The organism is Rhodococcus jostii NBRC 16295 (assembly GCF_001894825.1).
Classification (GTDB): Bacteria; Actinomycetota; Actinomycetes; order Mycobacteriales; family Mycobacteriaceae; genus Rhodococcus_F; species Rhodococcus_F jostii.
Window position 1 is genome coordinate 1 of record NZ_BCWY01000079.1, and the last position, 43,992, is coordinate 43,992.

Annotated in this window: 34 protein-coding genes and 4 pseudogenes; 21 read left to right on the forward strand and 17 right to left on the reverse strand. The window is 63.2% G+C overall.

Features of this window, described 5'->3' with window-relative positions; genetic code table 11:
- Window positions 1-239: response regulator transcription factor (locus tag RJ1_RS34495; protein ID WP_143169581.1), on the forward strand; the 239-nt coding region annotated here is incomplete at its 5' end.
- Between the two features lie 951 nt (window positions 240-1,190).
- A complete protein-coding gene (locus RJ1_RS34510; RefSeq protein WP_073366941.1) occupies window positions 1,191-1,742 on the forward strand; it encodes a TIGR03086 family metal-binding protein in 552 nt (183 codons plus the stop codon).
- Between the two features lie 112 nt (window positions 1,743-1,854).
- Here the strand turns inward: RJ1_RS34510 and RJ1_RS34515 are convergent, their stop codons facing one another.
- Window positions 1,855-2,076 carry a hypothetical protein gene (locus RJ1_RS34515; RefSeq protein WP_073366942.1) on the reverse strand — a complete coding sequence of 74 codons (222 nt, stop codon included), beginning with the start codon at window positions 2,074-2,076 and terminating at the stop codon, window positions 1,855-1,857.
- A 168-nt stretch (window positions 2,077-2,244) separates the two neighbouring features.
- On the opposite strand from RJ1_RS34515, the gene RJ1_RS34520 reads away from it, so the two are divergent.
- The 4 genes from RJ1_RS34520 (at window position 2,245) to RJ1_RS34535 (ending at window position 5,407) form a co-directional block, all read left to right on the forward strand.
- A complete protein-coding gene (locus RJ1_RS34520) occupies window positions 2,245-3,183 on the forward strand; it encodes a phospholipase D family protein (protein ID WP_073366943.1) in 939 nt (312 codons plus the stop codon).
- An 824-nt stretch (window positions 3,184-4,007) separates the two neighbouring features.
- Entirely contained in the window at window positions 4,008-4,331 is a 324-nt protein-coding gene (locus RJ1_RS34525; protein WP_240319531.1) for a hypothetical protein, read from the forward strand.
- A gap of 59 nt (window positions 4,332-4,390) precedes the next feature.
- A complete protein-coding gene (locus tag RJ1_RS34530; protein ID WP_073366944.1) occupies window positions 4,391-4,630 on the forward strand; it encodes a hypothetical protein in 240 nt (79 codons plus the stop codon).
- A gap of 285 nt (window positions 4,631-4,915) precedes the next feature.
- Entirely contained in the window at window positions 4,916-5,407 is a 492-nt protein-coding gene (locus RJ1_RS34535) for a hypothetical protein (protein WP_073366945.1), read from the forward strand.
- Window positions 5,408-5,870: 463 nt separating this feature from the next.
- Here the strand turns inward: RJ1_RS34535 and RJ1_RS46965 are convergent, their stop codons facing one another.
- The 4 genes from RJ1_RS46965 to RJ1_RS34555 form a co-directional block, all read right to left on the reverse strand.
- Entirely contained in the window at window positions 5,871-6,122 is a 252-nt protein-coding gene (locus RJ1_RS46965; RefSeq protein WP_073366946.1) for an Lsr2 family protein, read from the reverse strand.
- Window positions 6,123-6,884: 762 nt separating this feature from the next.
- A complete protein-coding gene (locus RJ1_RS34545; protein WP_073366947.1) occupies window positions 6,885-8,243 on the reverse strand; it encodes an MFS transporter in 1,359 nt (452 codons plus the stop codon).
- Window positions 8,244-8,300: 57 nt separating this feature from the next.
- Entirely contained in the window at window positions 8,301-8,708 is a 408-nt protein-coding gene (locus tag RJ1_RS34550; protein ID WP_073366948.1) for a carboxymuconolactone decarboxylase family protein, read from the reverse strand.
- Window positions 8,709-8,925: 217 nt separating this feature from the next.
- The gene (locus RJ1_RS34555; RefSeq protein ID WP_073366949.1) at window positions 8,926-9,930 is read right to left on the reverse strand and encodes an AraC family transcriptional regulator; all 1,005 of its coding nucleotides are present in this window, start codon (window positions 9,928-9,930) and stop codon (window positions 8,926-8,928) included.
- A gap of 187 nt (window positions 9,931-10,117) precedes the next feature.
- Here RJ1_RS34555 and RJ1_RS34560 point away from each other — a divergent pair, with 187 nt between their 5' ends.
- The gene (locus RJ1_RS34560) at window positions 10,118-11,170 is read left to right on the forward strand and encodes a beta-keto acid cleavage family enzyme (protein WP_073366950.1); all 1,053 of its coding nucleotides are present in this window, start codon (window positions 10,118-10,120) and stop codon (window positions 11,168-11,170) included.
- A gap of 105 nt (window positions 11,171-11,275) precedes the next feature.
- Window positions 11,276-11,487 (forward strand): annotated as a pseudogene (locus RJ1_RS48175) (alpha/beta hydrolase); the annotation flags it as partial.
- 176 nt (window positions 11,488-11,663) lie between these two features.
- On the opposite strand, the gene RJ1_RS34570 reads toward RJ1_RS48175, so the two are convergent.
- Entirely contained in the window at window positions 11,664-12,251 is a 588-nt protein-coding gene (locus RJ1_RS34570; protein WP_073366966.1) for an Lsr2 family DNA-binding protein, read from the reverse strand.
- Between the two features lie 488 nt (window positions 12,252-12,739).
- A complete protein-coding gene (locus RJ1_RS34580) occupies window positions 12,740-14,146 on the reverse strand; it encodes a DUF2252 domain-containing protein (protein WP_073366952.1) in 1,407 nt (468 codons plus the stop codon).
- A gap of 117 nt (window positions 14,147-14,263) precedes the next feature.
- Between RJ1_RS34580 and RJ1_RS34585 the strand changes: the two genes are divergently transcribed.
- The 4 genes from RJ1_RS34585 (at window position 14,264) to RJ1_RS34610 (ending at window position 25,683) form a co-directional block, all read left to right on the forward strand.
- Complete coding sequence (locus RJ1_RS34585; RefSeq protein ID WP_073366953.1) at window positions 14,264-14,617, forward strand: DUF3500 domain-containing protein; 354 nt, start codon at window positions 14,264-14,266, stop codon at window positions 14,615-14,617.
- 3,816 nt (window positions 14,618-18,433) lie between these two features.
- Window positions 18,434-18,661: a hypothetical protein gene (locus RJ1_RS34595; RefSeq protein WP_005262432.1), complete on the forward strand. Its 228-nt coding sequence runs from the start codon at window positions 18,434-18,436 to the stop codon at window positions 18,659-18,661.
- A 4,445-nt stretch (window positions 18,662-23,106) separates the two neighbouring features.
- Window positions 23,107-24,705, forward strand: a complete 1,599-nt coding sequence (locus tag RJ1_RS34605; RefSeq protein ID WP_162850225.1) for a ParB/RepB/Spo0J family partition protein — start codon at window positions 23,107-23,109, stop codon at window positions 24,703-24,705.
- A 120-nt stretch (window positions 24,706-24,825) separates the two neighbouring features.
- Window positions 24,826-25,683 (forward strand): ParA family protein, encoded by an 858-nt coding sequence (locus RJ1_RS34610; protein ID WP_073366956.1) that lies wholly within the window; start codon window positions 24,826-24,828, stop codon window positions 25,681-25,683.
- 863 nt (window positions 25,684-26,546) lie between these two features.
- On the opposite strand, the gene RJ1_RS34625 is transcribed toward RJ1_RS34610, so the two are convergent.
- Together RJ1_RS34625 and RJ1_RS34630 are read right to left on the reverse strand one after the other, a co-directional pair.
- Window positions 26,547-27,266, reverse strand: coding sequence for a hypothetical protein (locus RJ1_RS34625; RefSeq protein ID WP_073366957.1), 720 nt, complete (start codon window positions 27,264-27,266; stop codon window positions 26,547-26,549).
- On the reverse strand, window positions 27,263-28,183 hold the full coding sequence (locus tag RJ1_RS34630; RefSeq protein ID WP_073366958.1) for a ParA family protein: 921 nt from the start codon (window positions 28,181-28,183) through the stop codon (window positions 27,263-27,265). Before RJ1_RS34630 ends, RJ1_RS34625 begins: the two co-directional genes overlap by 4 nt.
- A gap of 2,331 nt (window positions 28,184-30,514) precedes the next feature.
- Between RJ1_RS34630 and RJ1_RS34635 the strand changes: the two genes are divergently transcribed.
- Together RJ1_RS34635 and RJ1_RS34640 are read left to right on the forward strand one after the other, a co-directional pair.
- The gene (locus RJ1_RS34635) at window positions 30,515-31,291 is read left to right on the forward strand and encodes a site-specific integrase (protein ID WP_255284930.1); all 777 of its coding nucleotides are present in this window, start codon (window positions 30,515-30,517) and stop codon (window positions 31,289-31,291) included.
- A 260-nt stretch (window positions 31,292-31,551) separates the two neighbouring features.
- The gene (locus tag RJ1_RS34640) at window positions 31,552-32,664 is read left to right on the forward strand and encodes a site-specific integrase (RefSeq protein WP_073366960.1); all 1,113 of its coding nucleotides are present in this window, start codon (window positions 31,552-31,554) and stop codon (window positions 32,662-32,664) included.
- Window positions 32,665-32,967: 303 nt separating this feature from the next.
- Here RJ1_RS34640 and RJ1_RS34645 read toward each other — a convergent pair whose 3' ends face one another.
- Window positions 32,968-33,447, reverse strand: a complete 480-nt coding sequence (locus tag RJ1_RS34645; protein ID WP_073366968.1) for a helicase associated domain-containing protein — start codon at window positions 33,445-33,447, stop codon at window positions 32,968-32,970.
- 547 nt (window positions 33,448-33,994) lie between these two features.
- Between RJ1_RS34645 and RJ1_RS34650 the strand changes: the two are divergent.
- Window positions 33,995-34,169, forward strand: a pseudogene (locus RJ1_RS34650) (Lsr2 family DNA-binding protein); the annotation flags it as partial.
- A gap of 81 nt (window positions 34,170-34,250) precedes the next feature.
- Here RJ1_RS34650 and mihF read toward each other — a convergent pair.
- Window positions 34,251-34,568 (reverse strand): integration host factor, actinobacterial type, encoded by a 318-nt coding sequence (gene mihF / locus RJ1_RS34655; RefSeq protein ID WP_073366961.1) that lies wholly within the window; start codon window positions 34,566-34,568, stop codon window positions 34,251-34,253.
- Between the two features lie 892 nt (window positions 34,569-35,460).
- On the opposite strand from mihF, the gene RJ1_RS49410 reads away from it, so the two are divergent.
- The 3 genes and pseudogenes from RJ1_RS49410 to RJ1_RS34670 all read left to right on the forward strand — a co-directional run bounded on the left by RJ1_RS49410 (window position 35,461) and on the right by RJ1_RS34670 (window position 38,176).
- A complete protein-coding gene (locus tag RJ1_RS49410) occupies window positions 35,461-35,661 on the forward strand; it encodes a zinc finger domain-containing protein (protein WP_420820365.1) in 201 nt (66 codons plus the stop codon).
- 25 nt (window positions 35,662-35,686) lie between these two features.
- Window positions 35,687-36,621 (forward strand): annotated as a pseudogene (locus RJ1_RS49040) (PDDEXK nuclease domain-containing protein); the annotation flags it as partial.
- 907 nt (window positions 36,622-37,528) lie between these two features.
- On the forward strand, window positions 37,529-38,176 hold the full coding sequence (locus RJ1_RS34670; RefSeq protein WP_073366970.1) for a ScbR family autoregulator-binding transcription factor: 648 nt from the start codon (window positions 37,529-37,531) through the stop codon (window positions 38,174-38,176).
- 40 nt (window positions 38,177-38,216) lie between these two features.
- Here the strand turns inward: RJ1_RS34670 and RJ1_RS34675 are convergent, their stop codons facing one another.
- Together RJ1_RS34675 and RJ1_RS34680 are read right to left on the reverse strand one after the other, a co-directional pair.
- Window positions 38,217-39,152: a ScbA/BarX family gamma-butyrolactone biosynthesis protein gene (locus RJ1_RS34675; RefSeq protein WP_073366962.1), complete on the reverse strand. Its 936-nt coding sequence runs from the start codon at window positions 39,150-39,152 to the stop codon at window positions 38,217-38,219.
- Between the two features lie 701 nt (window positions 39,153-39,853).
- Entirely contained in the window at window positions 39,854-40,498 is a 645-nt protein-coding gene (locus RJ1_RS34680; protein WP_240320049.1) for a ScbR family autoregulator-binding transcription factor, read from the reverse strand.
- A gap of 440 nt (window positions 40,499-40,938) precedes the next feature.
- Here RJ1_RS34680 and RJ1_RS34685 point away from each other — a divergent pair, with 440 nt between their 5' ends.
- On the forward strand, window positions 40,939-41,124 hold the full coding sequence (locus RJ1_RS34685; RefSeq protein ID WP_073366963.1) for a hypothetical protein: 186 nt from the start codon (window positions 40,939-40,941) through the stop codon (window positions 41,122-41,124).
- A gap of 272 nt (window positions 41,125-41,396) precedes the next feature.
- Here RJ1_RS34685 and RJ1_RS46970 read toward each other — a convergent pair whose 3' ends face one another.
- Window positions 41,397-41,546: a hypothetical protein gene (locus RJ1_RS46970; RefSeq protein ID WP_162850399.1), complete on the reverse strand. Its 150-nt coding sequence runs from the start codon at window positions 41,544-41,546 to the stop codon at window positions 41,397-41,399.
- Between the two features lie 126 nt (window positions 41,547-41,672).
- Between RJ1_RS46970 and RJ1_RS48180 the strand changes: the two are divergent.
- Window positions 41,673-41,765 (forward strand): annotated as a pseudogene (locus tag RJ1_RS48180) (HNH endonuclease); the annotation flags it as partial.
- Between the two features lie 21 nt (window positions 41,766-41,786).
- On the opposite strand, the gene RJ1_RS34690 reads toward RJ1_RS48180, so the two are convergent.
- The 3 genes from RJ1_RS34690 to RJ1_RS34695 all read right to left on the reverse strand — a co-directional run bounded on the left by RJ1_RS34690 (window position 41,787) and on the right by RJ1_RS34695 (window position 43,176).
- Window positions 41,787-42,560, reverse strand: coding sequence for an ATP dependent DNA ligase (locus tag RJ1_RS34690; RefSeq protein ID WP_338049612.1), 774 nt, complete (start codon window positions 42,558-42,560; stop codon window positions 41,787-41,789).
- Window positions 42,539-42,736, reverse strand: a complete 198-nt coding sequence (locus RJ1_RS49045; RefSeq protein ID WP_338049602.1) for an ATP-dependent DNA ligase — start codon at window positions 42,734-42,736, stop codon at window positions 42,539-42,541. Before RJ1_RS49045 ends, RJ1_RS34690 begins: the two co-directional genes overlap by 22 nt.
- 251 nt (window positions 42,737-42,987) lie before the next feature.
- Window positions 42,988-43,176 carry a hypothetical protein gene (locus tag RJ1_RS34695; RefSeq protein ID WP_073366964.1) on the reverse strand — a complete coding sequence of 63 codons (189 nt, stop codon included), beginning with the start codon at window positions 43,174-43,176 and terminating at the stop codon, window positions 42,988-42,990.
- Window positions 43,177-43,781: 605 nt separating this feature from the next.
- Between RJ1_RS34695 and RJ1_RS34700 the strand changes: the two genes are divergently transcribed.
- Window positions 43,782-43,992 (forward strand): RNB domain-containing ribonuclease (locus RJ1_RS34700; RefSeq protein WP_174695057.1); only part of this gene is annotated, 211 nt, incomplete at its 3' end.

Sequence of the window (43,992 nt, forward strand, 5' to 3'; positions counted from 1 at the left end):
CCCAACGCGAATGCCATCTCACTGCGCTGTGCATCCAAGGGCGATCGACAAGGGAGATGGCGCACGCAATGTCGTTATCCGTCTACACAATTCAAGACCACATGAAGTCGATCTTCGACAAGACCGGGGTGCGCAGCCGCGGGGAACTGGTGGGGCAGATATTCCTCGAGCACTACGCGCCACGCTGGGAGCTTGCGGCATCCCCGCCATCCGGATGGTGGGCGAAGGGCATCAACTGAATTCGCCGAACTCTCAGCTGTGCGTATCTGCTTCACGGCCAATGGCGCGCCAACCAAGAAGGTTCACCGCCCGAACCATCTCTCCTTCCACGACGCTGGCGCTCACCGACAGTTTGCCGGCAACCAGGAAGGTGCCCCTCGCACATTCTGTCGCCGCCGCAGCGAACGGAGGTGGCCCCGATTCCCTCCGTTCGTCCTGCAAGCCCAATCCCAATTCACACGACCAACGGCCGGCTCCGCGAGTCCGGCAGGCAGCGCCATATAAAGCCGCGAAATCAATGCCACTTATCGCCGTGAGTCACATGCCGAGTCCGCCGGTGAGAGGCGGTGTCGAGAAACGATCGGTTTCGACTGTTCGACGGCGGTAGGGCGTGCGCGATCAGCGGAGGAACAACGAAACGCAATATTTACTGCGCACGCGAGCGGCGGGATGGACCGGGCAGGCTCGCCGCCCTAAAGGCTGGTGGTGTGCGGTATTCGAAAGGTGCCGTATTCCATCCCCCTGCCGCAGGGGGCTCCATTCAAGTCTCATGCGTGGTCCGGGCGAAAGAGATCCGGTGTGACCGTCCATCCGGCTGCCGTGAGCCATCGTCGAACCGGCTCAGTCAGGTTGCCGTTCCTTGCTGATACCACTAGCTCCTTGGTCAAGGTTCAGCCTTTCGTGTGCTCCGGCCTGCTGGTGCATGTACCGACCGATCGGCGGCGTCCACACCGACGCTAACCACGCAATTCGTGACGCATCAAGACGCATTTGCTCTGGCTCGCGTGGACAGCTTCGCCACGATTGCGAGCAATGCCATCCGTGTGCTTCAAGCGATATCGAAAACCGAGGAATACAATTCGGGATCGTCCGATTGCAGGAATTTGCCGCACAGCGCTGGCTCTGACGCTCGGGGGTAAAGGTCGCTTCCGCACAGATTCCGGGAGAGCCGGTCGCGTACGGTTCTGGGGATGGAATCGAGCATTGCAGGTCTGTACTCGCGCGTGGCGCAGGACTTCACCGATCGCCTGCAGGGCTGCCCGCAGGACCGCTGGAATTCGGCGTCCCCCTGCCCCGGCTGGACCGCCTGGGACATCGCTGCCCATGTGGTGGGAAACCACCGGCGGGCCTGCGCCGGACTCAGCGGCGACGACTACCAGGTTCCGGCCGCGGGGGAGGACGTGGTGGCCGCCTGGCTGCATGCCACGGCCGAGGTCCAGGCCGCACTGGAGTCGGAGACAACCGCCCGACAAGCGTTGGGTGTCGACTTCGGCGACCTGCCTTTCGAGCAATTCGTGCGGCGGATGGCGTGCGCCGACACGCTGATCCATACGTGGGACTTCGCGCGCGCCACCGGGCAAACCGAGCGCCTCGATCCCGAGGCTGTCGAGGTGGCCTGGTCCTTTCTGGCGGCAGAGGATGCCCAGATCCGGCTTCCCCACGCCTACGGAGCCAAGATCGCGGCCACAGACAGTGCCGACGTGCAGACCCGGCTGCTGAACTTCCTCGGCCGCGCCGTATAGCACCTCAATGGAACTGCGTAGAGCAAAGCGACTGCCGCGCAGAGCACATGCGAGGCTCCCGGCCGACGAATCACAATCCGGCTGACTTCGTGGGTGTGCCGTCGATGCGCTATCAGAGCGTGAGAGGTCGCCCAGCGGTCTCGGCATCCCGGATGCGTTCCTCGATCGTCGCGGTGGCCTCGCCACGGGTGAGGCCGATGCGAATCGCAGTAGCGACGGCGCGGGTACGTCCGGCGGGGCCGCGGACGTCGGCGAGGGGGCTGGCGAGATTGCGGCGGCGCAGGTGGTATTCGGTGCGGTTGACGGTATTGGTGCCGGGGCAAACGTGCGTCATCTGGCGACCACACCGTTGACACTTTCGGCGTTCGTGCTGTCGGCGTCTGCGCCGGACGGCCGTCGCTATGCCGAAACCTGTGCGAGACAGGGGCCATATCCGGATGGTTCCGGGCGTGGTGACGAGTGGCGCAGTACCCCAGCCCGGCGTCGATTACCGTCTGTCGGTATGGGGACCACCTTCCACGGGCCAAGTCCATGGCCACACATCACCCGCGCCATCCGCACCCGCGGCGCCCGGTACGCCGCGATCGGCTACCTCGGCCAGGACGCACCCGAGCTGCTCCCGCTGCGCACCGGAGACGTCCTGGTCGTCAACGCCTCCAAGGCCGCTATCCGGGCACACGCCACCTCCCCCGCCGCACTCGCGCACTACCTGAACAAGGGGGTACGGGTGCTGTCGTCGCCGACCCTGCACGCCAAGGTGATCGCGACCAACACCCGGGCGGTGATCGGGTCGGCGAACGCGTCCGAAAACGCCACCCTCGCCGACGACGCCGTAGTCATCACCGACGACCCCGAGATCATCGCCTCCGTGCGGAAGTTCATCGACAGCCTCGACGAGATCACCGAGGTCGACCAGGTGTTCCTCGACGACGCGATCCGCGAGTGGGAGATCGGCCGCGCGGTCCCACTGCCCGGGGTCACAGGCCGCGTGCGCACCGAGACAGATTTCCTGCCGACGCCGGTGACCCGGATGTTCGTCAAACACGCCGTCGACTACGAACCCACCCGCACCGAACAACAGGTCCTCGACGAGCAGCGGGGCCGGCACCACAGCCGCGGCGGCCCGGCGGCGAAGTATCAGCTCGAATCGCTTCGCCTCGACAGGCCCAGCGGGGTGAGACGGGGCGACGTGATCGTCTTCGCCGATGACGAGTGGATTTACGCGCCGGCGGTCGTGGTGTCCGACCCGATGAAGTTCCCCCGGTCCGGCGGAGCGGTTCTGTACTTCCTCCGCCTGCGCACCGGCCTGTCACCCCTCCCCCTCACAGACGCAGAGAAGGCGCTGACCGATCTCGGGCACCCTGGCTCACGGCTGCGGACCGACCACTACGTCCGCTCCCCTGGCCTCCGGTCCGCGTTGCTGGGGTTATGGGACCTCTGATCCTCAGCGAGCCTGTGTCAGCGTGAAAGTCAGCTGCACAAACCCGATGAGCCCGACCGTTGAAACGCTGGACGGCACTGGATATCGCGGCGACACTGTTGCGGCCCGGTTGGAGGGTGCCGATGCGGTCCCGGCCGGCGTTCCGGCGGTATCCCGGGTGGTACCGCCCTCTTCATGTCGTCGATCCGTTGTTCTAGGTCGGGCCGGTGAGCGAGGACTCGTGAGATGGCCTGTCGCCGGTGAACGCCCCGATCACCGTCTTCCCTGACCCCGGCGGATTGATCGAGGTTCGACCGCAGATCCCCTCGGACACCGCGCGGACCGTCAACTCCTGCAGGCGGTGACCCAATCCCGACAGGTGCCCGCAGGGCCCCGATCCTCAGCGCTGAGGTTGATCCTGATCCCGGCCCGCATGGGTGTTCCACGATCCGACAGGCCATCTCATGACACAACTTCGTGGTCTGTTCGAGCGCCGGCGCTGACTCGCCGTCGTCTTCAGGGCGAGACTGGGTGGTCACCTCGGTGGGGAGAAATGGAAGGTACGACGCGGTCTTCGTCGACCTGTCCTCCGCGAGGATTCCTGACCTACCTGCCGACCGGAAAATCATTAGCACTCCACCACCTTGAGTGCTAAATTCTCGGTAGCCGATGACGCGGACCAGCGAGAAACCGCTGGGCCGGAACACAGTCGCCGGTCCAGGTGTAGAGCAATTGCTGCTATCCGGGTCGAGGCTCCGAGCCGGACGGTTGCCCTGGAAACGATGAGGCACATCTGGATTTCGTGGCATCGACGACCGGGCCACCCGACGCAATGAAGGAGGATCATGACCGCCGCTCGAATCCGATCAACTGTCACCGGCGACGCGAGTTCCTCCGCGCACGCACGACCGCAGGCGCCGCGCGGTGGATCACGGTTGCCGTCCGTGTCGATCGCCTTGGGGACGTTGTCGATAGCGTCGTTCTGGGTGTTCGGACTCGGGTTCGTCCTGGGCGTGAGCGCTGTGGTGTGCGGCGCTCTCGCCACGTCGCGGTCCGGTGTGGCGGACGATGAGCCCGCATCACTGCGAGCGTTGCTCGGAGTCGTCGCTGGAGTCGCAGGGATCACTGTGTCCGCGATCGCTCTCTTTCCCGTGCTGGAGTACCTGTGATCCGCGCACCCAGCCTTATCATCTCCCTTGCCCGACCCTCGGAAGGATTCGCACCAGCCGTGACCGCCGTCCCCGGCCCGCGTTTACCCACCACACCGACCGCCGTCGACTCCGACCGCGACCACCCCGCGCCGAACGACACGGCGCTCCTCGAGTCCTGGGAAGCGGGCATCACCGTGACCATCGGCCTGGCCCTGCTGACCACCCTCATGTGCACCGTCCTCGGATCCGTCGCGCTGGCACTGCTCGCGCTCGTCGCGGTCGCCGGCATCGCCGGCCTGATCACCGCCGCCCTCTGACGCTGCAACCCGACCGCAGCGCTCACGGTCCCGATGCCCGCATACCCTTCTCCGCTGGCGTGTTCGTGCCGGTGGTGGCGCAGTGTCACCCCACGTCATGCGTTCGCCGCGCCTCGGTGGACGCGGAGCAGACCCTGCACTCCTCGGCAACACCACACCCCAAAAGGGTCGGCACCCCGATATCAGCTACGTGGATGTAGGACTTCGTATCCGAATCGTTGTCGTGGGGAGGGACCCTCAGGAAATTCACAGACCCTGTCGGGTCGAGTGGTGCGACGATGAAGCATGCGCCGCCATCGTTGGCCGGCCCTCGCGCCGCCTACCACCGGAGGGATCGCCGTGCACGCGGGCATGCCGATCGTGGCGGAGAAGGACCTCACTCTCGAGCTGTCAGCGGCGACCGCGTTCGGGTCCGGGCTGCTGCTGCGGTTCGCGCTGTGCGTCACCGGTGTCCGCGCCGACCTCGTGCGTTATGAAACCCGACCCCTCACCGACGCCCGCGATTGGTCGGCGCAGTGGTCCTATCTGGCCGTGTGCATCCTCTCCGATGACCTCGGCGGCCCTGCCGACCCATTCCACTCGATCCCCGAACCCGACCCGGAGGGATCCGGGCCGTACCGAACCACGCCTCAGTACTGGATCGGCACCTACCCGACCACCGGATCACTGACCGTCATCACCAGCTGGCCTCAGGTCGGACTCCACCCCACGTCGTTCACCCTCACGCTCGGGCCCAGCCCCTTCCCCACCACCTTCGGGTCCGATGCCCATCGGTGACCGTGGGAGACCCCGAGAGCTGATGTTGAGCGGGTGTGGACGATTCCTGGTTGTCGGAACTGTCCGGTGAACCGAACCGCAGCGCTGACGTCTGACACTCAGATGCTAGGCGATTCGAGTGATGCGGGCAGTCGCGCACATCGGGCACCAGATGGTCTCGCCGACGACCCACCCGTTGATCCGGGCGAACGCCACCGCCGCTGATTTTCCGGCGACCGCGGCATCGAATCGGTGCTCACACAGATCGCACCGCACCGTCCACCCATTGTGTCCACGGGATTGGATCACCTGCACAGTCGTGTCACCCTCACCCTCACGCTCGCAACGACGCCGAACCGTGGCACCAGCATGGCACGACCGACCGACGAGGTAGAGATCCGAAGACCGGTCCTGACGCATTCATGACACCCGAAACTTGCAGCGTCATCTACTACGACAAGTCTCAGTTGGCGCCGCTCGGTCGTCACCGATCCCCAGGCGTGCAATGCCGGATCAGTGGGCCTCGCGGAAGGATTCCAGTCTCGGCGCGGATGCGGCCACGGAATGAACGGCGCGCACCGCCACCCCACCGCCACGAACCCGCGATGCAGTGTCCGAGGGTGTCGCGAAACTCGGTGGCGCGCCCATCCTCAAGATCGATCGCGTAGTCGACACCGTCGATCGCGTAGCTGATGCTCTCGCCCTTACCGCTGAACAAGATCTCCGTCAAAGTCATCGACTGGTTCCACCTCAGCCTCCTTCGACGCGAAACCGACTTCCGGGTAGTCGATATTGACGCGACAAACTCGTCTTGGACTACCCCACGCAACACAATTTCGCCGCTAGCTAGCGTAGCGGCGATAGCTAGTTGCCTCCCTTGTGGCCACCGCCATCGCGCGAACTGTTCAGCGCACGATTCATGACCATGCCATTTCCGCGGCACCATCCGGCTACCAGCGAAGAAAATAGACAACCGGTCCCGCCTCGGCACTTACGTCACCGTGATGAAATGTGATGAAATTCCGCCCGCTCTCCCCTGCCACCTGGGGCCGCGCGAGACGCGCTCGCCAACCACCGATCGACTGAACGGTGCTCACCCATTTTGGTGTCGCGCACCGTGAAAGTGGCAGAGAGCCGGCGAAGACGTTGTCGCCGTAGTCCAAAGCACATGTGGACTATGGCGGAACTTACGAAAGCACTTGCAGTTCAATGTTATGAATCAAAATGACTTTGCTTGCCACTAGCGATCGAACCATTAACGACTTCTGCACAGCACAGGGCCTGGTCTCGGTGAAGTTTCAGCGGTGAACGGCGAACTGGGCGGCCGCGTTCGAGGTCAGGTCCGCGATCCGGCGATCCGCGGTGATGTGCACCTGGGAGATCGCCCGTGTGGGGGTTCGGTGCTCGGGATCACCGGCATGTCCCGCCCCAGGTCTCGAGCAGGGTGATCTGTTTGGGCTTGGCGGTGTACCAGGTGTGCCGTCGGGGCGGCCGCGGGTCAGGCCTTGGCTGCTGCGGCGGCACTCTGTGCCGCGAGCTTCGCGAGGCCGGCCGCGTACATCCGCCTGCCGACGAACAGTGCCACGATCGCCGGCAGGTACACCAGCGGGGCCAGTTGCAGTGCACCAAGCAGGCCGCGATGGTCCGCGAGGATGCCGATGACGAACGGTCCGGTGGCCAGTCCCAGGATGTTGTTGGCGACGGTGAGGCTGCCGAGGGCGGAGGCCCGCACCGACTGGTGCGTCAGGCTGGCCACCATCGCCGCGGTGGGACCGGAGGAGCCGGCGGAGAAGAAGGCGCCGATGCCGATCAGGGTCAACTGCGCCGCACCGGTCTCCAATTGCAGTCCGATGCCGAGGGCGGCCAGCGAGATGACGCAGAACGCGATGGCGCTGGACCACTTCCCGGCGGGGTTGCGGCGGCTGACGCGGTCGGTGATCATGCCGCACACCACCATGCCGGTGCCGATCAGCAGCACGAAGACCGAGGCGATCACGCCGGCCTTGTCCGGAGCCATGCCGTAGTAGCGGTTGAAGAAGCTGGGGGTCCAGGCGAGTAGCACGGCGGAGGTGAAAATCTGCAGTCCGCCGCCGAGGTACGCGCACCAGACGGCAGGGTTGGTGAACAGCGTCGAGACCGGGACCCGGATCGGGCGGCTGTCGGGGCGAGCGGCCGGCGCGGCGTCCTGGTCGACCGCGTGCGCGGCCAGTCGGCGTTCGGTGACCACGGTCCGGAACATGGCGACGAGGATCAGGCCGAGCACCGCCATCGCCGCGAACGACCATCGCCAGCTCAGGTGCACAGCGATGACTCCGCCGAGTGAGACGCCGACGACCGAACCGAATGAGCCGCCGGCCATGAACGCACCGCTGAGAGTGGAGTGGACGCGGGGCGCGAAGACGCTGAGCATCACCGCGATACCGACGCTGCCGTAGGCGGCCTCGCCGACCCCGACGAGAAAGCGGGCGGCGTGCAGCTGCTCGTAGTTGGCCGCCACCGCGCAGAACAGGGTGGCGATGCTCCAGAGCACCGCCATCAGGATCAGCGACCGCACCCGGCCCCACCGGTCGGCGAGCAGTGACAGCGGGAAGGTGAGCAGGCCGACCATCAGTGCGACGATGCTCGTGAGCGAGGCCAGCTGGGAATCGGACAGGGCCCATTCGGCTTTCAGGAACGGGAAGACTGCGCTGAGCACCTGGCGGGACATGTAGTCGGACAGCAGCAAACCGAAGGTGAGCGCGAACACGAGCCACGGATAGATCCGGCGGCGGGTCGCGGGTCGCTCGGCGGCGGTTCCGGTGAACTGGGGGTCGACGGCGGGTTCGGCCGGCTGATCGGTGGTGGTGGACAGTCCCATGGGGGCTCCTGGGGGCTACTGGACCGAAGTGGGGGGTGAGGGTGCGGCCGTCGGGGATCAGGGCGCGGTGCGCAGCGCGGCGATCTGGCGACGTTCGTGAGCGTCGAGTTCCTCTTCGAGGATGGGGACGCCGAGGTTGCAGGCATGGATACCCAGGACGCTGACCATCTGCAGAACGGTGAGGATCTCCTCGCGGGAGACACCGAGTTCGAGGGCCATCCGGATGTGCCGTCGCACGCCGGGTGCGTACATGTGGGTGGCGGCGGCGTCGATCGCGATGCTGAGGAGTTCGACGAATTCGGGAGTGAAGACCCCGCGTCGGGCCGGGGTGGCGTTCATCGCCATGAATTGCTCGGTCCACTCCGGATCCCAGTCGGACAGGGTGTTCCACAGGGGGTTCCAGTTGCCGTCGCGACGCATGGCGTCGAGGGTCGGCGTGGGGATCGGGTCGGGATTCGTCGGCACGCGGCACTCGTTTCACTGAGGAGGGGCAATTGGGGCGTGATGCAGGCTGTTCTTCACAGCGGATGTGGTGTGCATCACGTTAGCTCCGGCGCGCTCCGGGTAGTTAACCCTCGGGGACATCATTCTGTACATTTCGGGACAGCCGTCCACGTGAACGGACCGTTCAGGTTCTCGGCGGCCTTGAACCGTTCGTTCACACACCGGCCCGGGCGGTCGGTCAGCCCTCCGAGCGCTTGCGCCATTCGCGCGGGCTCATGCCGAACTGCTGATGGAACCAGCGGGAGAAGCTACTGGGTGCGGAGAACGCCAGCATCTCGGAGATCTCGGTGAACGTGTGGCGTCGGCCCGTCACCATGCGGCCGGCGAGTTCGGCGCGGGTCGCGTCGACGACCCCGGTGAACGTCAGGTTCGACTTGGCCAGGTGTCGGTGTACCGTCCGCCGGTCCACACCGAGGCTGCGGGCTACCTGCTCGACGGAGCAGCGGCCGGTCGGCAGCAGGAGTTCGACGAGTTCACGGACCCGGATCGTGAGGGTGGGCTCCTCCGGCGCCGCCAGGCCATCGAGAAACGGCTGTGTGTAGTTGCGCAGCAGCGGATCGGAGAGTCGGTTCACCTGATCAAGATCGCTTGTGTAGGTGACGATCCCGGAGTAGTCGCCGCCGAAGGTCAGGGGTGCGTCGAAGATGCGGCGGTGGGTGCTGTCGTCGTCGGGTCGTCCGTGTTCGAAACACACCGACACGGGCTGCCATCGGTCCCCGAGAAGGTAATGCAGCAGTTGGTGGGTCACGGCGGTGGCGAGTTCGACGGACTGGCGAACGGGCATCGGTTCGCCGGGTTCGACGTGGAGCGCGATGGCGGAGAGGCCGTCGCGTTCGGTTACCCGGATGCGTAGGGATTCGTTGTACGTGTGCTGGTAGCGGATCAGCATCCGCAGCGCGCTGCGGGCATCCGGTTCCTCGCGGATGCTTACGCTCAGCGGGCCGAGGGTCGACAGGCGCCGACGTTCGGCGAGCCTGAGAGCGAAGTCCTGGCGACCGGACGCGGCGGCCGAGAGTTCGAGGAGGCGTGCAACGGCGGCGGCCGGCACCCAGCGGTCCTGGATCTCGAGGCCCGCCGGGTCGAGGCCGACGCTGCGCAGCAGCTGGACCGGGTCGATCGACAGCGAGCGTCCCAGCTCGACGTATCCGGGCAGTGCGGCGTAACGCGCGAGGGGCTTCGACACCGTGATTCCTCTCCGGCCCGCTGCGAGGCCGGGATGTCCCTAAGGGTTAATAAATATGTCCCGCAAGGATAAGTGTGTTGAGGGCCTCCTGACTACGGTCGTGTTAGCGAAGTCACAGAAGAGCAGCGCGACAGGCCTTCTGCCCCTTCCTCGCATTCGTTGCCCCACCGAGAAACGGAGTCTCACGATGCATTTCCACGACGACGCGCTCTTCCCCGAGAATCAGGAGAAGGTGGTCATCACCGCCGCTCCGTACGGCCCGGAGTGGGAGCCGGACGACTTCCGCGAGGACCTGCCGCTGACGATGGACGAGCACGTCCAGAAGGCGGTGGACTGCTACGAGGCCGGCGCCACCGTCCTGCACATCCACGTGCGCGAACTCGACGGCAAGGGATCCAAGCGGCTCTCGAAGTTCAACGAGCTCCTCGCCGGGCTGCGCCAGGCGGTGCCGGAGATGATCCTGCAGGTCGGCGGATCGATCTCCTTCGCACCCGAAGGCGAAGGCGCCGATGCGAAGTGGCTGTCCGACGATACCCGGCACATGCTCGCTGACCTCGATCCCGCACCCGACCAGGTGACGATCGCGATCAACACCTCGCAGATGAACATCATGGAGTTGATGACCGCCGACGACATCGCCGGCACGTCGCTCGCGCGTCCGGAGCTCATGGAGACCTACCGGGAGATGACAGTGCCCGCCGGCCCGACGTGGGTCGAGGAGCACCTGCGCCGGCTGCAGGCGGCCGGAATTCAGCCGCACTTCCAGCTGTCGAGCATCCCCCAGCTCGAGACCGTGGAACGGCTGATCCGGCGCGGGGTCTACACCGGCCCACTGAACCTGACGTGGGTCGGCATCGGCGGCGGCTTCGACGGCCCGAACCCGTACAACATCATGAACTTCATCCAGCGGGTCCCGGACGGTGGGTGCCTGACGCTCGAGACGCTGATGCGGAGCGTGTTGCCGGTCAACGCGATGGCGATCGCGATGGGCCTGCACACTCGCTGCGGCAATGAAGACACCATCTGGGGACGCAAGGGCGAGAAATTCACCTCGGTCCAGCAGATCCAGCAGCTGGTCCGGATCGCCGGCGAACTCGGCCGCGAGGTGGCCACCGGCAAGGAGGCCCGTGAGATCTACCGGATCGGCGAAACCTACCGTGACGCGGACGAGACCCTCGCCAAGCTGGGCTTCGCGCCGAACCGCAAGACCGGTCAGGTCGGCTTCACCCGGCACGCCTGACCTAACCGCTGACCGAGGTCGGGGTTCGCGTGAACGTCGGGCCCGCCGGTCATTCTGTGAGAGAACATCTTTGGTAGCGCAATGAACAGCAACGGCTAACCGACGGTGGTCATCGTGCCCGGCCTGCGTTACCACGTCGCCGAGCACTGGCAGACTCTCTCGCCGATCGACTCGACCGGGTGCGCGTCGTTCCGCCGCTCGAGCACGACAAGCTGAGCGTGGCGGCCCGGATCGCCGCCCTCGAAGCGCTCTTCGCCCAGGCCGAGGGGCCGGTGGTCCTGGTGGCGCACAGCGCCGGTGTCCTGATCGCCGTGCACCTGCGAATACCACGAGCAGGCCGGGGACCGGAGTATGTACCATATATCTTGTCAGGCAGTCATTATCGACGTGACGATAATGACTGCCTTATGTCAACTAGCACGCCCGGTATTGCACCAGATGACCAATCCGGCACTGGTCTCACGAGCCTGGACAGTCGAACACCACCCGGTTATCAGTGAGCGTCGCGGAAAGCTTGCTCGATGTCCGCGGGTATGCGGCCGCGCGCGGAGATCTCGTAACCTTCATGGACGGCCCATTCGCGGATTTCCTTGGCCGTGCTTGCGCCCCGGGTCCGTCGGGTGCGGGGGCGGCGTCTTGGCCGTTCTTCCTGCTCGGGCTGCGCGGACTCTTCGCTCTCGTCCGCCTCCTCGGCTTGCTCCTGTCCATCGTCCTCGGGTAGCGCTCCGTCTTCCCACTCCTGTTCGCCATCTGCGGACTCGTAACCCCCGGGGGGCTCTTCCTCGCTCTCTTCCGCCTCGACGACGTCGCTGTCGCGGATCTGGCCCGACCCTCGCTTGGTGCCGGTCGCCTCGCTCATGTCCCAGACCTGTTTCTCACCGCTCGACTGGAGCCGGCTGTTCAGCGAATCGATACGCGAGTTGACCGCGGTGACCGTCGCGGCTTTCGCGGCATTCATCAATTCTCCCCGGATCGTCTCACCGAGCTTGGCGATCTCCGGGGAACGGGCGAGCTTCGCAGTCCAGCCCCTCAGCAGATAACCCGCCCCGACGGCCACCACCAATTGACCTCTGGTTTTCATCGCCCTCACCCACAGTTCCCGAGTTGCCCCCCCCGCGCACCTCGGCGTCGGCGGGCGACGAGATACGTCTTAAAACCGTTCCCGGCGGGGGTGCTTAAGCCGTACCCCAGGCAGGGGCGCTTAATCATCAGCACACACCGTCCATCGGCGGTGGGCGTTCCCAATGCCGGAAGTTTCCCCGTTTTCTCCGCATGTGACGGCGCAGGCCGCCGCTACTCTGCCACCGGGCCCACGGGATGCTGTCACGAGGCCGGGGATTCCCGTGCCGCGTACGCCGATGGCTCGGAGACAACTTCGATCGGACCGTGGCGGCTCACGCCGATCGTGACGCCCTCGTCGACCGGCCGTCGGGGCGGCGGTGGACCAGATCGAACCCGTTCAACGGCTCTACGACGCCAAGGAGCTGCCCCAGGTAGCGGCGACGGTTGGGTACGCGAAGAGCAGTGACGTGTGGCCGCCGCGAAGCCGGACGACAAATACACACCGATTCACGTCGGCGGCTCACACGGCAACTTCCCTCGCTTCACCGCGTCGACCAAAGTGGCGTGGTCGCGTTCGGTCTGATCCGCGTAGGCGTGCGCGAACCGGCTCAGTGCGACGTCGAGCGTGTCCGACTTTCCGACGTAGCCGCCGATCATCGACGCACCACTGGTCCGCGCGTGGCCCTTCGCAAGCAGGCGCCCGCAGATGCCGGCGTAGTCGGTCAGCGCTGCCGCGCTGAGGTTGTCGATCGGGACCGCTCCCTTCATGTTCCGGAACTGCCGCACGTAGTACTGCCGGCCCTCCACCGTGGTCCAGCCGAGCAACGGATCGCTGACGGTCTGCAGGGCCTGCTGGTACTCGACCACACGCCGGCCCTGGTGATCGTGCCAGGCGGACTCGCCGTGTACGAAGCGCGCCACGACGGATCGACGCGCCTGCTTGAGCTGCAGGAACACCACGTCGTCGGCACTGCTCCCTTCGCACAGCACGACGTAGGCACGCAGTCCGACGCTTCCCACGCCGACCACTTTGTGCGCGACGTCAACGACGGTGTAGCCACTGAGCAGCCGTGCCCAGTGGCTCGGCAGCGTGGTGAGGTATTCGTCGAGCCCGGCGGCGAGATGCTCGGCCTCCGCCTCGGACACCCGGGTGATCAGCGGCGGCTCCTCCACGATGCGCCGGCCGGTTTCGCCCTGCTCGGTGAACCGGGGCAGCGCCCGGTCGCTGACGCGGCGCCGAGCCCGCTCCGCGGCGCGGGTGATCTCGTGGCGCAGCGACTCGTCCGACGCCGTCGCGTGCAGCCGGTCGAGGTCGAGTCGCTCGAACGAGCGCGCCAGCAATGGTTGTTCCGCGAGCCAGCGCACATGCTCGCGATAGGTGGCGACGCAGGACTGCACTGCACTCTCGCACTGCCCCTCGGTCGCCGAGTTCTGCCGGCCCGCCACCCAGATGCTCGCGGTCAAGCGCCGCAGGTCCCATTCCCAGCCGCCGGGATGCGCCTCGTCGAAGTCGTTCAGATCCAGCACCAGGTCGCGCTCCGGCGAGGCGTAGAACCCGAAGTTGCCCAGATGCGCGTCCCCGCAGATCACCGGCCGGATTCCGGTCGCCGGCAGCCCGGCGAGGTCCTGGGCCATCACGATCGCGGTGCCGCGCAGAAAACCGTACGGCGAGGCCGCCATCCGCCCCACCCTGACCGGTATGAGCGATTCCACCCGACCCTGGTGCGACACACCGATCTGATCCACCACGTCGGGGCGATCGTCCGGTGCGCGCCACTCGCCGAGCGCGGACCGCGGTGCCTGCTTGCGCAGGCGTTTGCCGAGCGCGTACCGCTCCGCCCTCGGCGTGGCCCGGCGGCGCAACGACGCGAACGACTGCCCGTCGATGGTTGGCAACACGATGTGCGCGTCCACGGTTACTGCGCGCCGACGTCGAGGATGAACCGGCCACCACGGCGTGCAGCTTGTCCGGGTTGGCCACGTTGCGCATCAAACAACTCGATCACCGTCTCTTCGCTGTGAGCAGTAAGGATGCGTGCAGCATATCGACGGATACCTAACACTCGCGGCGAACGGTCGCCAGCCGAGAAACAACTTCTTCTCGACGTCATCTCGAAATGGGTGGGACCAGCCGACGAAGAAACCACCTCCCAGACGCTCGCGGAAATCGAGGCGACCATCGATGAGACGTACAACAATTGGTCCGGGGCAACCGAATACGACATGACTCGGGGGGACGGCACCTACTTCCAGACCTCCGGGCCCCACGTCTACGTCGAAATCGCAAGTCAGCAAGGATCAGCCGGTGCCGACATCGAGGGCGTTACGACCTCGAGCTGGGGACCTGTCCGCATGCCGCAGCGGGCGGGAAGTACTGTCGCATGAATCTCCATTCTCCGTATCAGTAAATGGAACAAGCGATTTCGATGGCCGACGGTGATCCCTTGGCGTTGTATCAGTGTCACTGCGCACCCCCGTCCGCGGACTGCCTTCGAAAAGCGCTGTCCGCTGATTCTCGGCGAGCGTGTCCCGGTCGATGTTTCCGCGGCCCAACCCCTCTGGCCGGTGCCCGATGTGAAAGCCCTCGACGTCACCGTCCTGGCCTCGGTGGGCGCAGGGGTAGATCGCCAGATCGTGGCGTCTTTTCGTGGTGGGTGCGGGCCGCGCGGGAGGCCTTGCGGGTCCCGTCGTCGGCGATGAAGCTGGAAACTCTGGTCAGATTCGCAACCGCCACAACCAGACAGAGGGCGCCCGTCACGGCGGCTGGATCAGCGGCCATCGGCATGTCATCGCTGCCTTGACCGACAGCACAACGCGGCGCCACGATGTACCCCGAAACGTTTCTAGAACTGCACGCGCAGCGAAAAGTGACGATGTGCGCAGGTGGGTCGCGCCCATCTGATACACGAGGAAAAGAAAGTGATGTGTTGTACGCCACTGTTTTGGGGCGTAGGCGTTCGGCATCATACGATCTGTTCTGCACCGGCTGATCCGATCTGCGGGTTGCCGGTGTCCACTCGGCCAGCTAAACACACAGCAGCTGAGTGCAATTCACACTTTGCAGCCACGTTCGACCGCTGGTGTAGCGGCCCCGCCGTACGCCAGCTCCGGCGGGGTTTCGCGCATTAGCTATCGGGCTGTTTGACCGGCGCGATTTCCCGTCGGGGCATCCGATCCCACAGCTCACCGAGCTATTGATGTGCGCTTCGGAAATCGACGAAATACTAAGGGGAGCAACCATTTTGCTACCTCAGACAGTTTGACAGGACCGTTTGCGGGTGACTCAATCCGACTAGGATTGCCCGGAAGCCAGCACGCAGCGCCTGCCAGACTCGACTACGGGCTCGATGAGAAGCCGGGGTATCCGACCCATCGCGACAGAATGGACCAGCAGTCATTCTGTCGCAGCCTCAAGCGCTTGCTCCGACAATGACCACGACTCCGTCTTGCCATCAACCGATATCGCAATGCACTTCATGTTTGTTGATGCACGGCGTATGAAGACGTTCTGGGTGATGCACCGTGCATCACCCAGATCCGATCGCCCTCTACGCGATGCGACTCGCTCCGGTTCGAAAGGCTCTCCTCCGCAAGGCGCCCGCACTGCCGCCCCCAAGAATCTTCCGCGCGTGGGCCAAAGCAGAAAGCGGTGCCACGTTAGGCACCGTGCATATTGTCAGCACGCTGCGGATCTCAAACCAGACCGCGCTGCCGAAATGTCCGCCTGGCGCCATCCGTGCAATCACACCAACTTCGTTCGCGGAGAGGAGAAGATCCGTCGCAAGAGATGCCCGTGGATCCAACTTCTCGGGCCGGAGGGCCACCGGACAGCAATGTGAAGCCCGCGAGATCCGGTGCAAATCGCCGCGAAGACCCGGCCCGATCTGGCCCAAGCGCCCGTCGACATCCGCGCTAAGGTGGACGGTTCTGCACCCTTCCGTGAAGAAGTCCACGTCGCCGGACAGGCGAGCCTGAAGAGTTGGAGACCGATGCGTCCGGTCGAAATTCGCAGCACTGCGCTTGAGTGGGTGGAATAGCGCGAACGTCAAGATCGTCGACGCGGATGCGCCGCGCGGTTCGGGGAAGCCGGGCGATCTCCCGCTCATCTCCTATCAGAGAGCTAAGCTTCGCGCGTCACGGCGGGATTCTAGGCGAACAGGCAAGCAATAGCGATGTCTGCCCGTTGCGTTTTCAATGCAAGCCACGCTGCAACGGCATTGAGGTACCTCTCGCGAGCAGTCGAATGACGGATGCGTGTCGCGTCGCGCGAGCATCCCCACCAGCCGGCTCAAGAATCACGCTGGTTGCTAAGCGCCTTCCAACACCCCTAACCGGACGTCCGCCTCCGGTGATGCACCGTGCATCACCAACTTCAACGTGATGCACCGTGCATCACGCGCGAGCATCCCCACCAGCCGGCTCAAGAATCACGCTGGTTGCTAAGCGCCTTCCAACACCCCTAACCGGACGTCCGCCTCCGGTGATGCACCGTGCATCACCAACTTCAACGTGATGCACCGTGCATCACGCGCGAGCATCCCCACCAGCCGGCTCATCACGCTGGTTGCTAAGCGCCTTCCAACACCCCTAACCGGACGTCCGCCTCCGGTGATGCACCGTGCATCACCAACTTCAACGTGATGCACCGTGCATCACGTGAAGCCATCACCGTTCGACGCGCCCGTCTGGCGACACGGCCCGACACTCTCCCACCACTACCCCGCTGCTACTCACTCCATCCGGAAGCACACCCCCAACAAGCGGAGCGACGTAGGTCCGTCGACTCCTGCGACTTCAAGGATCCGCAAATTGGATCACGACCGCTCCCCTCCGCTTCAGCCGTGAAGCCACCACACTCCTAACCTCGACGATCCGACCCACCCAGTTCCAACCGATGACATGGCGTCGCGAAGGCCGCACTTGTCAGCTTCCGCGCGGCGCAGGAATTGCTCGTTCGTCGACGCCGCAACCGAGATCGACGCCGTTCAAGGTCGACCGCGACCGGTACGCCAGAGAGGTCGTTGCCGAATCCGGTGGTTGGTATCAGTTCCCGACGACCGTCACGGAAGACTCCACAGCAGTGCGGCGTTGGATGCCCGCCAGGGTGTCGCGCGCACTGCAACGTTGAGCGTTGCGAGCCGATGCGGTTCGGCGACACGAATTCGCTCTCGCGGGGCATCCCAATATTCCGTCTCGTTCGGCTACCAGATGCTGCCCTTCACAGAGCCGCCGAGCCAAATACGGTTCGCTAGCGGCAGACCAGTCTGCGTCCCCCGCGCGGCATTCATCGATATGCACATCGATCGCGGCACGCTCAGAGGTGAACAGAGGTGCTGTGCCCGGTCCAGTCGGTGGCATTCAGCGATTCTGTTCACCAAGTCTGTCGAACTGACGTATTTGTGGCACGACATTCCCTCGTCTGTTCACGACATGCGGAATCACGCATCCGCCCAGCACCATCGTTTGCGGGCGATTTGAACAGCGCCGGCACTTGGATGCGCCGCTGCTGCAGTACCGAGGTGCGGCCGATACTGCACGCCGGCGCGGACGACACTGCCGGCGATCTGTCGAACCGTGCGAGCACCCGGTCGGTCTTTTCGGAGTCCCCCGCACGTCGATGCGCCTACTGCGGTGCGGCACCCATTTTCACACGAGGAAACTTTGGCGTGGAAGATCTGATTCTTTCGCCGGATGAATGGCATATTCGCGGCATCTCCACATGGGAAGTTCTGAGGTAGAGCGTTCATTTGTGGTTTCGACGGGAGTTCGGGTTAGTTGACGACGTGGAAGCGTCGGGGGCGTTTGCACGCCATCAATTGAGCGAGACCTGCCGCCATTTTCTCGTGGCGCTGAAAGTATGACGTCGCCGGGATGGCCGATTCTCAATTTGGGCTGAGTTCCGTGGCACGCCGACGGTCGTGGTGGCTGTCTGTGGCCCGGCTTCCGGACACCGTGGGGCAGTGTGACTCTCGGTATCACACAGATTTGATTCATCACGTGACGTTTCTGGGGTGGTGTGATTGCCTATGGAGTTCACGCACTGTTTTATCAAATATATCGGCCCACCGCGGGGTGCCGTTCGCATACGATTCGGACCCAGATTTGTGTCCGAAAGAGGCCTCTGTGCGTCAATCTCGAGTTTTATTTAACTCGGCGTGTCGCTGCGCGGTTTAGTTAAACCCAAAGAGCAGGATTTAAGGCATGACAACTCGGAAAAGTCGGGGCGGGCGCCCAGCCCGCGACGTCGCCGTTCGCCATATCGGGGTTGAGTTCCCCGCGGAGATCGCCGACCGGATTCTCGCACCGGTTGACGATGGTCGTGTCAAGACAATCACCGATCGAATGATCGCGCTTGTTCAGCTGGCTCTCGAGAACGAGCCAGCGATTCCGGCGCAAGCCAGACAGGAAGAGTTGCCGATGACGGGCTGAACAGAGCCCAAAAAAGGCGAAACCCCCCTTCGCTCGCCAGCTCCGGGGGTTCCGCTCGTCGTACAAACCGCCACGCAAGGGAGGAGGTCTGCCTTCTATGAGTATAGAGCGTTCGATTCGTCGTGCGCGCGCGACACGACGTGATAGTGGTGTACGCGGCCTCTCATCTCAGCGTCAACGTGACAATTCCGTAGACGCAGACCTCATGTCGCCGGCTCTGCTGGCGTTCACGCATGCCGTGAGGAGGTGTCGCTTCCAGTAGTGAAAACGTCGGTGGGTCCCACCGTTTTCGGATGAGACCCACCGCCCATATTTGGCCGTTCCAACACGACCGCTCCTGTGATTGGCAGTCCCGCGAGCAGTCGTGTCGATACCGTGCGCTCTTGTCAGGGTAAGCCATGTCCTGCTGGTGATGCCAGCGACTCACGGCAACAACCTGGTTAAGGGCGCGTGAAAGGCGCGTCATGCACCCCAATTCCGCCGCAATTGCGGCCGTTTTTTCCTCCAACCCTGTTCCCATTAACCCCGGTGAGGGCGTTTCCTCGACCGAAGACCCCGAATGGGACGCTTTCGTCGCCGCAGCTGTTGACCGCGTCAATCGTGTCGAGCAGCTCAACGCGGAGAGCGAGCAGCGGGGTCGTTCCTGGTCGCTACCCGTTGATCCTGGCCGACAGGCCTCTACGCCGGCATGGACCGGGAGGGCTGCTTGGCAAGTTCAGGTCCGTAAAGTGCTGAACTCCCGGACCGGAAGCGAGGTTTGCCGACGGTTCAATGTCAGCACAGAGTTCGTGTTCGCAGTGGCTGTGACGATGGCCTCGTTCGCAGAGCGGTCGACGGGCCGGCGCGTATGCGCCTCGAGAGACACGATCGCCCATCGCAGCGGAGTCAGCGTGTCAGTGGTGAAACGCGCAAGGAGGGCACTTCGAACTCTTTCCGTCGCCCGAGAGATGGTGCGAGGGAGGTACCTGAGCGCTGACGAAGCGCACGCTGCTGAATCTCATCACGGGCGGATTCAACGTCGCGCGGCGTCTGTCTGGGCACTGATGTCGCCGAAGTCCGTGGTCATCGCGGTAGGGCGGGCGACTAAGAAGGTAGCTAAGAAGGTTCGTCGCTCCAACGTTCGTCCTCGCTCGACTTATCCCCAATTGGTCGCTCGTGGCCCCCTATCCCCTTCTAGGGGATTTAAGTTGTTATCTCTTGTTAGAGAGTTATCACCAAAGCGCGCGCGAACGCGCGCAGGCGAGCAACCAAAAAATGCAGGGATCCCGGGGCGGCACCCGCGACCGATTGAGCTGCAACGCACTGCCGCCGACCTGCTTTTTCATTCACCCGTTTTCGCTTCAACTGCGCATATCGGGTCAGTTTGCGAGGTTCTCGCGAGTACTGGCGTTGACGAAAGTCGCTGGTCCGGACGTGACATCGCCGCTGAGCTCACGCGTGACACCCAGCAGAGAGGCTGGGTGTGGCCACAGCACATCGAGAACCCAGTCGGATACCTACGTTGGCGGATGAAGCAGATCGATTGGACGCGCCCCTCACCCTCAGAGATGGCCCAAAAAGCGGCCCAGGAGGCCCGTCAGCGCATTGCCGACCGCGATGCGCGTCTCAGTCGCCGAGATCAGCTGGCGGCGTCCCCAGGACATCGTCAGAGGTGTAGGCAGGCATTCGCGGCGATGCACGATCCACGAAAGGGTGGGGCACAGATCTGAACACGGCCGATGCGGCAAACCAGTTTGGCGCAGGTGACGCGCGGAGGTCAGATGTCCCTCGGTGATTCGCAGCATCGTCGTTTGCCACCGCAATGCGCGTGGCCGGTCCAAGGATCAATCCCGGCTACGAGTGGAATGCAGAAAGGCAACGACCCCACCTGATTTCCTAGACCTCAGGACGTTGTCTGACCGCGTCCGCGACCCTCGCGTGTAGCACCGCCACTAATTGCCATCGGCAGGACAGGTTGACTGTCCGTGCGCTCCGGACACCAGCGTCGCTTTCCGTCTGTCGCATAGCCTTTGACTGCAAGCAAAGAACGCGAGTGAGCCGCAGTTTCGTTTGCCCGCTCCCTCGAAGCTGAGGTGAAGTGTTACGCGCAAGGAAGCACGGCGATCGGGATCGGTTCGCCGCTGATCCTGACGAGGGGTGGGTGAACCGTGCCTGTGTGTCCGCAGTCGGACCGATGTCGAAACTATTCGGCGGTAACGGGTTTACGAACCGATTCACCGCAAGTATTCGAGGGTGCGCATGGACTACTAGCCGACCAGCAGTAGTTTGGCACCTCGTTTGACAGGGACACCACCGGGCTCCCGCGTGAGACACGATTCACGGACCGCAGCAAGATTGCAGATTGAGCGCTAGCACAACGCCGGCAATGCACGAAGCGCATGACCCACCGCAATTTGAATGCGCCTGTGACTGATGCGAACTGATCGACAGCACCGCCTCTACTGGGGTCTCGTTCGGCGAATCTTGAGTCGAATGACTGTCGGCGGAGAGCATTTGTCGTCCGCGATGAGAACCGCGAGTGCTGGGTGCCCCTCCCCCGAATAGATCCGCGGTACCTCGCTACAGGGCCGCCTACTCGAACACACTGTCAGCCACGATGGAACCCACGAACCCACTGGACCACCATCCTTCGAAGCTGCTGAGTCAAGTGACTGTCGCATCAGGCTCGGCGCAAAATTGGTGTCGGAAAGCTGACCATCTCTGCCGCGATCGAAGGCGTCGGCTTCGGACGCGAGCGGCACTGCAGGATGGACGTCGAGCCGCTGTCCAACATCGACGGGCGTGAACGTAAGCAGTGAAGGCGTGCTATCGATCAGCTCCTCGGGTGCGACGTCAAACCCGCGTGGATGCGTGCTCGCCATTCCAACAAGGATGCGGAGTCGCGTGTCCGTGTCCGTGTCTATGTCCGGCGGCAGTTCACGGGGCTCGTCTAGTCTGTCGTCCGTGTCGCTACGGATGATCGGCGACAACTTTTTGGGTACTGGCAACCGACAACTCCTATGCGGTCGCGTGGATGCGATGACGCCGAGCTGGAACCTCGGGGGTTTGGTTCGTGAGTTGCTGGCCTGAACCTGTTGGGTGATGCACCGTGCATCACCCATGAGTTCGGTCGGACGGGTCCTGACGTTCGCCGGCAGGGGCACACGGTGCGGATGACTGCAGGATCCAGCCAACTCGCGACTGGACGGATCGAGCGGCGCATGATCCGAGTCGCATTGGCCGGCTATGAAGCCGCGATCTTTGCCGCGGTAGTCCTTTGCCTGGCACTAGGCAAAGATTGCTACTTGTCCGGGATCCCGTATTGAGCGTTTGCCGACTGGAGCGAGTCGAGTTCGCCTGCGTATATCGCCACTGGACAGCTTGGCGTTCGGCGAAGTAGCGGGGCCACCGAAATGGCATCGGCGCCCGCTAATTGATAAGCCTCCCGGCGCGGAGCTTGAAGCAGTGGCTAAGAAGGTTTGCTGAGCGCTTCGTGTGTGAGCGTGGGCGTGCAGGCTGAGTCAGCAAGCGGATGAAGTATCCATCGTGAGCCATCCCTTGGTGATGCACCGTGCATCACCCGATCCGCTCTTGGGTGATGCACCGTGCATCACCAAGGGGTCCGTGCCCGGTGACCTGGTGGCGTTGACTGTTGGGTAGTGAGTCGATGACACGGTCGTTCCGAGTGTGAACGGTTCCGTGATGCACGGTGCATCACGTCGATACCCCCCGGGTGATGCACGGTGCATCACCCGGGTGGACTGTGCACCTTGTTTCCGGTGACACTGACTCGTGGTGTTGAAGGCATGAGGCCCCAGTCGATGCGGTTGGGTGGTTCTGAGAGTGAACGCTCTGGTGATGCACCGTGCATCACCCCGAGGGTTGAATAGCCGTCTCTTGCTCGTAAGCGTTAGACCGCTCAGGATTGAACTGGCAGTGAAACCAACTTGAGTGATGCACCGTGCATCACCGGACGGCGGACTATCGACCTTGGTTTCGGTGCCATTGACTCGCAGGAGTTGAGCGGACGGCATGGCCCCAGTCGACGCAGCTGGGTAGTTCTGAGTGAGAACCATCCGGTGATGCACGGTGCATCACCCCGGGGGTGAATGGCCCGTTCCTCACTCGTAAGCGTTAGACCGCTGAGGGTTGATTTGGCAGTGAAACCAACCCTGGTGATGCACCGTGCATCACCAGGTGCAACCCTCCGCGGTGATGCACCGTGCATCACCAGGGGTCCCCGCCCGGCGCCGGTGGCGTTGACTACTGGGTAGTGAGTTGATGGCACGCTCGTCGGAGCGTGAACGGGCCCGTGATGCACGGTGCATCACCAGGCGCGCACCTTGGGTGATGCACCGTGCATCACCCAAGGTGCGACACGCCGCAGGAGATACCAACGGAGGCAGTTCGTTCCCAGTACGCTCCTTCTCAAATACATGCAAAGCATGCTTCGAGAATGGAGGACGATGAACGCCGGAGTTACATCCGAAATGGTGGCCAGCTCATCGACCAGTCCGGCCGAGGTGAAGCGCAAGCCGGCCGCGCGTAAACCGGCAGGTAGGAAGACGGCGAGTCGATTTCGCAAATACGCGGGCGGCGAGGAAAGTGAGGAACTCGCCGCCGCAGCATCCTCCGGTGTCCCTGCGCAGTCTAATGGTGACGGAGATACGGGCGGCATCACCGCCGCACTTGTAGGTCTGGCAGCCGCCGATGGTCAGACTGTTGTGCAGGTGCCGGTGTATCAGACCGTCCCACACCCCTTCAACGATCCGGACAGGTCGAAGCCTCAGACTGGTGATCCGAAGTGGGATGAACTGGTCAATGGTGCGAGGGCGAGCGGCATCAAGGTTCCCGGGCTGCTCGTAACCCGGGAGGGATTCCTCGCGAAACGGCCCGACCTCGCGCACGCGATTGGTGACGATGCCGAGTATGTCGTCATCTACGGGCACCGTCGCCGCGCCGCCGCTATTGCAGCCGGCTTGGCAACAATTCCGGCGGTGATCGATGACGCAGTGATGGACGATCACGGCGACCTCGACGCCATGACGTTGGAGAATCTCGGACGCCAGGATCTCTCGGAGATCGCTGAGGCCCAGATGTTCGCTCGGTATTCCGAGTTGGGGTTGTCGCAGCGCGCCATAGCCGAGAAGCTCGGCGTCGATCAGGCGACCGTGTCCAGGCGATTGTCGCTGCTACTTCTTGCCCCCGAGGTCCAGGCGGCGATCGCGGAGGACGCGATTCGCAGCGCCGAGGGTGCCGCTTTGGCGGGAGCACTCCCCTACGGTCCTGCTCGAAGCTGGCAGAAGAAGGGGGAACCAGGTCAGGACACGGACGCCCGTCGTTCCGAGCAACTCGCGGCGTTCACGCTGATTGCGGAGCGCGGAATGAGCCCTACGCGTGCCGCTGAACGTGTGTTGACCGAGCGGAACTCGCGCGCGCAAGCATTGGCTGCGGGTCTCGAAATTGTGGATCCCCGCGAGCGGTTCGGTGCGAGCTTTCATGAGCATCGTCTGTTCGACGTATCCGATGTCGATTTCGCGAGCGCCGACGTCGTCGGCGCGATTGATCCGGGTCAGGGAACGCTTGTCTACTATGCGGTCGACAAACCCTCTGACGAGGTTGAGGATGCCGCGAAGCTAGAGGCGGAAGCGAGGGCGGCCGCAGTGAAGGCGCGTCGCGAAGCGGGCATAAAGCTCGTGGCAACTGTCCCTTCGCGGGAGAAGTTGGTGACCTACTTCATCGACCAGTACGCATATGGCGTTTCCGCGCTCGCGACGAGTGCGGAGGGGTGGCGGTTGGCGCAGGCATACGTGCGGCTGGAGGGTCTCGACGCGACCGAGTTCCGGGTGAGCGCTCAGAACGGCGACGAGAAGCGCCGCAGTGAGATTGCCTGGGCCTGCGCGGTCGCAGGTTATGAACTTGCGGCAGCGGATGGATCTCGCGAGTGGGGGCCGTCGGACCTCACGTATCTGGACTTGCTGTCTGAGCGAGCCGACTATAAGCCGACCGCCTGGGAGGAAGCCCGCCTCGACGCTGCGCGACGCGCGCTTCGGGTCGCCGAGTGATCCCGGTGATGCACGGTGCATCACCGACGTTCGTATCTCCCTCCGCCGGGTGTTGCACCGTGCATCACCCGGAAGTGGACATCAACCAAATCCAGAACCTTCAAACCACAAGGAGTTCCCGTGGCTACCTACGCTGTAGCAACCCTGTCCGGTAGTGCCGGCAAGACCACGACGGTCACGTCGACCGCGACGTTGCTCGCCCAGGATGGATACCGCGTCCGAGTTCTCGACATGGACAGTCAGGCAAACGCGAGTACGTGGCTCGGATATCCCGAGGCCTCTGGCAAGACCGCTGCCGATGTTCTGCGGCGCAACGCTTCCATCAAGGAGGTCGAACGCCCCGCGCGGGTGCTTCGGGGCTACGACGAAGGTGACGAACCGGTATATGAGGAGATTCCGAACCTCACGATTGTGCCCGCCGCCCGCGACACGCTCGACAAATTGATCGTGGAGTTGCCCGCGGTGACCGGTGGTGTGCTCCATCTGCGTGACGCCCTCGAAGAAGCGGATCCGGTCGACGTCACCCTGATCGACTCCCCCGGCTCTCTGAATGTTCTCGTGATCGCCGGTATTCTCGCGACAACGGTCGAGGAGGAAGGACCGTACGGGTCGTGGGGTCTGATCACGTGCACGAAGCCGTCCGGTAAGGAGAACGAGGGCATCCCGGCGTTGGAGCAGGAATTGCGGAAGATCAAGCGGACTTACCGAGTCGATGTTCCGTTGCTGTCTATCGTTCCCTGCGCGGTGCCGCCGATCGGCGACGTCTACCGTGAGCAGATGGACGATCTGCTGAGTGAGTACGAGGACCGGGTGACGCCTCCGATTCGTCGCGCGAGCATCGTGGACGAGGCCTACACGAACTACGTTCCGGTGCCGATCTACGGTTACAGGGCAAAGACGGTCACCAGCGACTACCGAGCCGCGCTGACTCACATGCAGAAGCTGGGTCTGTTCGGACAACGGGCAGTGGTCGCGTAGGGGCTGGAGGCCACCTGTGGTGAACGATGTTGGGCGGCATATGCGGCCTTCGCGTGGGACGAGTACCGTCAATGTGCCTCATGATCTGCACGCGCTCGCCCGGGCCGCTGTACGCCTCGTGCGGCGCAAGACTGGGCGGCCGTACTCTCTGATGCAGTTCACGCAGGAGGCGTTCGCTGCGCAACTGAGAGTGATAGCCGAGACCTACAACGATGGTCGCGCGATCCAGCCTGATGCTGAGCCGTTGGAGCCCGGTAAGGCGGTGTGAGGTAGGGCGCCCGGCGCGGAGAGTCTCCAGGGCAGGGCGGATTGGCGTAGCAAGCCGTCGTCGGCGTAATTGGGCGGCGCGGGAGCCCTGTGCTGGATGGTCATGGTCCAACCAGGGGTTGCCGATCGAGTGTCGCGCGCCGCGCCGTGGGTTGCGAGCCAGGATCAGGTGGTGGCCGTCCGGTGCCTCGTCGCGATCAATAGTGCATCGGCGGGTTCGTTCGCGCTGATCGTGTCGTGGCGAACAGTCAATCTCGTGATGGGCGACGGATTCGGCTCCACAGTCCACGGCATGCGTACGCGGTTGCAGCGCTGCCGCCGAATATCAAAATGATCAGGAACGAGATCCCGGCAACCGAGGTAACGCTGCGGCCCCAGATCCAACTCCAGCCCATCGAGAGACCGGGTCCGAGCGCTGCGAGGCCGAACGCGAGGAGCACGACGAGACCCACGATTGTGTCTCGGGAGAACCTGGTTGCGGTCACTGTCACCGCGTCACCATATCGGGACAGGGGTCTCCACCGGGGCCATCCTCCCCGCCCACCACTTCGCCGCTTTCGATGATCGACGTGCGTGCCCCGGTTCGGTTGTCGGTCTCAGTCAGCCCTGACACCGAGATACAGGCGGAGTGCGTGCTCGACCAGCGCGCTGCGGCTACCCGCCGACCACTCTTCGGCAAGCGCATCGAGTGTTGCGGTATCGGAGGCAATGATCCCGGCAAGGGGTACACGAGCCTGGATTTCGCTGTGCCGTCGGCGGCGCGGTTGTGCACTGGTCTCCCGCCGCTTGAAGAGCCCAGCGCTTGATTGAGGTTCTTCTGTGCTCCAACGGCGTTGAAGTTCGCCAGCGTGCCTCTCAACTGCATCGAGGACCACTTGGCCGTACGGTCGCGCGGTCGCGCGGTCGCGCTGCCGTTCCTCGAGCGTGAGTTGGCGCAGTGCTGTGTACACCGCCGGGGGTAGATAGACCTCAGGAGGAGCGGTCCGTATCGGTGCGGTGCTGCTGTCGTTGCGTGTTTTGGGCTTTCGGCGGGGTGCGAGGACCGGCTTTGACGCTTCAGACTGCGGTTGGGCGGCTTCAGGTTCGACGTTCCTTGATTCTGGCGAGGCGTCGTCTGATTCGGGCGGCTCGGGCAACACCAGGGGTGAGGGTTTCGCGACGGCCTTCGCATCCTCTTCTTCTTGATCGTCCGATGAGGGCGCGGATTGCGGGGTCTCGTCGACCGTTTCGGTGACGATGCTCAGCGTGGGGAGCAAGTCATCGAGATCTCCAAGGGCGCCCGGGTTGAATGCAGCCTTCCGGCGTCGGGCGCTCACGCCACTCCCCCGGAGATTTCATTCTTCTCCGCCGACGTTATGCGGCTGAGAATTTCGCGGGTAAGTGATTGGTAGTCGCTTGCGAGACCGGAGGGGTCTCGGGACCACAAGCGCTCGCCGATGCGCTTCTTGTCGCGTAGTCGCTGGATCCGATTCTTCAGGTGGTCCTCGGCGGCGGCGACCAGTTCGGCAGGGGTCAGGTGACCGTTCCGGAGGTCAACGGCGGCTGCCTTTTCGGACCGAATGAAGGTGTTGAACGGCGCAGCGCCGCTGCCGTCGAGCAGATCCTCAACCTGCTCGAAAATCTCACGGTTCCGGGCTGTCGCGCGAGGGTTTGCATCAAAGAGAACGACACCGAGAAGTTGGATGAGGGAACCGCTCTGACGCGCTCGAAGATAGCGAGCTGCGAGGAGCTCCACACCGGACAAGCTTGCATCGTCTTCCTTGGTCGGCACGAGGAGATACCGCGCGGTACCCAACAGTGCGTCGAGTAGTGGGGCATCTCCTGGGCCTGAATCGATCAGAATGAGGTCGTAGTGTTCGACTGACTGCAATTCGGTGAGGGCGGAGACGAGATTGGCCCGCAGATCCATCCCTGATTGGGCGGCGGTGGCCGCGATCGCGCCGATAACCGCGAGTGCCGGTCCCCCGGAGATGAGGTCGAGATTCGGTCGGACCTCTCTGATGGGTCCTAGTGGGTGTGCGTACTGAAGGGCCATGCTGAGGCTCTTCCCGTTGTCCCCCTCGGCACCCAGATCCGAGGTTGTGACGTTCGCTTGCTGGTCCGCGTCAACGACGAGTACCCGGCGTCCCGCCGCTGAGACCATGGCTGCGACCGCTGCGACGATTGAGCTCTTGCCGACACCGCCCTTTTGGTTGGCGACTAGCAGACTGCGCGGGAGCTGCGTTGGTGACATGCCTAGCACGGTACGACTGTGTGGTAGGTGGGACGGCCAACGACACGCCCTTGGATAAGGGGGTGTAACACGTCATGAGTGCCACCGTGGCTCAGGCGATGAGCCGTGTCTGTTCAGGAGTAGTTGGGAAGGCTGTGTCACGGATCTTTGTCTTGGTCTTGTCGACTGGTGATGACAAAGGTCTTGTAGACCATCGTGGGATTGGTCGGGATGACGATCATGCACATGGCTGATTCAAAGGTGGTTGACCAGGTCATGGTCAAGGTGATTGAGATGGTCGATGTAGAGGTTCCTGATCAGGGCGTTGGTAGGATCTTCGGTCCGCCCAGAGCTGAGGTACTTGCCTAGGGCATAGCTAAGGCCATATCTAGTGTCATAGACATAAATCCATGTCAGAAGGTATTTTTCGCTCCCAATGTGCACACCAAAGCGACTCGGATGGAGGCAGTGTGGCCTCCCGAATGCTTGGCTTTGCACATTGGGGGAGTGGCCTTTGCGCGTTCCGCGGCACGAGACTGGAGGGCGATGAGTCGTTCGCCGCACCGCTTTCCAGCGGATACAGGAACCTGGTTCTTGCCAGCGGCAGTCGAAGGCGGCCACGCGGCTTCTGCGCCGTGCCGATCAAGAACCTCCTGCTCAGAGAGGTGAAGTGGCCTCTTCTGCCGTATCCCCGATCTGGGGGAGGGGCTGAGGCGCTGGCCGAGGTTCAATCTGAGCGCCACCACGAGCGCAGACTGTTCACAGATGGTGTCGATGTTCGACTCCTGCAAAGATTCCCACGGACGCCTACTTAAGGCCATATGCAAGGCCATACGTCTGGTCACTTGCACGACCTGATGATGGAATCGTCGGCTAGTGCGATGATCGGTGAAGCATGTCCCCGGGACGCGCCATGGTAGCCGCACCGATACCCGGGTGAACCTTGTGGCTGACCAGCATTGGAACGGCGCTGCACCCGTCCGATATTACGTCACGTGACGTAATACCGGCAGGGTACGCACCTTCCCTGCGATCGGCCTCATCGAGCGCCCAATCGAGGAAAACGGACGAACTCCAGCGGATTCCGACTACACCGGGGGAAAGTCGGACGTACTCGCTACGTCAGCATCAACTAGCTCTAGGTATCGGTCTTGCAGAACCAGCCGGTGACCAATTGATGCCGGCGAACTGGGAACCGTCACACATGTCGTGCTGGCCAAAGGGAGTGTGCCCAATGGCCACGAAATGCCTGGCCAGGAGGTTTCGGTGCGGATCGTCGGGCAAGCATATACGTCCGCCGGACTCCTCGTCGGCGACGAGGAGTCCGGCGGAATCCCGAACAAAAGGACCTGCGGCCAGTCACTTCCGCAATCGGTTATCAGACCCACGCTAAAAGAATCGTAGAACGCGATGTTACGGGGACTTCCCAGGTCAGGGCCCTTCTCAGAGTATAGACATCACCACAGCGATGGAAGTTGTGATCGTCAATTGCGTGGAGCGGCGCCGGACTCTCGCCGCGTACAGAGTAGCCATCGGGGGATGGCTCGAGCGTCGAAGGGGGATGGGGAGTGGACACTCGGGGGTGCAACTGCGTGATGCACGGTGCATCACCACTTCCGACAAGCGGTGACACCGCTGACCGCGGCAGTGACGGGGGTGATGCACGGTGCATCACGACTTCCGACAAGCGGTGACACCGCTGACCGCGGCAGTGACGGGGGTGATGCACGGTGCATCACGACTTCCGACAAGCGGTGACACCGCTGACCGCGGCAGTGACGGGGGTGATGCACGGTGCATCACGACTTCCGACAAGCGGTGACACCGCTGACCGCGGCAGTGACAGGGGTGATGCACGGTGCATCACGACTTCCGACAAGCGGTGACACCGCTGACCGCGGCAGTGACAGGGGTGATGCACGGTGCATCACCACTTCCAGCAACGGGATACCCTCGACCGTGGCGGCGCGATCGCGGCGCAGTTCATCGGAGATCCACGAAGTCGACGCCTACGCCTGTCATGATGTGCACGTGAGCCATCAAGATGCTTCACACCCTGGAAGCTCGCCGTCCGCGGAGGTAATGCTTGCTGTTCCCGCGGTCGGCGGAGCGACGAACTCGTTGCCAGGAGTTGATGCTCGAATCACCGCTGAACTCGACCGAATGAAATCGGCCAGCACTGCGCGAAACTACCGGCAGGACTGGGTTAGGTTCGCGAGTTGGTGTGCACCTCGCGAAGTTTCGTTGATGCCCACCGATCCGCGTGCGGTTTCTGACTATGTGCGTGAGAGTGCGGAGAAGAGGTCCGAGACCGGCGATCGGATGTACTCCATTGCGACCTTGAGTCGGTGGGTGGCTTCCATCAACTATTGGCATCGCGTATGCGGATTGCCGGTGCCAGGTCGGTCACCCTGCGTGAAGGATGCGCTCGCGAACGCACGTTGGGAATACAGAAAGAACGGCGACCGCCCAACTAAACGGGCACACCCACTTCGCATCGGCGAGCTCGAAGGAATTGTCGGTTCGAGTCGCCGCGATGCGACCACCTGGGTCAAGCGTGCGCGAGAGCGTCGCGACAGCGCACTCTTGTTATTGGGTTTCGCGTTTGAATTTCGGCGCAGCGAGCTGTCGACGCTCACCGTTGCCGACGTGACGTGGTGCCGCGACGGAGGTCTGCGAATCCGGAGCTCTCGGTTGCAGGAGGACCTTGCCGGCGATGGGTTGGTCAAGCACGTCCAGTCATCGCCGGACCACACAATGTGCGTTCCCTGCGCATACGGGCGTTGGCTCGAGGTGGTTTCGGCTGCCGACGGTTTCGGTCGTCCGGGTGTAATTCGATTGCTCCACCAACACGACGAGTTCGAAGGCCACGTCTGCCTTTCCACGGCGCCAGGCGTCAACGGTCCGGCGGTACCCGTTTTCCGCGCCATCCGCGCGAACGGCAACATCAACTTGGTCGCGCTATCGGGGGCTGCGATCCACGCCGCGATTCGCCGGCGCGCAGCGCTCGCAGGCCATTCAAGCGAGTTCGTCGAACGGGTCGGGGGAGAGTCGTTGCGGGCCGGGTCTGTTGCGGAGCGCCTGGACAATGATTCGCCGTCTTGCCGAACTATTCGCCGCACGGGCTGAGTGGCATAGCATCGGGCGTCGGGCATGAGCGTCGGAACAAGTTGGCGCCGGGCCGACAACACTCATGGAGCTCACCGGGAAAAGGGTCGGCCTGGCGAGGGTGCTGTGGCGGAGTTCATCGTTCGCACCGCAGCACACGCCCGCGGGTGACCGCCGAACGAATTCGCGCGGTGGACCCGTCTCAGGCGGCAAGAGGTCTTTGTTGCGACACAGTGACTCGGGTGCGTGCTTGGCGACGTCGGATTGCATAACCTCATACAGTGGCGATCGGGCAGGCAGAACTCAAAGGCGTGCAGGATATTTCCGCGCTGTTCGCCCGGCGCGGTCAGGGCTCACGCTACCGATACGACTGGGCTCTCTTCGCTGATTGGTGCACAGCGCTCCAGGCATCGGCACTGCCCGCTGATCCTCTTGCTCTCGCGAGCTTCCTTGATGCGCATCCGGCGGCCCGTGCCACCCAACGGCGCCGTGTCACAGCGATCAATTGGGTTCACACCGCCAGCGGATACCCAGCGCCTGGTTCTGCGCGCATGATCCGCCAGGCGCTGTCAGCGCGTGCAGGAAAGCATGACGAACTCTCTCGCGCCGCACGCGAGGTGCTGCCGACCGTGCCGACGGTCGGTTGGCCTCACGGACTATTCGGCCGAAGGGATGCGCTGCTCCTGGTTCTCAACTGCATCGTCGGAATATCCGCGACCGAAGTCGGGCACCTTCAACGTAGCGACATCACGTATGACGGGAACATCGTGACCGTTGGTGCCGGGCACGATGTGGACCTCCATCCATTGGCGGACAACCCTCGTTGCTGCCCCGTCGCGATCTATCTGAGATGGGCGCGGCTGCAGGCGTTCTTTGATCGCTACCCCTCGAACCGCGTGCTCGCTCGAAGTCTTGCCAGTGCTCACGAAATCTCCGATGACACGGTTGAGTCCTATGGGAAGCTTCCGGGTCTGTGTGAGGGCCAAGACGGTCCCCTGTTGCCCAGCTTCGATCAGTGGGGGCATTTCGCTGCACTCCGCCGCGATCGCCGAGGGGTGTCGAGCAAGTCGGTTTCGGCGATCGCTACCGCATATCTGACGGGCACCGCCTCATCGAGGCACACCCGATCCGATCCGCCAGATACGACATCTGCTGCGATCGAGTTGGAGGGTGAGGTGTCTCCAGCTTCGGGCGACAGCTCCGAGAACGAGACGGACTGCGTATCGCTCGACCCGGATCAGCTCACCGAGCAGTACGAAGCGGCCATCGCACGGAAGTATGCAGATGTCCGGGCATTGGGGGACCTTACTGAGACTTTCGAGGACATCGATCGGAAGGCCGACGCGATCCTCAGTCGCACTGAGGAATTACTCGCTCAGATGGGTCTGTCCTAGTCTTGGATCGGTGCGACCGCCGGCCGATGATCCAAGTCCGGAGTGACGGCTCGATCCTGATGAGAGTTCAATGAACAGCCCCCGTGCCTGAGACCCGAGCAGTGGTGCGAATTTCCATCGTGCACTACGGACGTATGCGATGCCCCGGGGCACATTGTGTCAGAACCGCCGTCGGGTGATCTGCGACATTCCCGGCACCTGGAGCACCCGGGACCTCTGCAACTCAGATCTCACGAAGATGCGTAGGCGCCGGTAGCCATCACTGCGAGCGCAGGATCGGTGTCTTCATTTGTGCGTCGGCGGTTACGCTGCGGTTCTAGGTCCGCGTGGTCGCGGTCCCGGTGAGACTCCAAGAAGTGCGAGTGGGCCACGTTCTTCGTCAGGGAGCGCGTCAGCTCTCCACTTCTTCACCGCCCGGTAGAGCCACTGACCTACCTGCTCGCCATCAGCGTTGACATAGTTCGCGGGAACGAGTGCATTGCCGTGTTGCTCTCGATAAGCGGCGATCTCGGCCAGCATTCGACGTCGCTTGCTGTCGGTCCGGGTCACGGCAGGGAGAGGAGCATCATCCTCGCTCCACACGAATCCGATCGAATCGAGCTGATGAATTCGCTCTGCCGGGAGAGTGCCGAGCATCCGAGCAACGCGCTGGCGGTATTGCCAGCGACCGAGCCGGAAGCCGCACTCAGTTACGTAGTTCTCCGGAATTGGGGTTCGAGGGTATTGCTGCCGGAAAGCTGAGTACAGCTCCAGCGCCGAGGCCGCGGACCGCTGAGTTCGCATCGAAATCAGTCCTTCTTTGAAAACCATATATTTGTCAAGTAGATAGGCCCATCGTCAAGTATGTCAACCGGATTGACCGCATGTCACGAAAATCACCCGGAGAACAGTGGGGCGACCGCCAGATTGGGACTTGGACTCGGCACGCCTCGGACCGCTCGATCGTGCTGTCCGGCCTTGTGTTGAGCGGTGCGGGATCCGAGGGTCCACAAGTGCGTGAAGGTCATTTCAATTGCGCTTGCCAGCGTGCTCGGACGGAAGGGGTCAGCGGGCGATGGCACGCGGCACTGTTGAGATGCGTCACGGTCGTACGCCGTTGCCTCTCGCGGATTCTGGGGTTCTGAATCTGAGGCGGGGTTCTATCCGGCCCGCAAAATTCATTGTTGCACTGGTCCTTCAGCCGCCGAGATGCGGCAGAATCCGCTCGCTGTGACCCGGCCGTGGTCGCAGGAGTAACGGGCTATCTCTGAACGTCTACGCCTGAAGGCTGAAGTCGACTTACGGCAGGTTCTCGGAGTTTTCGTGCGAATGAAGAGCGACGGAGTGGCCGTATGCAACTCGGGTCGATGGTAGGAAACGTCGGGCGACTCCCGCGGTGGAACCCTCGTAGGGGCGCAAGCGGGCGAAAGGAAATTCGAGAATGGGCAACCACGGAGGGATACGAGTTGTCCGCACGTGGACGTATCCCCGCTCAGATCGAGGAAGCGTACAGCGCAGCACACTGACTTCACGCTGACGTGTGAATACGACAAACAGCCTCCAGCCAGCTCATTTCGCGTTGGCCGGAGGCTGTGATCAGGCCAAGGTCAGGAGGCGGACGACACTTCGATCAGTGCCTGGCGCTGGTTCGCTCCGAGTCCGCCGATACGGCGGGTCTCGGCGATCGACAGTTCCTCAAGGAGCTTCGCGGCCTTCACCGATCCGACGCCGGGGAGCGCCTTGAGCAGTGCCGACACCTTCGTCTTCTTTACGATTTCGTCGGTCTCGGCCTTAGCGAGCACCGCTTCGACGCTGAGGTCTCCAGCTTTCACAGCTGAGAGGAGTTCACTACGCGCTTTGCGTGCTTCGGCTGCCTTCGCCAGTGCCTCGGCGCGCTGTTCCGGAGTTAAGACAGGCAATGCCATGAGGGTTGCTCCTTAGTGCGTTGTTCAGCCAGATTGTCCGGCTGTCCCTCGTCATCGTGCCAGGTCGGGCGGACATGCCCGTCCACTGATCGACTTGGGACTGATTTTCGGGTGTCTCTTTTCACGTCCGCCGGATATGTCCGTTGGTGATGGAGTGATAGGTGTGAGTCCCTCGCTGGCGAGGGACGTCCTTGACTTACAGCGAACATGTTCCTACATCTGGGGTGGTTGATGATCGCCGAGCAGATCCGCCTCAAGCGGAAGCTATTGCGGCTGAGACGAATGCAGAGGACGCGGGTGGCGGGTGTCCGCCGGAGGATCGTCATGATTCCGCTGAACCATCAGCTCGCGGAGCGTCAGGGTGGTGTGACGTCATCGAAGTAGGTCGAGTTCGGGAAGGTCGATGCGGCCAAATCGGTGTGTTGCCGCCGTTCGCGCCGTCTTCAGCCCGGTGGAACCACTATGCAGTTTGCCGTCGTTTCTTCGATCCCGCATGCTCGATTGAAATTGGGCCTCCCCCTTCATGGGGTTGTGGCGCACTCTTGGGATCGACGGAGTTACTTGTTCGGTTGAGGTGGTACCCGCTCGTTCTGGAACCTTGCTGTGCGACTTCGAGAGGCGATCTCGCGTGTGCCACCCCAATCCGTGCTCTCCACCGAAGCGCTCTCCTGCAGGGTGGATACTTCGAGCGCCGGCCCTGTCGCGTGGGTGGCGCTATGCCTATGCATGCCGGCGCAATAGATGTCCTGCGAAAGCTTGCGAAACTCCGGGTTGAGGCGCGCCGAATCGATTGCGCAGCGGAGTTCGGTGGTGATGTTTGCGTCGGTACGGCATGATTCGCCCTGTTCGGTCACGGTGCGTATGGCGAGGTAGCGGTCGTTGGAGGTGAGTGATGGATCCGTTCGAGTTCGTTGCTCATATTCCCTGTCCGCATTGTCGTGTGGGGATCGGCGAGCGGTGTGTCACCAAGGATGGGTACGTGCGCAAGATCCCGTGTCTACATCGCGTGAAACTCGCGAAATGGCCTGATAAGGATGAACTTCCAGATGATCGACCCGATTCGGGGCGTGACGATGGTGAGCAGGGGGCGTAACGCATGAGGCAACGGGTGCAGAATGCTCGCGGTTGACCTGCGGTCCAAGTTCCCCGAGATGCGCGGGTTCTCCCGCAGCAATCTGCACTACATGCGGAAGATCGCCTCGGCATGGCCCCGGAGCGCATTCGTCCAACAAGCGGTTGGACAAATTCCGTGGGGACATGTGACCGTGCTCGTCGACCGTCTCGACGACCAGCCTTCACGCGACTGGTACGCCGCCGCGGCCTTCGAGCGGGGCTGGTCCCGCAACGTCCTATCCCATCAAATCCGCAACCGACTCGACCAGCGGATCGGGGCAGCACCATCGAACTTCACCGACCACCTCCCGGCCGGTGACTCCGACCTGGCGCAGCAACTGGTCCGCGACCCATACGTCTTCGACTTCCTGGATCTGACCGACCGGGTCGCGGAGCGAGAACTCGAGGCCGCGCTGATGGCCCGGTTGGAGCGGTTCCTGCTCGAGCTCGGGCACGGCTTCGCGTTCGTCGGCCGGCAGTACCACTTCGACGTCGACGGTGACGACTTCTACGCCCCCGGCGATCCGCTGCGCAGCGTCAACTGGCCCGTGAGTGCCCGCCGCGGTACATCGACTTGGTGTTCTTCAACTGGATCCAGGCCCGTTTCGTCGTGGTCGAGCTGAAGGTCTGCCGGTTCGAGCCCGAGTACGTCGGCAAGCTCGGCTTCTATGTGTCGTGGATCGACGCAAACCTGCGCGACCACAACCAGCATGCGCCGACGATCGGGCTCCTGCTGTGCGCTGGACGGAACGACAATGTCGTCCGCTACTCCTTGGCCGGGACCACCGCACCCTTGGCGGTCGCCGACTACACCTACGACCCCCTGCCGGCACCGGTCCGTGAATTCGTTCCCACCGATGTTGAACTCGCTTCCGCTGTGGGCGAGACCCTCACCAGCTTGAAGGAGAGCCCTTCATCGCGCGGCGACGTCGATCACTGACTCGGAGGTCGACTCAAGGTGACCTAGCTGGCTAGTCGAACGCCTCCGGGCGGAAGTCGCTGACGACGTGCTCGACACGTGCCGCGGAGCCCCAAGGTGCAGACTTCCATGAAAGGCGGGGAGCACCGCCGCCCGAAGTATTTGTCCAACACCGCTGGACAAATACTGATCACCCGGCGCTTGGTCGCGGTCGGAGCCATCCCGAGATCGCGATGCGCCTCCCGATGTCGTAGATCGCGACGAGGTCGAGAGGTCGGGCACCACACAAGATCCACAATCCGTTCGACTTTTCATCGAGAACGCCACACCCGGCCAGCAACGGAAACGCGCCGGAAGGGTCGGATCAATTGGTGGACGGTCTCGGCGGCGCAGCTCGATCACCGGGAGAGTGCTATCGAGCTGGTGCTGTGTGAAGTCGACATCAATCGGAAATGGGCAGCACACCTGCCGCCAACTAGGTGCTGGAACGCCGAGTGGCCAACCCCGTTCTCGGAGTTGGCCGTCGGCGTCTGAGGGGACGATTTGTGTGGGGAGAGAGTCAGCTCCGGCGGTCTGAGGTGATACGACCGCGGCCGGGAGCAGAAGTCCACCCACCCCTCATGAGATTGACTACTGCACCCAGCCGCCGGTCTCCCCGGTTTCCTCTTGTCGCGTGACCACCGCGACAAGAGGACTGTAACACCAAAACCAAACGAATGGTTTTCTTCTGCGGATTTACTCCACGCCGTGCCACCGACCGAGAGAACATGAATGCAGCGACGAGAACTGGCGGGGAGATCCCCAGGGGCGTACGGTCATACGACCGTCAACTACCTCGCCGAGCGCTGGTAGCGTTCGTGCCGCCAAACGGGGTGTGTAATTTCGTTTGTCGGATCTTCTCGCTCACAGGGGCAGGAAAGGTGTGGCATTGGCACAACAAGCGCGAGCTGTGGCGACAAGAGCACAAATCGTCCGCGGAGCGGCTGAGATGTTCGAGAAGCAAGGCTTCGTCGGAGCCAGTCTGGGAACCATCATCGAGAACACCGGCCTCACCAAGGGTGCGCTGTACTTTCATTTCAAGTCCAAGGAAGAACTGGCGCGGTGCATTGTCGCCGAGCAGCACGCGACCTCGATCGCTTCGGTGGAGGCGATCGGACGTGAAGAAGCTTCGGCGATCGAGCAGATTGTGATGCTCTGCCACGAGATGGCCCGGCAGATCGTGCACGACCCGATCGTGCGCGCCGGCATCCGGATCACCCTTGAACTCAGTGCCGACGACCACGGTCCCGCCGACCCTTACCTGGACTGGATCAACACCTGCGAGCACCTGGCACGGCGCGCCGTGGATCAAGGCGACCTCGCGCCGGACATCGATCCACCACGGTTCGCCCGGTTCGTGATCGGCGCCTTCACCGGTGTCCAGACCGTCTCGCAAGTGCTCGCGCAGCGCACAGACCTCGAGCAGCGAGTCGACGACATGTGGGGGTATCTGCTACCCGGGGTCATGCCCCCAGCCCGGCATTCGGAGATCGGCCGAATCCGCAAGGCCCGCAGTATCGGTGCCCAAAATATCTAGCTCCAACACCGAGCGGCGGCGCGATTGCTGGACTGGGCGCTCAGCGACGAGCCAATCGTACGGTTCCCGTGGTGACGTCGACACCCTCTTGCCTGACTACTGCGCGGGCCGACAACGCATCTTCGTTGAGGATCTGGATCCGGACGGTCGTGCGTCGGTCGAGCTCGGCGAATCGGTGGAACACTGCGTCGATCGACTCCAGGTGTGCGTCCCGCACTTCGAACGTGGCGAACGTGGCGAACGTGCCCTGGCGTAGTACCTCCAGGAGCAGCATCCCGGGGAGGTGGTCGAGCGGATGGTCGAACAACACCGGATGTGTCACGTCGACGCGTACCTCCCACTCGTCGCGCGCAGTCTGCCGGCCGAGTACCACGTGCTGGTCCTCGACGTGGCTAACCAATGCAGGTGTAATGGCCGTGCCGCACCTCGCCGGGCCGGGGGTGCGCGGGCCTGCGGAGCCCCATCGTGCCCTCGTGTAGGCGGACGGCGGAAGTGCCGATGTGACACCGGACGCCGATCCGATCTCTCGACCCGCCAGCCAAAGCTGCAGTTCAATGCGGAAGCTCGACAACACCTGACCGCGGTACGCCAGATCGGAGAGGGTGGCGACCGTCGTCACGTCTGCTGGTGACGGCCCGACCTCCAAAGCATCCAGTTGTGTACGAACGTGAATGTCCTGCATCACGAATCGTCCGCTAAGGGGCACCTTGTATCGCACGTGGGCAAGGTAGATCGCTGCTTGACGCAGTGTTTCGGTGAGCAACATCGGGTCATATATGCCGCCCCTTGCGCGGTAGAAGCCGTGCAGTCGTGGCCACTGCGCCGCGATGGCGAACTGGTCCGGCTGTGATAGTTCGACGCAATCGGTGAGGAAGACCTCGGCGATGGCCTGCCGATGGACGTATCGGCGGGCTATCGTCCGCTCGAAAGATAGAGCGGGAATCACCTCGCGTAGCGGTTGGCATGCTCGCGTCACGAACCCTCCGTAGAAAACCGACCGGTCCTATGCGCCGGGATGCCGAACTATAGAACTGGACTCGGACAAGTGTTCAGTCGGGTGCCATTGTTGAACCAATCTGACGGAAGGCCCGCCTCGGAGGGGGAGGCTTACCGCGGACTAACGTGCGGTGAAAGGCGCCGCTTGTACGCGTGACCAGCGCGTAGCATTGCGGCGTTCAGCGAGAACAGATCGCACATCGTACTCGAGTGCTGGTCGGCGGAGACTGTGCTGCGGCCCTTTTGCCAACGCGGAATGGTGCCTGGCCGACGGTGTGACTGTGAAGTCGCGTTGTTGCACTTTTTGTCTTCTCGTCTGCCCGGATGCGTGCGGTTTGGACGAATGTGGCGTCGGCATGCATAGGCGATGATCGAGATGAGTCGGCCTCTCGATTGCCCACGACGAACACGCACACAGCAACAGCGTCTGTGACCGGATGTGGCGCGTCGGGCATTTGTCTATCCGATCGACTGCAAACATGGGGGAAGCCGCCGGTACCGATCAGCGGCTTCGAGTCCTTCCCGGGAACGTTGCGCAATGCGGCTCTGTCCGGTCAGGGTGACGGTGTCGTCGTATCTCGGCAAGCGGTTGCAAACGGCGGCGATTCTTAGTCGCTCAACGGACTCGATGGAGTCCATCCGGGTTCGCATCGAATTGGCCAATCCGGGACACGCGACACGCTAGGCGGATACGAGGAACGCGGACAGTCGTCGAGCGGCGAACTGGGAGAAGTAGTCGACCTTCGCGCCGTCTACTAATCCAGGGAGAAGAACTTTCCATGCGGTTGTCATGCGCTCAGGCAGTTCCGTCAGAGTGTCGGTCGCGACCGACAGTAAGCGCGTACCGAAGGCCATCTCGAGCAGCAGTCGGCCAGCCTCGTCGGGGTCTATGTCAGCGCGGAAGTCGCCTTCTTCGACTGCCCTCGCGGACAGTGTCCGGTACGTCGAGGTCCATTGATCGAAGACCACGTGGCCGGTGCCCCGGAAGTCTCCAATCTCGTTGAGCAGGCGAAACGCGGCCAACATCAGGACGTCGTTGTTGGACGGGTCGATCATCGCGTATGAGATCCCAATTAACGCCTCTAGTGCTGGTGTGCGAGAGTCGAATTGTAGGGAACATGCCGTTTGGAGGCGTGCGCAGCCTTCGTCGATGACCGCCCGTGCCAGCTGCTCTTTCGAGCTGAAGTGGAAGTACAGCGAGCCCTTTGTCACCCTCGATTCGTTGATGATCTCTTGGAGGCCCGCGTTTACGTATCCGACGCGGTTGAACACCTCAGCTGCGGCGGCCAACACGGCGTGCCGCGTGGCGATCGCGCGTTTCTGCAAGAGATGCTCCTTCCTCGACGTCGGTTCAAATCAAAACCTACAGGTTGGTATTAGATCTGAGAACTTGGACGAGTGTCCTGTTCTGTCGTGCATGAGGCGAGAAGGAAAGGTCCTCGCAGGGCCGTGCTCCGTGATCGAGCGGCGCGATGACATCGGTCGCTCCGGGGGCCTACGTGCACCTAAAGGGCGGGGCTGTCCCACAGGCGCCATCGCAGTCGGCTCATGCGCAAGGACGGTGCGGCGATAAGCGCCTGCTGGTGGGACGCATGGTTGCGACGTCAGTCGAAACCCGTTGATTGTCAACGTATCACCGCGCAGAATGACTGGGTCGGGATGCGTGGGCAGATCCGATCATCGGAGGTTTCGGACGCGTGCGTGATTGCCCCATTCTGGGGTGCGACTGTCACGGCCTTTACGTTTCGCGTTGGAAGGTTAGAGTTATGAACGCCAAGGCTCTTACGGCGAGGCCTGCGATCGAGATCGCGCCGACGCCGTTTCGCGAATCGCGTGTTTTGGAAGCGACGCGGGAATTGGTCGGGATCAGCGGCGGGGTCGGGCTGACCGTTCGATCAGTGTTCGTCGGTCCTCTCGAACTGATCACCGTCGTCGAACTGGGTTCGAAATGACTGAGCGCCACGGTGTTCAGTGACCCGGCATTCCGCAATTGCGTTTGCTCTCGGTCGAGCGCGGTCGCCCCGCATGTGGTTGATGGGTCGGAGGTCGAGGTAGCTGCTGGCAGCGGCCTGGTTGCGATGCCGGAAATTCTGGGATTACCGCAACGGTGCTGGCCTCAGGGCAGCCTTCAGGGCGACGGTGCCGCCAATCGCCGTGGTCCGAAGCGTCACCGATAGCACCACGTTGATCATCAATTCCCCGTTGTTGACGGCAGCGAAATTCGTCAGTTCGTGACCGTGCGGCGGGTGGGCCGCCGGTCATCGGCGAACATTGCCTCGATCCTCGACTTGATCTCCGCGGTGCTCATTGAGCCGCCGCGCCGAGGAGCCTGCGGTGCGGTGCGAGTCGTCGGGGTCATCGAGGTTGTCGCCATGCGTCCTGCTTTCGTCGGTTGCCGGTATGTGTGCCTCACGGTCACGTATGTGATCTGGTTCACATCGCGACCGACTATGTTCTACACCACAAGTTCGGTCATGTGCCACTCCGCCTGGTTGTCTAAGTCTCCCGGCAGATCGACGTCAAAGCGCTCTACAACCTGTGGGTGACCCAGGCGGAGAAGGATGCGATGAGCGGAGTTCTGCACTCCTGCTGAGACAGATCATCGCGGTCGGGACTACGGTAGCTCCTCAATGGTCACCCATCTGGGGGCTATCCCGGCGCGGAATCCCTTCCACGAGGGATGGCGGAGCCGCCGGTCCGGGGTGAACTCGCGGTACTCGACGGTGCCGACCAGAACCGGCTCGACCCAGCGGGCGTGAGCTGCAAGTTCATCGGGAACATGTGTGTCGAAGGGGCTGGTGGGGCGTTCGAGCGGGCGGAGCATCGTCAGCGTTCGCCGCCGGTGGGCTTCGGTGAAGCCCGAGTCGACGTGCCCGACGTACACCAGGCCGATCTGGTGCGCGTGGGCGCCGACGATCAGCGACCGCAGTCCACCGTGGCTGGTCGCTTCCCAGCCGCCGACGATCACCTCGGCACTGTTGCGGAGCGGGGTCTTGACCCAATCTGGTGAGCGGCGCCCCGGCTGGTAGGGGGCGGTCATCTTATTGGTGACAATTCCTTCGAGGCCGAGCTCGTCGGCCTCCTCGAGCTTTGTGTCGCCGTCGACGTCGACCCAGTGTGGGGGCACCTGCAGCGATTCACCGCCAGGGGCGAGGTCCAGGTCGGCCAGGAGTTGTCGGCGCTCGAGATATGGCCGCTGCAGGATCGGCGCCCCGCGGTGCGTCAGCAGATCGAAGATGTAGAAGGCGACCGGTGCGGCGCGCTGCGGCGAGGCCGGCGGGCGCTGGATGAGGGTCCGACTTTGGATCAGGTCGAAGCGTGGTCGACCGCCGTCGGCGGCGGGCGCGACGATCTCTCCGTCGACTATCAGGCCGCCGCCTGGGTCGATCCTGGAGAGTCCCGTCCGGTGGTGATCTCGGGGTACGCGGCGGTGATATCGGCGTTGTTGCGGCTGAACAGGTGCACCGCGGATGCGGTGATGGTGGCGATGGTGCGTACACCGTCGAATTTCATCTCCACTGCCCAGTCGTCCCCGCTCGGTGGTGGACCGGGCGTCGCCAACATGGGTTTTACCGGGCGGAGAGGTGGTGCGGGCTGATGGGCGGGCACCTTTCTGATTCTGCCCCTGTGATCTGCCGTCGGCAGTGTGCTGGGGCGGGATGTGTGTGAGGAGGGGTAGCGGGCGGCGCCGTCACGGTGCGGGCGTCGCCGGGGGCGCCGGCTCCGTTGTCGAGAAATCGACGGAATGTTGGCACGGGAGGGGCGGTTGGTCCTTCGATGCCCACCTGCCGTCGAACTGGAGGAGTGATGCGTGTTCAGCTGGGCTCGGTTGTGGGGGATGGCCACACGGGGGCCAGGGTTCCGTCGTTGCCGTAGCGGTCGATCTGGGCGATGCCGCGCCGGGGTGCATGGGGGCGGTGCGTCTCGTTGATCGCGTGGAAGTCCGATTCGAAGGACTTCTCGCTCGATGTTCCATCGCTGAGCGTTACCAGGTACCTGGGCATACTCAGAAATATGCCACTGCCGCTCTGGGTTCGGGCACCTTTGTCGGATCTGTCCACAAACTATCATGACCGACTTCGATTCAGCGACAACATTTTCCATTCTTGCGGCCATGAACCTACTGGGCGAGGGATCGGTGTCGGCGTGGCGTTCCCGACGCTCAGGACGACTGGGCAGGTAGGACGGGCGTGAACACTCACGGAATACACGGCGCGCCTCGCGTCGGGTCGTCGGGCCGGGTGTTAGACCAGATCTACTCTGTGGAGCGAGGTGGTCGACTTGTTCGTGTTGGTCGGACGCGAGCGTGCACCCTGGAGGACGCTTGTGGTGGGAAGCGGTTCGGTGTTCGTCAGATCCGGCAGCACCGGGTATGAAGGGGCAAGACCTGCACCGGCACCGGGGATGTGCAGCAACCGGAGTGGCCGGGACGAATTTGCCTCGACAGGGCGTTGGCGGTCCGTCGGCAAGTCCGCCGGGATCGCGGGCGCCGAAGAAAAGAGGTGATCGACACTGATGTCCGTCGCTGGTACTGATGGTTTCAGGTGCAGTGTCGCTGCCGATTTCTTGTTGAGGAGGCGCCGTGTCCGATAGCGGTGTGCCGTTGTTGATGGTCGATCGGTCCGAGGCCCTCGATCGTGATGATGCGTTTGCGGTGACCGAGCTCGCCGATGGTTCGGGGTGGAGGCTGGAGGTTCACATCGCCGGGGTCGCGAACGTGGTGGCCCTAGGTTCTGATGCCGATGCGACGGCGTTCCTGCGGCGTGAATCGAGGTATCTGCCCCGTCGGACGGTGCCGATGCTCGGCCGCGATACCGAGC

Excerpts from the sequence above, each read along its gene's own strand:
- RJ1_RS34560 (WP_073366950.1), top strand. The coding sequence starts at position 10,118 with ATGCATTTCCACGACGACGCGCTCTTCCCCGAGAATCAGGAGAAGGTG.
- RJ1_RS34585 (WP_073366953.1), top strand. The coding sequence starts at position 14,264 with ATGCGTGCAGCATATCGACGGATACCTAACACTCGCGGCGAACGGTCG.
- RJ1_RS34645 (WP_073366968.1), bottom strand. The coding sequence starts at position 33,447 with ATGCGAACTCAGCGGTCCGCGGCCTCGGCGCTGGAGCTGTACTCAGCT.
- mihF (WP_073366961.1), bottom strand. The coding sequence starts at position 34,568 with ATGGCATTGCCTGTCTTAACTCCGGAACAGCGCGCCGAGGCACTGGCG.
- RJ1_RS34630 (WP_073366958.1), bottom strand. The coding sequence starts at position 28,183 with ATGTCACCAACGCAGCTCCCGCGCAGTCTGCTAGTCGCCAACCAAAAG.
- RJ1_RS34545 (WP_073366947.1), bottom strand. The coding sequence starts at position 8,243 with ATGGGACTGTCCACCACCACCGATCAGCCGGCCGAACCCGCCGTCGAC.
- RJ1_RS34510 (WP_073366941.1), top strand. The coding sequence starts at position 1,191 with ATGGAATCGAGCATTGCAGGTCTGTACTCGCGCGTGGCGCAGGACTTC.
- RJ1_RS34685 (WP_073366963.1), top strand. The coding sequence starts at position 40,939 with ATGAACGCCAAGGCTCTTACGGCGAGGCCTGCGATCGAGATCGCGCCG.
- RJ1_RS34605 (WP_162850225.1), top strand. The coding sequence starts at position 23,107 with ATGAACGCCGGAGTTACATCCGAAATGGTGGCCAGCTCATCGACCAGT.
- RJ1_RS34525 (WP_240319531.1), top strand. The coding sequence starts at position 4,008 with ATGACCGCCGCTCGAATCCGATCAACTGTCACCGGCGACGCGAGTTCC.
- RJ1_RS34515 (WP_073366942.1), bottom strand. The coding sequence starts at position 2,076 with ATGACGCACGTTTGCCCCGGCACCAATACCGTCAACCGCACCGAATAC.
- RJ1_RS34570 (WP_073366966.1), bottom strand. The coding sequence starts at position 12,251 with ATGAAAACCAGAGGTCAATTGGTGGTGGCCGTCGGGGCGGGTTATCTG.
- RJ1_RS46965 (WP_073366946.1), bottom strand. The coding sequence starts at position 6,122 with ATGACTTTGACGGAGATCTTGTTCAGCGGTAAGGGCGAGAGCATCAGC.
- RJ1_RS34695 (WP_073366964.1), bottom strand. The coding sequence starts at position 43,176 with ATGCCCAGGTACCTGGTAACGCTCAGCGATGGAACATCGAGCGAGAAG.
- RJ1_RS34520 (WP_073366943.1), top strand. The coding sequence starts at position 2,245 with ATGGGGACCACCTTCCACGGGCCAAGTCCATGGCCACACATCACCCGC.
- RJ1_RS34595 (WP_005262432.1), top strand. The coding sequence starts at position 18,434 with ATGACAACTCGGAAAAGTCGGGGCGGGCGCCCAGCCCGCGACGTCGCC.
- RJ1_RS49045 (WP_338049602.1), bottom strand. The coding sequence starts at position 42,736 with ATGTTGGCGACGCCCGGTCCACCACCGAGCGGGGACGACTGGGCAGTG.
- RJ1_RS49410 (WP_420820365.1), top strand. The coding sequence starts at position 35,461 with ATGGATCCGTTCGAGTTCGTTGCTCATATTCCCTGTCCGCATTGTCGT.
- RJ1_RS34535 (WP_073366945.1), top strand. The coding sequence starts at position 4,916 with ATGCGCCGCCATCGTTGGCCGGCCCTCGCGCCGCCTACCACCGGAGGG.
- RJ1_RS46970 (WP_162850399.1), bottom strand. The coding sequence starts at position 41,546 with ATGGCGACAACCTCGATGACCCCGACGACTCGCACCGCACCGCAGGCT.